Origin of the sequence: Vibrio variabilis, assembly GCF_003263785.1 — a bacterium.
Taxonomy (GTDB): Bacteria; Pseudomonadota; Gammaproteobacteria; order Enterobacterales; family Vibrionaceae; genus Vibrio; species Vibrio variabilis.
Genome location: NZ_JYJK01000134.1, coordinates 1 through 49056 on the forward strand (window position 1 = coordinate 1; position 49056 = coordinate 49056).

At 46.5% G+C, this 49056-nt stretch carries 36 protein-coding genes and 12 pseudogenes; 29 read left to right on the plus strand and 19 right to left on the minus strand.

All coding sequences use genetic code 11. The features are described from left to right. Nucleotides 1-93 precede the first annotated feature (93 nt). Entirely contained in the window at nucleotides 94-1401 is a 1308-nt protein-coding gene (gene ugpB, locus TZ48_RS22660) for a sn-glycerol-3-phosphate ABC transporter substrate-binding protein UgpB (RefSeq protein WP_112480925.1), read from the minus strand. Nucleotides 1402-1645: 244 nt separating this feature from the next. Here ugpB and TZ48_RS22665 point away from each other — a divergent pair, with 244 nt between their 5' ends. Both TZ48_RS22665 and TZ48_RS22670 read left to right on the plus strand, forming a co-directional pair. Continuing rightward, nucleotides 1646-2398 (plus strand): glycerophosphoryl diester phosphodiesterase, encoded by a 753-nt coding sequence (locus tag TZ48_RS22665; RefSeq protein ID WP_112480927.1) that lies wholly within the window; start codon nucleotides 1646-1648, stop codon nucleotides 2396-2398. Between the two features lie 45 nt (nucleotides 2399-2443). Further along, a pseudogene (locus tag TZ48_RS22670) lies at nucleotides 2444-3192 on the plus strand (DeoR/GlpR family DNA-binding transcription regulator). Between the two features lie 110 nt (nucleotides 3193-3302). Here the strand turns inward: TZ48_RS22670 and TZ48_RS22675 are convergent. Next, a complete protein-coding gene (locus tag TZ48_RS22675) occupies nucleotides 3303-4358 on the minus strand; it encodes an HD-GYP domain-containing protein (RefSeq protein ID WP_112480929.1) in 1056 nt (351 codons plus the stop codon). 227 nt (nucleotides 4359-4585) lie between these two features. Here TZ48_RS22675 and TZ48_RS26025 point away from each other — a divergent pair, with 227 nt between their 5' ends. Both TZ48_RS26025 and TZ48_RS26030 read left to right on the plus strand, forming a co-directional pair. Continuing rightward, nucleotides 4586-5251, plus strand: a complete 666-nt coding sequence (locus tag TZ48_RS26025) for a PfkB family carbohydrate kinase (RefSeq protein ID WP_112480931.1) — start codon at nucleotides 4586-4588, stop codon at nucleotides 5249-5251. Continuing rightward, the gene (locus TZ48_RS26030) at nucleotides 5245-5706 is read left to right on the plus strand and encodes a PfkB family carbohydrate kinase (RefSeq protein WP_162674698.1); all 462 of its coding nucleotides are present in this window, start codon (nucleotides 5245-5247) and stop codon (nucleotides 5704-5706) included. The genes TZ48_RS26025 and TZ48_RS26030 overlap by 7 nt, the downstream gene beginning before the upstream one ends. 27 nt (nucleotides 5707-5733) lie before the next feature. Here TZ48_RS26030 and TZ48_RS22690 read toward each other — a convergent pair whose 3' ends face one another. Next, nucleotides 5734-6756, minus strand: coding sequence for an AbrB family transcriptional regulator (locus TZ48_RS22690; RefSeq protein WP_112480935.1), 1023 nt, complete (start codon nucleotides 6754-6756; stop codon nucleotides 5734-5736). Between the two features lie 194 nt (nucleotides 6757-6950). On the opposite strand from TZ48_RS22690, the gene TZ48_RS22695 reads away from it, so the two are divergent. Next, a complete protein-coding gene (locus TZ48_RS22695; protein WP_112480937.1) occupies nucleotides 6951-7616 on the plus strand; it encodes an HAD family hydrolase in 666 nt (221 codons plus the stop codon). Here the strand turns inward: TZ48_RS22695 and TZ48_RS22700 are convergent. Beyond that, nucleotides 7613-8859, minus strand: a pseudogene (locus TZ48_RS22700) (D-amino acid dehydrogenase). The gene TZ48_RS22695 and the pseudogene TZ48_RS22700 overlap by 4 nt on opposite strands. A gap of 104 nt (nucleotides 8860-8963) precedes the next feature. Between TZ48_RS22700 and TZ48_RS22705 the strand changes: the two are divergent. Next, nucleotides 8964-9860 carry a LysR substrate-binding domain-containing protein gene (locus tag TZ48_RS22705; protein ID WP_112480939.1) on the plus strand — a complete coding sequence of 299 codons (897 nt, stop codon included), beginning with the start codon at nucleotides 8964-8966 and terminating at the stop codon, nucleotides 9858-9860. A 1-nt stretch (nucleotide 9861) separates the two neighbouring features. Here TZ48_RS22705 and TZ48_RS22710 read toward each other — a convergent pair. After that, nucleotides 9862-11162, minus strand: a pseudogene (locus tag TZ48_RS22710) (alpha/beta fold hydrolase). A gap of 180 nt (nucleotides 11163-11342) precedes the next feature. Beyond that, a complete protein-coding gene (gene glpK, locus TZ48_RS22715) occupies nucleotides 11343-12833 on the minus strand; it encodes a glycerol kinase GlpK (RefSeq protein WP_112480941.1) in 1491 nt (496 codons plus the stop codon). A 262-nt stretch (nucleotides 12834-13095) separates the two neighbouring features. Here glpK and glpD point away from each other — a divergent pair. Further along, a pseudogene (gene glpD, locus TZ48_RS22720) lies at nucleotides 13096-14627 on the plus strand (glycerol-3-phosphate dehydrogenase). Between the two features lie 29 nt (nucleotides 14628-14656). Here glpD and TZ48_RS22725 read toward each other — a convergent pair. Beyond that, nucleotides 14657-15523 carry a DMT family transporter gene (locus TZ48_RS22725; RefSeq protein WP_239671043.1) on the minus strand — a complete coding sequence of 289 codons (867 nt, stop codon included), beginning with the start codon at nucleotides 15521-15523 and terminating at the stop codon, nucleotides 14657-14659. A 187-nt stretch (nucleotides 15524-15710) separates the two neighbouring features. Between TZ48_RS22725 and TZ48_RS22730 the strand changes: the two genes are divergently transcribed. From TZ48_RS22730 to TZ48_RS22750, 5 genes and pseudogenes are all read left to right on the plus strand, one after another. Further along, nucleotides 15711-16040, plus strand: coding sequence for an STAS domain-containing protein (locus TZ48_RS22730; protein ID WP_112461056.1), 330 nt, complete (start codon nucleotides 15711-15713; stop codon nucleotides 16038-16040). A 120-nt stretch (nucleotides 16041-16160) separates the two neighbouring features. Next, complete coding sequence (gene tyrR / locus TZ48_RS22735) at nucleotides 16161-17702, plus strand: transcriptional regulator TyrR (RefSeq protein WP_112480945.1); 1542 nt, start codon at nucleotides 16161-16163, stop codon at nucleotides 17700-17702. Then, nucleotides 17702-18279, plus strand: a pseudogene (rimJ, locus tag TZ48_RS22740) (ribosomal protein S5-alanine N-acetyltransferase). The gene tyrR and the pseudogene rimJ overlap by 1 nt, the downstream one beginning before the upstream one ends. Beyond that, a complete protein-coding gene (locus tag TZ48_RS22745; protein ID WP_112480947.1) occupies nucleotides 18276-18866 on the plus strand; it encodes an HD domain-containing protein in 591 nt (196 codons plus the stop codon). The pseudogene rimJ and the gene TZ48_RS22745 overlap by 4 nt, the downstream one beginning before the upstream one ends. Nucleotides 18867-18931: 65 nt before the next feature. Beyond that, nucleotides 18932-19347 (plus strand): annotated as a pseudogene (locus TZ48_RS22750) (DUF2947 domain-containing protein). 116 nt (nucleotides 19348-19463) lie between these two features. On the opposite strand, the gene TZ48_RS22755 reads toward TZ48_RS22750, so the two are convergent. After that, nucleotides 19464-20084 carry an HAD family hydrolase gene (locus TZ48_RS22755; RefSeq protein WP_112480949.1) on the minus strand — a complete coding sequence of 207 codons (621 nt, stop codon included), beginning with the start codon at nucleotides 20082-20084 and terminating at the stop codon, nucleotides 19464-19466. 294 nt (nucleotides 20085-20378) lie between these two features. On the opposite strand from TZ48_RS22755, the gene tnpA reads away from it, so the two are divergent. Next, nucleotides 20379-20840, plus strand: a complete 462-nt coding sequence (tnpA, locus tag TZ48_RS22760; RefSeq protein WP_112480951.1) for an IS200/IS605 family transposase — start codon at nucleotides 20379-20381, stop codon at nucleotides 20838-20840. A 119-nt stretch (nucleotides 20841-20959) separates the two neighbouring features. Here tnpA and TZ48_RS22765 read toward each other — a convergent pair whose 3' ends face one another. Both TZ48_RS22765 and TZ48_RS22770 read right to left on the minus strand, forming a co-directional pair. Further along, on the minus strand, nucleotides 20960-22330 hold the full coding sequence (locus TZ48_RS22765) for an L-serine ammonia-lyase (RefSeq protein WP_112480953.1): 1371 nt from the start codon (nucleotides 22328-22330) through the stop codon (nucleotides 20960-20962). 14 nt (nucleotides 22331-22344) lie between these two features. Beyond that, a pseudogene (locus TZ48_RS22770) lies at nucleotides 22345-23885 on the minus strand (sodium:solute symporter family transporter). A 337-nt stretch (nucleotides 23886-24222) separates the two neighbouring features. Here TZ48_RS22770 and TZ48_RS22775 point away from each other — a divergent pair. The 8 genes and pseudogenes from TZ48_RS22775 (at nucleotide 24223) to dkgB (ending at nucleotide 33877) form a co-directional block, all read left to right on the plus strand. Beyond that, nucleotides 24223-25526, plus strand: a pseudogene (locus tag TZ48_RS22775) (MFS transporter). Nucleotides 25527-25657: 131 nt separating this feature from the next. Beyond that, nucleotides 25658-26674 (plus strand): nuclear transport factor 2 family protein, encoded by a 1017-nt coding sequence (locus tag TZ48_RS22780; RefSeq protein WP_112480954.1) that lies wholly within the window; start codon nucleotides 25658-25660, stop codon nucleotides 26672-26674. A 147-nt stretch (nucleotides 26675-26821) separates the two neighbouring features. Further along, complete coding sequence (locus tag TZ48_RS22785) at nucleotides 26822-27925, plus strand: porin (protein ID WP_112480955.1); 1104 nt, start codon at nucleotides 26822-26824, stop codon at nucleotides 27923-27925. A 190-nt stretch (nucleotides 27926-28115) separates the two neighbouring features. Next, nucleotides 28116-29120, plus strand: a complete 1005-nt coding sequence (locus TZ48_RS22790) for a LacI family DNA-binding transcriptional regulator (RefSeq protein ID WP_112480957.1) — start codon at nucleotides 28116-28118, stop codon at nucleotides 29118-29120. Nucleotides 29121-29280: 160 nt separating this feature from the next. Next, nucleotides 29281-30783 carry a glucose-6-phosphate dehydrogenase gene (gene zwf / locus TZ48_RS22795; RefSeq protein WP_112480959.1) on the plus strand — a complete coding sequence of 501 codons (1503 nt, stop codon included), beginning with the start codon at nucleotides 29281-29283 and terminating at the stop codon, nucleotides 30781-30783. Between the two features lie 95 nt (nucleotides 30784-30878). Next, on the plus strand, nucleotides 30879-32327 hold the full coding sequence (gene gnd / locus TZ48_RS22800) for a decarboxylating NADP(+)-dependent phosphogluconate dehydrogenase (RefSeq protein WP_112480961.1): 1449 nt from the start codon (nucleotides 30879-30881) through the stop codon (nucleotides 32325-32327). A gap of 230 nt (nucleotides 32328-32557) precedes the next feature. After that, nucleotides 32558-32917 (plus strand): hypothetical protein, encoded by a 360-nt coding sequence (locus TZ48_RS22805; RefSeq protein WP_112480962.1) that lies wholly within the window; start codon nucleotides 32558-32560, stop codon nucleotides 32915-32917. 153 nt (nucleotides 32918-33070) lie between these two features. Continuing rightward, the gene (gene dkgB / locus TZ48_RS22810) at nucleotides 33071-33877 is read left to right on the plus strand and encodes a 2,5-didehydrogluconate reductase DkgB (RefSeq protein ID WP_112480964.1); all 807 of its coding nucleotides are present in this window, start codon (nucleotides 33071-33073) and stop codon (nucleotides 33875-33877) included. A gap of 63 nt (nucleotides 33878-33940) precedes the next feature. Here dkgB and TZ48_RS22815 read toward each other — a convergent pair whose 3' ends face one another. From TZ48_RS22815 to TZ48_RS22840, 7 genes and pseudogenes are all read right to left on the minus strand, one after another. Next, on the minus strand, nucleotides 33941-34288 hold the full coding sequence (locus tag TZ48_RS22815) for a YajD family HNH nuclease (protein ID WP_112480965.1): 348 nt from the start codon (nucleotides 34286-34288) through the stop codon (nucleotides 33941-33943). A gap of 8 nt (nucleotides 34289-34296) precedes the next feature. Continuing rightward, nucleotides 34297-34905, minus strand: coding sequence for a CDP-alcohol phosphatidyltransferase family protein (locus TZ48_RS22820; protein ID WP_112480967.1), 609 nt, complete (start codon nucleotides 34903-34905; stop codon nucleotides 34297-34299). Next, on the minus strand, nucleotides 34898-35545 hold the full coding sequence (locus TZ48_RS22825) for an ATP-binding cassette domain-containing protein (protein WP_112480969.1): 648 nt from the start codon (nucleotides 35543-35545) through the stop codon (nucleotides 34898-34900). The genes TZ48_RS22820 and TZ48_RS22825 overlap by 8 nt, the downstream gene beginning before the upstream one ends. Beyond that, nucleotides 35511-37215, minus strand: a pseudogene (locus tag TZ48_RS22830) (ABC transporter permease). Before TZ48_RS22830 ends, TZ48_RS22825 begins: the two are co-directional and overlap by 35 nt. Nucleotides 37216-37236: 21 nt before the next feature. Then, a complete protein-coding gene (locus TZ48_RS22835; protein ID WP_239671044.1) occupies nucleotides 37237-38409 on the minus strand; it encodes an ABC transporter substrate-binding protein in 1173 nt (390 codons plus the stop codon). 270 nt (nucleotides 38410-38679) lie between these two features. After that, nucleotides 38680-38910: a hypothetical protein gene (locus tag TZ48_RS24515; protein WP_162674699.1), complete on the minus strand. Its 231-nt coding sequence runs from the start codon at nucleotides 38908-38910 to the stop codon at nucleotides 38680-38682. A 138-nt stretch (nucleotides 38911-39048) separates the two neighbouring features. Then, nucleotides 39049-39330 carry a hypothetical protein gene (locus TZ48_RS22840; protein WP_112480971.1) on the minus strand — a complete coding sequence of 94 codons (282 nt, stop codon included), beginning with the start codon at nucleotides 39328-39330 and terminating at the stop codon, nucleotides 39049-39051. Between the two features lie 262 nt (nucleotides 39331-39592). Between TZ48_RS22840 and TZ48_RS22845 the strand changes: the two genes are divergently transcribed. The 4 genes and pseudogenes from TZ48_RS22845 to rlmF all read left to right on the plus strand — a co-directional run bounded on the left by TZ48_RS22845 (nucleotide 39593) and on the right by rlmF (nucleotide 43937). Further along, nucleotides 39593-40864 carry a sensor domain-containing diguanylate cyclase gene (locus TZ48_RS22845; protein ID WP_112480973.1) on the plus strand — a complete coding sequence of 424 codons (1272 nt, stop codon included), beginning with the start codon at nucleotides 39593-39595 and terminating at the stop codon, nucleotides 40862-40864. 245 nt (nucleotides 40865-41109) lie between these two features. Next, nucleotides 41110-42281, plus strand: a pseudogene (locus tag TZ48_RS22850) (D-alanyl-D-alanine carboxypeptidase family protein). A gap of 107 nt (nucleotides 42282-42388) precedes the next feature. Then, nucleotides 42389-42898, plus strand: a complete 510-nt coding sequence (locus TZ48_RS22855) for a M48 metallopeptidase family protein (protein ID WP_112480985.1) — start codon at nucleotides 42389-42391, stop codon at nucleotides 42896-42898. After that, nucleotides 42882-43937 (plus strand): 23S rRNA (adenine(1618)-N(6))-methyltransferase RlmF, encoded by a 1056-nt coding sequence (gene rlmF / locus TZ48_RS22860; protein WP_112480975.1) that lies wholly within the window; start codon nucleotides 42882-42884, stop codon nucleotides 43935-43937. Before TZ48_RS22855 ends, rlmF begins: the two co-directional genes overlap by 17 nt. Nucleotides 43938-43987: 50 nt before the next feature. On the opposite strand, the gene pilW is transcribed toward rlmF, so the two are convergent. After that, on the minus strand, nucleotides 43988-44713 hold the full coding sequence (gene pilW, locus TZ48_RS22865) for a type IV pilus biogenesis/stability protein PilW (protein WP_338062296.1): 726 nt from the start codon (nucleotides 44711-44713) through the stop codon (nucleotides 43988-43990). Between the two features lie 221 nt (nucleotides 44714-44934). On the opposite strand from pilW, the gene TZ48_RS22870 reads away from it, so the two are divergent. Together TZ48_RS22870 and TZ48_RS22875 are read left to right on the plus strand one after the other, a co-directional pair. Further along, nucleotides 44935-46614 (plus strand): AMP-binding protein, encoded by a 1680-nt coding sequence (locus TZ48_RS22870; protein ID WP_112480977.1) that lies wholly within the window; start codon nucleotides 44935-44937, stop codon nucleotides 46612-46614. Between the two features lie 94 nt (nucleotides 46615-46708). Further along, nucleotides 46709-46960: a DUF3081 domain-containing protein gene (locus TZ48_RS22875; protein WP_042499564.1), complete on the plus strand. Its 252-nt coding sequence runs from the start codon at nucleotides 46709-46711 to the stop codon at nucleotides 46958-46960. Between the two features lie 49 nt (nucleotides 46961-47009). Here the strand turns inward: TZ48_RS22875 and metA are convergent. After that, nucleotides 47010-47950, minus strand: a pseudogene (metA, locus tag TZ48_RS22880) (homoserine O-succinyltransferase MetA). A gap of 139 nt (nucleotides 47951-48089) precedes the next feature. Between metA and TZ48_RS22885 the strand changes: the two are divergent. Both TZ48_RS22885 and TZ48_RS22890 read left to right on the plus strand, forming a co-directional pair. Further along, on the plus strand, nucleotides 48090-48494 hold the full coding sequence (locus tag TZ48_RS22885; protein WP_112480979.1) for an AAA family ATPase: 405 nt from the start codon (nucleotides 48090-48092) through the stop codon (nucleotides 48492-48494). Between the two features lie 45 nt (nucleotides 48495-48539). Then, a pseudogene (locus TZ48_RS22890) lies at nucleotides 48540-48971 on the plus strand (DUF3859 domain-containing protein); the annotation flags it as partial. Nucleotides 48972-49056: the final 85 nt, after the last annotated feature.

Sequence of the window (49056 nt, forward strand, 5' to 3'; positions counted from 1 at the left end):
CAACCACTTATTTTTAAAAATTACTTGTGAAGACATAAACAATACCGACATGCCGCCACTTAAATGCAGTGGCGGCGTAAAAAAGACAACGGGTTATTTCTGTGTGCGCTCAAAGCGACGAAGTTGTTCGTCACCACGGCGAACCGCGTTGTTAAGTGCCGATTTTGCAGTGGCTTTGCCTGCCCAAACCGCTTCTAACTCTTCGTTGATGATGTCACGGGTTTGTAGGAAGTTACCAAAGCGAATACCTTTCGAGTTGGCGGTTGGTTCCGTTGAGGTCATTTGCACGACAGCCGTGTCCGTGCCTGGGTTCGCCGTGTAGAAACCTTGCTGTTTCGTCAGTTCATAAGCTTGTTGGGTGATAGGTAGGTAGCCGGTAAACTGGTGCCAGTCAGCCTGAACTTCTGCGCTTGAAAGGTAACTAAAGAACTTCGCTACGCCTTTGTACTCTTCAGACGAGTGACCACGAAGCACCCACAGTGACGCACCCCCAATGATGGTGTTTTGTGGTTTCGCAATCAGCTCATCATCGTATGGAAGCTCGGCAACACCCACCTCGATGCCTTTCATGTTTTCTTGAATACCCGCTAGACCTGCAGATGAGCCCATGGTCATCGCACACTCTTGGGTGTAGAAAAGTGGCATGCCATCAGATTGGCGACCGCCGTATTTGTAGATGCCTTCTTTTGACCACTCACCAAGTTTTTCAATGTGTTTTACATAAGGCGCGGCATTGAACTTAAATTCTGTATCAAAACCGCCAAAACCGTTGTTTTGCGTCGCGACAGGAATGTTGTTTCGAGCGCCAAAGTTTTCGATTTGAGTCCAAGATTGCCATGTAGTCGTGAAACCACATTGCGCGCCGGATTCAAGCAGTTTACGTGACACTTGCTCCATCTCTTTCCAAGTTTTAGGCGCTGAGGTGATCCCCGCTTTTGCGAACATGTCTTTGTTGTAGTACATCACAGGGGTTGAGCTATTGAATGGCATCGACAACATCTTGCCATCGTTGGTGGTGTAGTAGCCGGTCACAGCGGAGAGATAGTTGTCTGGGTTAAACGGTTCTTTGGTATCTTCCATCAGTTCGTAAACTGGGTAGATAGCTTGTTTCGCGCCCATCATGGTCGCTGTGCCCACTTCAAACACCTGAACAATGGCAGGCTGCTCTTTCGCTCGAAAAGCAGCGATAGCGCTTGTCATGGTTTCCGCGTAGCTACCTTTGTAAACCGGTTTGATCTCGTATTCTTCTTGGCTTGCATTAAAATCTGCAGCGATATCATTCACTTTTTGACCCAGAGCGCCGCCCATGGCGTGCCACCACTCAACCTCAGTTTTTGCTTGAGCACCTGTGCTCATTAGCGCCACTGCCACCGCCATTCCTGTGAGGTGTTTAATAGACATAGTGTTTCCCTTAAATGTGAAAATGTTGGTTTTCAGTTCAATAGCAGAAGTTCACTTGCTCTCGATCTACTGCTCTAAAATGTTCAAGTGAAAGTTAAACTGAGCAAATGACGATTCGGTGACAGTTAAATGAACTTATTTGAAACATTTTATGGCCATGAAAGCGCAATAAAACGGCAATATTAGTGTCACAGAGAGTTGTAATCCTTTCATTTGAATGCAAACGAAAATGGTAAAGGAATCAATGAAAATCACAGCGCATCGTGGCGTCTCTAGCCTCGCACCAGAAAACACGTTAGCCGCTTTTGAACAGGCGGTTTTGTTGGGACTAGAATGGATCGAGATTGATGTTCAGCTTAGTCAGGATAAGGTACCCGTCGTTATTCATGATCGCACCGTGAACCGCTGTACCAATGGCCGTGGACGCGTCGCCGATTTGAATGTTCAGGCACTGAAAGCCTTAGATGCGGGTTTATGGTTTGGTGACGCTTATGAAGGCGAGCGTATTCCAACATTGGCTGAGACTCTTTTGTTGGCGCAGCAAAGCGGACTCACAGTCAATGTTGAGCTAAAGCATTATGAAGGTGACGATATTGAGCTTTTGTGTCAGCAGGTTAAGTTGGTTATGAGCGAGTTAGGTGTTGCCACGGAGCAGGTGCTGTTCTCTAGTTTCAGTACGCAGGCGCTGACGGTGATGCAGCGCATTATGCCGTCCATACGTCGTGGGCAACTGTGGCAACAGATACCGGATGACGCGCTAACTATTCTCGATAAATTAGATGCTTACAGCGTACATTGCGACTTTCACTTTCTCGATGAGAAAACAGCGAGATGGATAAAATCGGCGGGCTACCAACTCTATTGTTACACACCTAATCATCCAGCTTTGGTTGAGTCATTTTGGGAGTGGGGTGTGGATATGATGATAAGCGACGTGCCTCAGGATTATCAAAGACAGTCATCAGCATCAAAGCCGCAAGTTTTCGTTGATGCCTAATGTGAAGATACCTAATGTGACATAGTGAAGTAGGTAACGAACATCATGCACAATCTCAGTTTGCGACAGAAAAGTATTATCGACCTGATACATACTCAAGAATACTGCACCATAGAGCGCTTTCGAGCCACTTTGATGTTACGACTCAAACCATTCGTCGTGATATTAACGAGCTTTGCAGTCTCGGCCTTGCTCGCCGTCATCATGGTGGAGTGGGTTTGCCAACAACGCTAAGCAATCGCAGTTTTACCTCGCGAAGTACCACCAACTTGACGGAAAAGCAGCAAATTGCCAAACAAGTGGTTGCCAATATCCCAGACGGTTGCACGCTGTTCTTAGGCATAGGTACAACGATAGCGGCGATTGCGGAGCATTTAAGTGGCCACAAGCATCTTCGCGTGGTCACCAATAACTACCAGGCTGCGCATATCTTAGCGCAGTTTGAACAGGTGGAAACTTGGATTGCTGGTGGGCGGATGCGTACTAATGATGGCGATGTGGTCGGCGATCATGTGGCCAGCTTTTTCGGACAGTTTTCTGCTGACATTGGGATTGTGTGTTGCGCGGCGGTGAATCTTGCATCAAGCGTTACCGAACAGCCCACTTTGGAGCCTCAAAAAGAGGAGTTTGCTCTGGAGCATAAGCTTCGCGAGGCGGCGATCAGTCAAGCAATTTTGGCGGGTTCGCAGCAAAGGTGGCTGGTTGCGAATAGCACAAAGTGGCAAAGCAAAGCGAGTGCACGCGTTGCGCCTTTGAGCTATTTTGATCGAGTGTATGGTCGCCCTATTGAGTAGCGGCTTGCTTGTTAGCCTGAGTTACTTAGCCAGATGAGCTTCTGACTCTGGCTGTGGCGGAAACGTATGATAGATTGCTTTGAATCGCTCTAGGTTGTTAAGCAGTGTTTCTACCAACAATGGATCAAACGCGGCGCCCGCTTGTTCAGCAAGATAATGCTGGGTGTCTTCAAGCTCCATGCCTGTTTATAGCTGCGTTTGCTCAGCAGGGCATCAAACACATCGGCAATAGTGATGATCCTCGCCTCTAACGGAATATCTATCCCGCCAATCTTGGTGGGATAACCCACCCCATCAAAGCGCTCATGATGAAAATAGATAATGTTTTTCAAGAAAGAGACTTCAGCACTGGACGCACTGACCACGTCGATGTTTTCGATGACCTCGTCGATAATGTCTACCCCGTAATCAACATGTTTGTTCATTATGGCACGTTCTTCTGGCGTGTATCGGTGGGGGCTAAATAGAATATGGTCTGGGATACGGTATTTGCCGATATCGTGAAAAGGTGAGTAGAGCTCTATCCACTGAATAAATCGATGATCGACGGGCAGTTTGTGAGCAAGAAGTTCGGCGAGGAGCTTGCTGTATTGGCTCATCCGCTGCAGGTGATCGGCGGTTTCTGGGTCACGCTTATGGCTTATCTTGAGCGCGAGCTTCAAAGCTTGGACGAACATTTGGTGCTTGTAACGGTCATGGCAAAGCAAACTTATGATGACTTCTCGAATAAACAAAAGATCTGAGTGCAAAGCGCCATTGTTGAAGTAATCCACTTTCGTTGAATTGAGAAACAGTACTGCGCCAAAACCGTTTTCAATATTTAGACCCATGGTAAAGCTGCTTCGATGACCAAGCTCGATTAGGCGGCTATTTCGGCTGTTGGGTCTGAGCTCATAAAGATCGTCAACGACCCTAATTTCCTGATGCTCGATTATTTTAATTAAGGGAGCACAGCGCTCTGAATGCATTGAGATAACGTCGAACTTGTCGGAGTCATCCTGAAAGTCAATGACGTGAAAGTTTTCTAGGTGATCAGCAGACGTCACAGAGAGACACAATCTCGATAGATGCGGGTACTTGGTTCTTAGGGTGTGAAACAGTTCATCAATACCGTTGCGGCAACTCAACGCTCTGTTCGTGCTGGCAATACAATCTATATAGTCCATACATTATTATCATTAGTTTTAATATGGTTATTTTAATAGTAGCGAGTGTCAGTGGATTCCCACAAGTGATCGGTTTCACAGCTATGGATGCAATTTAGTGAATATCTGAGCGATTGGTACAAGGTACGATGTAAGAAGTTTTTGTAGCAGAACTAAGGCATTGATTCTATGTGGCTTCGGGAGTAATAATATGCAAACGTATGTTTATTTGAGCGGACACTTGGCCTATGACTGAGCGCGAACAACAAATACTAGAACTAATCAAGCTTGATCCTATGATCGCTCAGAGTACTTTGGCTGATATGCTCAACATCAGTCGAAGTGCGGTAGCAGGGCACATCACAAACTTAACGAGAAAAGGGTTCATACAGGGCAAGGGCTATTTGATTGCCCCGGATCGTTTTGCCGTTGTGATTGGTGGCGCGAATATGGATTTATGTGGTCGTTCTACATCAGACTTGGTGATGGGCAGCTCAAATCCAGGGGCTCTTACTGCCAGTGCCGGGGGTATTGGTAGGAACATTGCCGAAAGCCTTGCGCACCTCGGCAGCAAAGTCGAGTTTATCAGTGCCGTAGGTGAAGATTCATGGGGTGAGCAGCTACTGGATTCTTGCCGCGATGCGGGGGTAGGGATTGAGCACTGTTTGGTGACACCTAATCGAGCAACCAGTTCCTATCTTTCGATTCACGGGCCAGATGGTGCGCTGCAACTCGCTCTCAACGACATGTCGCTGTTTGACGAACTCAATGCTCAGCAACTCGCAAAGCGAGCACCGTTGCTAAACCGGGCAACGGTTATTGCTATCGATGCAAATTTAAGTGATTCGCACTGGAGTATCTATTTCAAACTCAAGCTTCGAAGCCTATATTTGTTGACCCTGTTTCGGTGTTGAAAGCGGAAAGAATTAAGCCTTACTTATCGTGTATCCATACGTTGAAGCTAGAGCTGGCTGAGGCGGAACTGCTCGCTGGAGTGGATTCCTCCAAGCGCACTCGAATGCCTCAAATTGCTCACCAGTTGCATGATATGGGTGTTAAGCAACTGGTCATAAATCTTGGGTCGCAAGGTGTGTTCTCCAGTCAGGATAGAAAGGGACATTTTCATAATCGTAGAGACTCTAGTTTAAACCTTAAAACTGATGGTCAAGAAGGGTTGTTAGCGGGACTAGTGCATGGTCACTTACAAAGCGCCAATTGGCAAAGCAGTGTTGAATTTGGAATGGTTGCAGCCGGCATTTCATCGAACAACGAACATGCTTATTTGCAGCGACAAGGACGACAAGGTACCCAGCCTCGATCCACGCGAACGGCTGAGAAGGATGCGGACTTAGGTCTTTATTACGACTAGAGCATGTCATAATAGTCCCGCTGCTACCTACATCCTACTTAGACGTTTCAGAGGGGATTTTAATGCAGCGGGCATCATGTATAACATCATGAGTCGCATTACATGGTTGATCGCGACAAAGGCAGGTTCAAGTCCTAATAGCAGCGCCACCGCCGTCATCGCTTCTACGCTTCCAGGAACCCAAGCAAGCAGCAACACCTGCCAATCTACGCCCGTAAAGCTGTGGAAAGCTGCAGCAAAACATAGGGTGACACTCACACCCAACAAGGTCACGATAAGTCCTGCTTTAGAGTAGCTCAGCGCTTCTCGCCACGTGGTTGGCGCCAAACGAACCCCAATTAGTACCCCTAAAATAGCGGTAGCAAACATAATCAGAGATTCTGGTACGCTTAATTCAAGTGTCGGCAGTGCACTATGATAGAGAGCCGCTGCGATGAGGCTGGTCAGCAAATAGGGCGCAGGTACACCCAATTTTCCCAATAGCTTACCCAGTAACAAGCTGGTGACGGCGAGAAACCCTAAATGCCCGATAAGGGAGACGCTAAAAGATTGGCTAAGCTTGGAAGCACTGTCTTCGCCTGTTGAAGCGATGACTCCCGCCAATACCACGAGCAGCAACAGGCGGATAGAATGCGAGAACACAATTTTAGGAGACGGCTTTTCCTGCTCTTCACTTATCACCAATATCGCTGCCATGGCACCCGGGATTGCGCCGAGCAAGGACTCAAAAGGCGTCCATTTTTCTCGTTTGTAGAGCCAGAAAAAGTTTACCGTCGTTTGCGAAAGCATGCATAGCACCAAACCAAAAAACAGCGGCAGTGAGAATGAATCTGTTAGCTCAGCAATGGGAACCGTGATGCCAATACTCATGCCAAGGATCAATTGGATGAGAGTGAGAATGAAGTCGGGAAGCTTTATGTTTTGACGACTGCACCGCAGGTAAAGAATGGTTGCAAACGCGGCAGCGAACAGCTCGGACAGTGGCAGCGGGATAGGGCTTGCGAGCAAGGCTCCTGCCAAACCTACCAAGATGGTTTTCCATACCGCCATAACTAGTCCTTTGATTCAATGTGATTTTCCGCTGTCGATTATACACCCAGTCCATGTCCACAGCGAGGATACTTCGCAATACCTATACACGAAATTACTCGGCTATTTATTTGGTAATACCCATTAGGATGCGGCACAATGCGCACAGAAAAGGCTGTTGAGCTGGTTTGGATGCATTGACTAAAGAGAGAGAAATGAATTTTAAAGCTGCGATTTTCGATATGGACGGATTGCTGTTGGATACAGAAAACGTCTGCAAAGGTATCTTCGAGAAAGCTTGCGAAGCGTTAGGGGTGCCATTTCTTGAAGAGAAGTACTTGTCGATTATCGGCTGTAATTCTAAAACCATTCACGCCAAATTGGGCGAAGCATACGCAGGAATCATTGACTACAAAGTGATTAACGACGAGTGGCGCCAGCGCTACACGAGTGTCGTATTTCATCAAGCGATTCCCAAAAAGCACGGCGTTATTGAGCTGCTTGATTGGTTAACCTCCAAAAACATTCCAATTGCGGTTGCGACCTCTACTCATCGCGATGTCGCCGAAAAGAAACTTAAGCTTGCAGGCTTAGACAGCTATTTTCGCTGTTTAGCGACAGGGTGTGAGGTCACGCGTGGCAAACCAGATCCAGAGATCTACCACTTAGCGGCTAAGCGACTTGGTGTTGCTTCAGAACACTGTTTGGCGTTTGAAGATTCCAATAACGGTGTTAAAGCCGCCGTGGCGGCAGCCATGCATACTTACCAAGTGCCAGACTTGGTTGCACCATGTGAGGATGTGAAAGCACTGAATGTGCAGACTAGAACGTCACTATTTGAGGTATACCAAGAGCTGTCAGCAAGTTATCTAACCCGCTAATATCGCTCAATGCTCAGTTCGGGCAATTCTTGTTTTCCGTTTGAAGCAATCAGTTCGGTGAGAATATCTGCGGAACCACAGGCCATGGTCCAACCTAATGTGCCATGTCCGGTATTCGTATACAGGTTGTCCAATGGAGTTTTGCCGATGATTGGCGTTCCGTCTGGAGTCATGGGGCGGAAGCCTGTCCAGTAATCTGCGCTCGCCAAATTCACGCCTTGAGGAAACAAATCGCTGACTACGTGGTTTAGAGTCGCTAAACGCTTGTCGGGAAGAGCGGGATCAAATCCGGCTAATTCCGCAGTGCCCGCTACACGAATTCGGTCATCAAAACGGGTGACGGCCACTTTAAAGGTCTCATCCATGATAGTCGACGACGGCGCGTGGCCTGGGTCAATGATAGGTAAAGTAAGTGAATAGCCTTTGACCGGATAAATTGGCAGATCAATGCCATGTGGCTGCAGTAGAGCCTTTGAGTAACTACCAAGTGCCACCACAAAGTGATCTCCAGTGAGGGTACCGTTCGAGGTGGTGACACCGACGACACGGCGCTTCTCAGTCATTAGGGCGTTGATTTGAGTATCGAACAGGAATTTTACGCCCGATTGCTCCGCCATTTTTTGCAGTTGCTGACAGAAAAGGTAGCAGTCTCCCGTTTCATCGTCGGGTAGGTAAAGTCCACCCACCAGATCCCCTTTCATATTTGCGAGCCCCGGCTCTTGTTGTAAGCACTGCGGGGTATCAAATAGCTGGAATCGAGTTCCGCTTTCCGCTAATAACGCCATGTCTTTTTCAATCGCATCAAGTTGCTGTTGAGAGCGGAAAATTTGCAATGTTCCTTGTGTTCGTCCTTGGTATTGGAGAGTGTGGTCTTGATTAAGTTTTGCCAGACATTGACGACTTCGATTGGCAATGGTCAGCATTCGGGATTTATTCAGTTTGTACCTGTCGAGCTGACAGTTGACCAGCATTTGGCTTGCCCAGCGAATCAGCTCTGGGCTCAAACTCGGTTTTATCTTAAGTGGTGCGTGTTGCTCAAATAGCCATTTAATGGCCTTGGTAGGAATACCCGGTGCAGCCAGGGAGAAGAGTAGCCATAGGAAATTTGTCCAGCATTGGCGAAGCTGGTCTCCTCGCCAGCTCTGGATTGTCTGTCAACAACCGTCACATCAAAGCCGGCCTGAGACAAATACCATGCACTTGTGAGTCCGATGACTCCGCTTCCTAATACAATGACTTTCACTATCGCTTCTCGCACTTTTGAGTTTTACTCAGAATGAATAATTTACATCTGATTAACAATCGATAAGAATTAATAGTAGGTTTTAGAAATACTAAAGGCTCGAAATGAAGTCAGCATTGTTAAATGGGGTGAACTTGATTTGTGTTGTTGCTCGGCATACCAGTATTACCAGTGCAGCAAAGCAGCTTAATCTAACGGTCGGTGCAGTGAGTCAGCAATTACAACAAGTAGAGGATAAGTTAGGTTTTAGCGTTTTTGAACGCCATGCTCGTGGAATACGATTGACAGAACAGGGCAATCGGTTGGTGGAAGCCACAAGTCATCACTTAGCCGCTATTGAGGAAAATGTATTCCAACTAACTCGTGTTTCTGAACGTAAACAGATCAGGCTCAAATTAACCCCTTCGTTTGCTTTTAAGTGGTTAGTGCCCAGACTCGAGGACTTTCATCGCCGGCATCCAGATGTCCAGATTCATACCTTGGCTGAAGGGGCGCTAGTGGACAGCGACAGTCGGGACTTTGATATTGCCATCGATTATGGACCTATCCCTTATAAACGCTCAGAAGCCGAACTGCTGATGGAGGAGTGGTTAATCCCGGTGTTGAGTCGCGACTATCTAGCTAAACACCCTGGGTTACAGCAAGGGAGCGAGGCATGGCAGCAGGTGACGTTACTCCACGATATAATGCCATGGCTGGGAGTGCCAAAGGACTATGAATGGCAATACTGGGCTTCTGAGCAAAGACTGGACATCGAGACTACTAAAGGACACTTTTTCAATCGAACTGATATGGCCATGTCAGCGGCGGAGGCGGGTGTGGGCGTTGCGTTAGCCAGAAGGGCGTTACTAGGGAATGAGATTGAACAGGGACGACTGGTCGCCCCTTTTGCACCGATAGCGGCTCATGCAGGGTACTTTATCATTACCCAATTCGACGACCCGTATACGAGATTGTTCAAAGACTGGCTTAAAGAGCAGAGCCAGTCGATGTTGAACTAGCCTAGTGCTGACAGTAATGGATGTGATCACCCATTTCGATCAACTTGTCTAGAATGCGCTCTCCATCGGCACGTAACCCATTGTGTTCATACTCGTTGGTGATCCAAGCTTTCGAATTGGGGATGTTAGCGAGTGTTTCCCGGCTGATGTCCATCTCAACAAACATATCGTCAGCGTACACAGCGCAACTCACAGGAACGCGGTTGGTTGCCAACACTTCAGCATCGTACAGTGCCCCCCAATCGGCCTTTTCTGCCAGTAGGTTGGCGGCTTCTTTAAGGGGCTTTAAGCATTGGTATTGCTCAAACATCCACGGGAACACCATTTCGCCAGTAAAGTAGAAACAGTCGTCACCCGGTTGGTAATTAAACTCATCGTGCTGTTGCCTAACGCGATCAGCTGACCAACTCGATGCAAAGCCTTGGCAATAAATAGACTCGTGCAAAAGCGCATAAATAGGGTTGGTTTGAAATGCTTGTTGCGCCAGCATTTCATTCAGGAATTCATAGCGTAATGTTGGCTTTCCATCCACTTCAATGAACGCATTTTCAAGCGAGTAATAGGTAGGAAGGAAGGTATCGCTGACACCAAAGTTAATCCCGATTTGCTGAAATTGTTCCACGGTGAAAGCTTGCCCATTCGGTAAAGTCACTTCGTTTGTCGCTAGATGGTTAGCTATTTTTTTGCATAGCGACTGGGCATGTGGGAACTGATTGAAAAACTCTTGGTTTTTCTGTTTGGTACGCTTGAACGTAGCGTTGTAGACATCGTCAGGATGTCGTTCTATTGATGGCACGCCACCCGTTATGTAGCACGGCTCAGACTATCCGGAAACAGTGACAGGTAAGTCAGAGAGCAAAAACCACCAAAGCTCTGTCCTAAGATAGCCCATTGGGTGACCCCAAAAGCCTGACGAATAAATTCAGCATCACGAACAATGTTATCTGCACGGAAATGGCTTAAGTAGTCAGCTTGCTCACTTGGAGAAAAATGTGCCAAGGTCTGGTGATTGACAACACTGCTGTTGCCTGTGCCGCGCTGGTCAAGCAGCAGTACGCGGTAGTCCTGCAAAGCACGTTTTAGCCAGCCGCTGTTACCATTGGGGCGTGGAGATGGAAAACCAGGGCCGCCTTGAAAAAAGACTAACCAGGGCTTTTCACCTCCGTCCTTGGCGAGAGTGACTTCTCTCGCGAAGATCTGCAACGAACCTTTTGTTGGGTCTTGGTAGTCTAGAGGAACTGTAAAGTAATGAGGGGTAAATTTTAAACCACCATCAATAAAAGCAGGGGAAGTGTGGGTCATATTCAAGCATCCGTGAAGAATAACAGTACATTTAACAATAGAATCGACGCGCTGTTACTCTGACAACGCCCGCTGAACTTAGCGGTTTTCGTGTGAAAAGGCCAACGTTTAGTGCCGATTATTTGGATACTCAAAAGCAAAAAACGCACCAAGCGGTGCGTTTTTAAACTCGAGCTAAGCCTAATTCGTTTTCGTGCGCCCAATGGCGGTTAACCATCCGTCGTACAGAGTCTCACGTTTTTCGCGTTCCAATTCAGGACTGAAGATCCGCTCGATCTCCTTTTTATCAGCGAGCTCTTCCTGGCTGTTCCAATACCCAACGGCGAGTCCGGCCAGCATGGCAGCACCAAGCGCAGTGGATTCACGAACCATTGGACGAACCACTTTGCTACCCATGATGTCGGATTGGAACTGCATCAAAAAATCGTTGGCGACAGCGCCGCCATCGACTCGAATTTGATTGAGTTTGATGCCAGAGTCTTCTTCCATCGCAAGTAACACATCCTTACTTTGGTAAGCGATGGCTTCCAGTGCAGCGCGAATGATGTGATTGCGATTGGTACCTCGTGTTAATCCAACTAAACTGCCTCGAGCATGAGGATCCCAGTAAGGTGCACCCAGCCCGACAAATGCGGGTACTAAATACACACCGTTTGAGCTGTCCACTTGCTGGGCGAAATACGCGGTGTCCTTGGCATCACGAATCAATCCTAACTCGTCTCGTAGCCACTGAATCGTAGCCCCACCCATAAAGACGCTGCCTTCAAGGGCATACGTGACCTCATCGCCGATTTTATATCCCACTGTAGTGAGTAGACCGTGTTGAGACGTAACTGGCTTACTGCCTGTGTTCATTAGCAAAAAGCACCCCGTGCCATAGGTGTTCTTTACCATGCCTTTTTTCACACATTGCTGGCCAAACAGCGCGGCTTGTTGATCCCCAGCGATACCACTGATGGCAATAGCATGGTTACCGCCCCCTATTTGTGTGTGGCCGTAAATTTCGCTTGATGATCTCACACTTGGCAACATGGTTCGCGGAATATTAAAGAGCTCAAGTAGCTCTTCATCCCACTCTAGGGTGTGGATGTTGAACAGCATGGTTCTTGAAGCGTTACTCACGTCGGTTACATGCGATTTACCGTGGGTAAGTTTCCAAACGAGCCAGGTATCGACCGTACCGAAGAGCAGTTCATCGTTTTCGGCCTTTTCGCGCGCACCTTCTACGTTGTCCAGTATCCACGCCACTTTTGATGCAGAGAAATACGCATCCACCACTAAGCCCGTTTTGTCTTGAATCATTGGCTCGTGGCCATTGGCTTTGAGTTTGTCACAGTAATCAGCAGTGCGGCGACATTGCCAAACGATAGCGTTGTAGATGGGTTGTCCGGAGTTTTTATCCCAGACGACAGTCGTTTCTCTTTGATTGGTAATGCCAATTGCGGCGACTTGATCACTACCGATATCGGCTTGAGCGAGGGCTTCGGTGAGAGATGATCGTTGCGTTGCCCAAATTTCCATGGGGTCATGCTCGACCCAGCCTGGTTGTGGGTAGATTTGGGTAAATTCACGTTGAGCAGTCGTGACGATATTGGCGTCATGATCAAAGACGATCGTTCGTGAGCTGGTGGTGCCTTGGTCGAGAGCGATGATGACGTTTTTGTTATTCATAGAGTGTCCGTCTATCGATGAGTGATAATGAGAGCCTCTGTTCGTTTTCGACCATAGGCCGAAGCGATGCATAGAGCAATATTGGATGATAATAGTGGCGTTGATAATAATATTCAAAGCAGGACGTAGAATGTGTGAGCAAAGTGACAGGAATGAATGAATTTAACATTTTGCTATCAAATTGCTCGCAATGTTCGTTTTCGCGCATTATATTGTTCGTATGTGCTCATAAAAATGACAAGATAAACGGAGGCAAGTGGGAATGGGTGACACGAACAACAATTACGATGTGATAGTTATCGGCGGCGGTATTAATGGTGTGGCTGTGGCGTCCGATGCCGCAGGAAGAGGTTTGAATGTGGCGTTGGTTGAGATGAATGATCTTGCTTCGGCGACGTCGTCGGCGAGCAGCAAACTCATTCATGGCGGCCTTAGATACCTCGAGCATTACGAGTTTCGTTTGGTGTCAGAAGCATTAGCAGAGCGAGAAGTGCTGTTGAAAAACGCTCCCCACTTAGTTGCCCCATTGCGCTTCCAGTTACCTCATCGCCCTCATTTGCGTCCAGCATGGATGATACGTGCAGGGCTTTTCCTTTACGACCACCTAGGAAAGCGCGTGTCATTGCTTGGCAGCAAAGGCGTTAAATTTGCTGGCGATGAAAGTCCACTCCTACCAGAGATGAAAATCGGTTTTGAGTACTCTGACTGTGCGGTTGATGATGCACGTTTGGTTGTCGCTAACGCTATGCTGGCAAGGGAAAAAGGTGCGTCGATATTTACGCAAACTAAATGCACCGGAGCACGCAGATTGGCAGATGGCTGGCTTGTTGAAACAAGCAATGCGTTAACAGGAGAAACGCAGTCGCTACGAGCTAAAGCCTTAGTTAACGCAGCAGGCCCTTGGGTTGACCGCTTTTTTGATGATCAACTGGCTTTACCATCTCCAAGAAGCATCCGATTGGTCAAAGGGAGCCACATTGTTGTTCCTCGCATGTACCAAGGCGACCACGCCTACATTTTGCAAAATGAAGACAAGCGCATTGTTTTCGTTATCCCTTATATGGATAAGTACTCTGTGGTCGGTACCACGGATGTGGATTATCAAGGCGACCCGAGCAAGGTAGCGATTGATGACAATGAAAAGGACTATTTGTGTGAGATAGTGAACCAGCACTTTAAAACAAAAATCAGTCAACAAGACATAGTGTCGGATTGGTCGGGTGTAAGACCGCTGTGTGAGGATGAATCAGATGACCCGCAAGCGGTAACGCGTGATTACACCATTGAGCTTGACGATGAGCTTGATGATGCTCCGTTGCTATCCATTTTTGGCGGTAAGCTCACGACGTATCGTAAGCTTGGACAAGCGGCGGTCGATAAGTTGGCGCCATTCTTCCCGCATATGGGATCGTCTTGGACAAAAGAGGCGATATTGCCGGGGGAAACTTCTCCACCAGAGAAGCTTTAGCGAAAAAAACCGCGAAGCGCTATCCGTGGCTTGATGCTGACCTTATCAATCGTTGGGTACGCGCTTACGGTACAAGCTTGGAGAAAATTGTTGATGGGGCTTCGGATAATGAAGCGCTTGGTGACCATTTTGGTCATGGGCTCTATCAAGCGGAAGTCGATTATCTGATGCAAAACGAGTGGGCGACTAGCTGCGAGGATGTGTTGTGGCGAAGGACTAAACTAGGACTCGAGTTCTCGGAGCTGCAAACTGAGAAGCTCGCAGCGTACATGGCAAGATGCCTATCTGCGCGAAGACTTACCATGCTGAAATGTGCTGGAGAGTAAATAGAGAGCGCGCCAAGGCGCGCTTTTTTTTAGCGTTTTCGCAAGCGAACCATAGAACTGAGGCGATAAAAAATGAGTGAGCCAAGCAGTAGTGAACAACCAAGTATTTTGTTAAACGGCATAGGCTCGTGATATATCATCACGCTCAAAATCAGCGTCCAAATGGGCTCCAATAGCATCAGTAGTGCTGCGTTGGTCGGGTTGGCTAGCTTCTGGCCTGTCGTCTGCATTAAATAGCGCAAGCTTGTCGCTAGAACGACACTAAGCGCAAACCAATTCCAAGTCGTTGTCGAAATTTCGCTTGGCCAAGTCTCGGTAAAGTACGACAGGATAAGACCGAGCACACCAGTAGAAAAGAGTTGCAACGTAGCAAGTAGGATCGGTGAGAGCCGAACTGAGTACTTACTGTTGAAGTTAAAATGCACCGCAAGACCAATAGCAGCAATCAAGAACCACAGTTGGCTGGCATCGAATGTCCAGCTGCCTTTCCATGACAATAAGAACAAACCAATTATGGCGATAGGGAGTGACAGCCAGAACGCGCGGATAGGCTTAGTTTTGAATAACACCCAAGCCACGATTGGCACGATGAGCATAGAAAGGCTCATGATAAACGCGCCTTCACCCAGCGTGTCACTAATAGAAATTGCATAGATCCAGCTAAAAATAGCGCAGCCTAAAAATCCACCCACGCTGAGGGCTCGCAAGCAATCGGCGAGCGGAGCCGCTTTAAGCGCTTTGAGACAAAATGGCAGAAGTAATAGCGACGCAAAAAGAAAGCGCAACCCAATAAAGCCAAAAGGTGGCAATCCGGCAATGGCTTCTTTAGAGAAGACCCATCCGGCACCAGCAAGCAATGTAGTGAAAACTAAAATTAATTCAGCGCGATAGTTCAAAATCGTATGGTCTTTATGTTTTTTGTGTATTCTGCGCCAAAAAACGCGTCTTAGCCACATCAATATTGGGGACAAGCACTGTTTGCTCTCGAATGCTGTACGAATAACGAAATGCGACTATATTCATAAATGCAGATAAATAGAAATTAGACTCAACGTACCGCACACATCTTGGCTAGAGGTGTTTATGACTTTCGCAACGTACAGCAATGACTCGTTGACCGTAATTGAGGTCGAGTCCGCTAGGTTTGACGCCAAACTGGTCACCCAGTTTCGTGATTTTATTGATGATATGCCAGAGACAGGCGATAAGCCAATTTTGCTCGACTTGACCCATGTGAGTTTTATGGACAGTAGTGCCCTTGGGGTATTGATGGCATTCAAGAAGCATCACCAACAATCGGACATTTCTGTCGTCACAGAGAGTGCGCCGGTATTGCAGCTTTTCAAAGTGACCAAAGTCGATCAAATCGTTAAGGTATACAGTGATTTAGAGCAAGCTATTTTGGCTGGTTAACTTTTTACGCTTAAAAACAACGCAAATCGCTCATGCAACTTTCTGTTTTTGTTGACGACTCTCGCTGAGTCATACACACTTAGTGTCAACAATTCGTGACACTTTCTACAGGAACATAAAGTGCGTTTAGAAGTCCTTTGCGAAGACAGACTTGGGTTAACTCGAGAGCTGCTAGATATCTTGGCATCCAATAGTATCGACTTACGTGGTATCGAAATCGATATTACGGGCATCATTTACCTCAATTGCCCAGATATAGACTTTGAAACTTTTCGTGACCTGATGGCGGAAATTCGCCGCATTTCAGGCGTGAAAGACGTACGAAAAATCCAGTTTATGCCTAGTGAGCGACACAACACAGAGTTGGTGTCTTTGCTGACTAATTTACCATACCCAGTACTTTCCATTGATCTTAAAGGCGCCATCGATATGGCGAACCATGCGGCGCTCAAACTACTCGCAAAGAGTGAAGACGAGGCCATGGGTCAGCTTATCTCCCATTTATTGCCAAGCTTTAACTTTGGCAAATGGATCGAAGGCGATATCACCAGACAAAAACAAGCGATTGTCATCGATGGCCTAGATTACACCATGGAGATCTTACCGGTTTACATTACGGGTGAGTCGAATGAAACGGTGCTCGCAAGTGCAGTAATGAGTATTCATCCTACTACTCACGCCATGACAACAGAGTCGCTGGCAGACAGTAACACGTTAGGTTTTGAACACTTTGTCGGTCTCTCAAACCGTCACAAAGCGCTAATGAGCCAAGCGAAAAAGCTTGCCATGCTCGATCAGCCACTTCTCATTGAAGGCGAGACGGGTACAGGTAAAGAGATGTTAGCAAAGGCGTGTCACAACCGCTCTCATCGCGCTTCTCAGCCATTTTTGGTACTCAGCTGTGCCTCTATGCCGGATGATGTGGCGGAAACGGAGCTATTTGGTCATGCACCTGGCTCGTTTAATCATCAACACGGCCACAAAGGCATTTTTGAGCAGGCCAATGGCGGCACTGTTTTACTTGATGAAATTGGCGAGATGAGTCCGCACTTACAAATCAAGCTACTGCGCTTCTTGCAAGATGGTACTTTCCGCCGTGTCGGTGAAGAGCACGAAGTGCACGTCGATGTCCGAATCATCGCTTCCACTCGTCACAATTTAGCGGATTTGGCAGAGCAGGGCGCATTTAGGGAAGATCTGTATTATCGACTCAATGTACTGACGTTGACGATACCGCCGCTCAGAGAGCGCGCGAGCGACATCGCCCCGCTGCTTGAACTGTTTGTGGCTAAGCACAGCGCCAAACTGGGCATCACCAAGCCAGAAGCTGACGATGAACTGTTGGATGCGCTCAGCAATTATCCATGGCCTGGTAACATGAGACAGCTTGACAATATGGTGCTGCGCGCACTTACCCAAGCGAGCGGCGCGAGACTGAAGTTAGAAGACTTCAACTTACCGAAACTGGAAGCGGTGAGCACAGGAAGCGTGAATCTAAACATTGACGGCTCTTTGGATGACATCATGAAAGATTACGAGTCAAAGGTACTCGAAAAGCTCTATCAGTCGTTCCCATCCAGCCGTAAACTTGCCAAGCGATTGAATGTTTCTCACACCTCAATTGCCAACAAGCTGCGTGATTACAACATCAGGAAGAATTAATGGAAGACAGAAGCTCAGCGGTGCAGTTGCATCGCTGTGAAGGTAATGTGCTGGTTCGAAGTTCAGCGCCTTCAGATGCTTACACCGTGGCTCAGTATTTTCGTGATAATCGTGAGTTCTTAGAGCCATGGGAGCCAAAGCGTGAACCTGGTTTCTTCCAAGTGGATACTTGGGCGAATAAGCTGCTCAAACTGGAAGAGTTGCACCGACTAGGTTTGGCTTACTATTGTCTGGTCTTTGATGCAGACACCAAAGAAATGAAGGGGACGGTTTCGTTTAGTAATTTAGTTCGTTTTCCCTTCCATTCATGCAATTTAGGCTACTCTCTGGCTCAAGATGCACAAGGGCAAGGTACATGCGCCGCGCCTTGTCTATGGCCATCCCTTATATGTTTGAGTTTCAAAATATGCATCGCATAGCCGCCAGCTATATGCCTCATAATAAGCGCAGTGAAGCCGTGTTGAAGCATATGGGGTTTGAGCGAGAAGGGTTTGCTAAAGACTACTTGCTGATTAACGGTAAGTGGGAAGATCACATACTGACGGCGCTTCATAATCCAAACTGGAAGGAATCATGAGCAATAGATTAGAGCAGCAACTGAACTTATTGATGGAGTTAGACAGGTTGAAATCTGTCTTGCGCCGTACTCGTATTCGCAGTGCAGAAGGCCGTTTTGAAAACAGCGCCGAACACAGTTGGCATGTCGCTATGATGGCGTTGCTGTTTCAAGAGCATGCCAATGAGCCAGTGGATATAACAAAAGTTATTAAGATGCTGCTTTTGCACGACATTGTCGAAATCGATGCGGGTGATACCTTTGTTTATGATGTCCAGGCGTCTCAGTTGCAAGAGCAAAAAGAGCTTGAAGCGGCGGAACGTTTGTTTGGCATGCTACCTGAAGATCAAGGTGAAGAGCTGTTCACTATTTGGCGTGAGTTTGAACAAGCTGAGTCTTCGGAAGCTAAGTTCGCTAAAGCGCTAGATAGACTAATACCGATGTTACTTAATTATCACAACCAAGGACAAAGTTGGATCGAGAATAAAGTAACGGAGACACAAGCGATTCAGGTGAATCAAAAGATAGAAAAAGGTTCACAAGTGCTTTGGGATAAAGCAAAATCGCTCATTGAAGAAGCCGTCGCAAATGGCTGGTTAAAGAATTAGGAAACTGAATGTCGTACACAACTTTGGATGAATACCAAAGAAAATGGATTTTTACGCACCAATCAATGCCGGTGCCAGAAGCGGATTGGCCTCAGATCAAACCAATGACGCAAGCACGTGCCGCACAGTTTTGGAAAGAAAACATCAGCGCTCAAAGCCAGATGCAGAACGCTTGAGTAGCCAAGACTGGCCAATGAAAGACAATAACTGGTGGGACGAAGTGGATTGGATGCAGGCGTGGGAAGCCGATGAAAACGATCTGCCAGAAGCGGTAGCGCAATTCATTGATTGGCAAGATGACGTGACAGTGTACTTCTGCTACGAAAAGTACAACGTGATTGAGACCAAATGGTCGACCTTCAAACGCTATTGGAAGAACTTCCTATTTTACGATGACGGCCCTATCTTGTTAGGCCGACGCCGCTCTGAAGCGTTATGGTTTTCAACCAACGGCACCGTGAAACTCGGCAAGCGTAAATAAATGATAAAGCCAGCGATATCGCTGGCTTTATTTCGTTTGATTCTTTAATTTTGGCCTATTCAGCTAAACCATAGTCGTGCTTTCTGCCTTAGCTGTTCTCGACTAGCGCAGCACAACTAGAACTCAAGACCGAGCTTACGAAGTGCATGTTCAGCTTGTTCAGCACTTGAAAATTGAATCGCGTGCAGGCCATTTTTCAACGCCCCGTCAACATTGTAAGGCATGTCATCGAGAAATACGGTTTCATTCGCAACAAGGTTATTCTGTTCTAGCAGCGCTTGGTAGATGTCATCACTCGGCTTTAGTACCCCAAGCTCAGCCGAAACGGTGGCATGTTCAAACAGTCCCCAAAACTTGTAGCGCTGTTGCAGGTGGGCGACAATTTCATGAACGTTATCGGTGAGGGCGAAAATTCGATAGCCAGCAGCTTTAAGCTTCTTGATTAGATCGATAGAGCCGTGCAGCAGAATTTGTGTTTCTTTTACATAGTAGAACAGCCTGTCACACTCTTCGGGAGTCAGATCGATCTCAGCTTGGTATCGCGTCTTCGTTTCAGCCTCAGTTAGCTGACCTTTGTTTAGCTCTAGCCAAATATCGTTTTGAAAAATCTGTTTCGCACGCTGGTGGGAAGCATCACCTTGGGTACCAAACGTTAAATTGACGATTTCAATTGGAGACCACCGGACAATCACGTTGCCTACGTCAAAAACCACATTCTTTATTGAAGCGCTACTCACGATTGATTCCTTGTAATTGGGAAGACTCTAAAGCGTATCTTGGATTGATTACAAATGCTGTGCTACTGGCTGAAAATATTTCAAAACCAAACAAGGTGTTTGTGTTGTAAAAGGTGGTATAAAAAACGGCAGCCTCGCGGCCGCCGTTTTGTTGTAACAAGAAAACCCCCAGCTTGGCTGGGGGTTCCGTAAAGCTTTCAGCTATAAGCCAGTTATCTAACCCCTTTCAATTTGATACAAACAACTTGTGGTCTGGCAACTACAAGAGTTAATCAAGAATTGAAAGGGGTCCCAATGGGGGACGAAAAGAGCTTAGCGCACACGCGATGGAATTGTAAATATCATATAGTTTTTGCACCGAAGTACAGAAGGCAGGTGTTCTACGGAGAGAAGCGAAGGGCAGTAGGCGAGATACTTCGGAAATTATGTGAGTGGAAAAATGTGAATATAATCGAAGCGGAATGCTGTCCAGATCATATTCATATGCTTTTGGAAATACCACCGAAGATGAGTGTCTCATCGTTCGTGGGGTATCTGAAAGGAAAAAGTAGCTTGATGCTTTATGAGCAGTTTGGGGACTTGAAGTTCAAATATAGAAATCGGCAGTTTTGGTGTCGAGGGTACTATGTTGATACGGTGGGCAAGAACACCAGCAAGATCCAAGGCTACATTAAGCACCAACTAGAGCAGGATAAAATGGGAGATCAGTTGTCGATCCCGTATCCAGGTAGCCCGTTTACGGGCCGCAAGCGATAGTCATATGCAAATGTCAGATCACTGAGCGCCTGTTAGGGCGCGGCTAGCATGAAAGCCTTACAGGCGCATATGAAAAACCACCGGCTATGCCGGTGGATTTTTTTTTTACTTCAATTTGTCTATTCACAAGGTGGAGCAAGGTGAATCAGTGCTAAACCGCCTTGAGACGTCTCTCGATATTTCTTATTCATATCTTTACCAGTTTGGTACATGGTATCAATGACTTTATCGAGAGAGATTAAGCACTTACTTGTACGTTTAAGCGCCATGCGGGAAGCGTTAATCGCTTTCATCGCACCCATTGCGTTTCGTTCAATACATGGAACCTGCACCAACCCACCGATAGGGTCACAAGTCATACCGAGTGAGTGCTCCATCGCGATTTCTGCCGCGATACACATTTGTTCGTTACTGCCGCCGCGAAGCGCTGTTAGGCCTGCTGCTGCCATTGAAGAAGATACACCAACTTCACCCTGACAACCTACTTCAGCACCAGAGATAGAGGCATTGGTTTTGTACAAGATACCAATAGCGCCGGACACAGCAAGGAAGTCTTTAAGCTGTTTGGTGTCTAGCTCTTTGATGAATCTGTGATAGTACATCAGAACCGCGGGAATGACGCCGGCAGCGCCGTTAGTTGGGGAGGTCACCACTTGACCGCCCGCTGCGTTCTCTTCGCTAACAGCAAAAGCGAACAGGTTAATCCAATCCATGATTTCCATTGGATCGTTTTCTATTGCCGCGTTCGCTTCAAGCTTCTTAAGAAGATTAGGTGCACGGCGTGTCACGTTTAGACCGCCATCTAAAATCCCTTCTGTTTCAAAGCCACGTTCCATACAGCGTGTCATTACACGCCAAATTTGTTCCGTTTTTGCGTTTATATCTTCGATGTCCTTAAACGCGAGTTCGTTACGAAGCACCATACCGCCAAGACTCATGCCATTCTTCTCGGCAAGCGCTAACATCTCATCTGCGCTGGTGAATGGATACTCAACGCTGACTTCTTCTTCGTCTTTGCCGTGCTGCAACTCATGTTCCGTCGCAATGAAGCCGCCACCGATTGAGTAATAGGTCTCGAAACCCACACGATTACCTTCGTTATCAAAAGCAGAGATAGTCATGCCATTTTCATGAAGAGGGAGGTTTTCCTCATGAAACAGCATATCGGTTTTGTAGTTGAATGAGATGTTACGCGTACCTGCAAGAGGCAGTTCGCCCTCATCAATTGCCTTTTTCATCGCTTGGTTAGCACTTGAAATCTTGATGGTGTCCGGCTTGTTGCCAAGTAGACCTAAGATTGTCGCTCTATCGGTATGGTGACCAATACCCGTTAAAGAGAGCGAACCATAGAGGTCTATCTGTACGCGAGTCACCTTATCAAGGTTGTCAGCAATGAGCTTTGTGAACTGATAGCCAGCGATCATTGGGCCGTTCGTATGGGAACTTGAAGGGCCGACACCAACTTTATATATGTCGAAGATGGACAACATAACTTAATACCTTATTACAGCAGTACTGAACCAAGCCAGTCGGGGATATATAGACAAATAACCACAGTGAACGCTGCGAAGACAAATAGCCCATAGTGGCTGGCTTTTGGCTTAGCGATCAAGTGCTTCTGTTTATGAATAAAGTCTAGCTGCTCGGGCGTTACTTCGCCCCATTTATAGCTAGCGGCCAATCCTACGACCAAAAATACCAAAGTCCCTATTGGTGCAAACCACGGCCACGCAATGTCCATTCCTTTGGCAGCAAATACGGCGACCATGCTAACAATACTTCCGAGAATAATGCCTTTTTCGTTGGCTTTCTTAGAAGCTATTCCTAACACAAAAGAGCCAAGACGAATACCTACAAAAATTGAGGTCAGACTAGCGATCGTCTTTAATACGGATTCGTTAGATACCGCCAAAATTGCCGGTACGACTACCGAAGCGGCTGCGACCAAACTCATTTTTCTCGCGGTACTTTCATAATGCGCATCTTCAGCATCGGTTTTAATGAAGCGCTTATAAATATCAAATGTCGCAACGGTTGCCATTGAGTTGTAGGTTGAATCCAGTGTCGACATCGCCGCGGCTGCTAATGCTGAAATGATCAAACCAATAATAATCGGATTGGTGTGGTTAAACACAAAATCAAGATAACTTCATTTTGGTTATCAAAGACTTGACCATCGTAAAACAGGTTGAGCAGGACACCTAAGACTGCGAACAGCAGATAGATGAAAAACGCACCGTAACCGCAAAGCAGCATCGACTTTTGAGCTGTATTGACGCACTTGGTTGCCAAAGTGCGCTGGATTATCAGTTGATTAGTGCCGTAGACGCTGAGGTGTAGAAAGGCAACCGCGACTAGTCCCGCCCAAAGTGTCGTATCGACACTTGGATCCATACTCAGGTTGATGACGTTGAGCATCTCAGGTGTCGATTTCACGCCGCTATCTATGTCGAAAATTAAAATAAAGAAGATAGCGATAGTACCAATGACTAGGATCAGCGACTGAAGCATATCTGTCCAAATGACCGTCGAAATACCGCCGGCATAGGTGTAAATAGCGGTAAATAGGCTGATACATAAGATCGCTTGGGTAATGGTGATGGGTAACACCTGAACCAGAATGAGCGACACCGCATACAAGATGACACCTGCGGAAATACATTGCACCACAAGAAAAACGATCGAGTTGATGGTTCTGGCATAGATACCAAAACGCATCTCTAGATACTCATAGATAGAAGTCAGCTTGAGCTTGTAGAAGATAGGAACGAAAAACACCACGGTGAAAAAGATCACCAAAGGGTAGTTGAGGTGGATCGCCATCGCTTCCATCCCTGTCCCATAGACCCAACCGGGCATTCCGATGAAGGTCATTGCACTTATATAAGTCGCGAGAATGGATACTCCCGCTGTAAACCAACCGAATTGACGTCCACCTGTCGAAAAGTCTCCACCCGTTTTCAGCTTCCTATTTACTAAGTAGCTGATAAATATGGTTGTTGTAATGTATAGGGCGATTACAACGAGGCTTGAGTACGTAACCATTCTTGATTATTCCAAAACATCTTTTGCTTCAAATTCGAGTGGATTCTATCGTCATTGTAGGCGAATGATACAGTTCTGAGTCAATAAATGTGAGATTTATCGACTAAACTGACGGTAAATACATCAAAATGGCGAATTTTGCGTGTTAGTGTGATCGTTGTCACTAAAATTCGTGCATTGGGTGCGTATTCATAGGTTTTTGATATGGATCACGGATCTTTAAACCACAAAAAAAGTAAGATTCATCTCGCAGGACGGGGGCAGTCAAACAAAGTTTAGAAACACTGTGCTCGCCATCAAAACTAATATACCTAATTAAAATAAGGGTTTAACGGCTATGACCGCTAAAAAACACATGAGCGAAGTTCCAATGATCCAAAGGGTAGCTGCCTACTTAGCTATCTTGGTTGGTTACTTCTTTTACTGTTATAACTTTGTAATTATTGACTACGTACGCCCCTACATCGTTGAAGCGTACGACGGAATTAGCTTGTCGGATACGGCTCAGTTCTATACTTGGCAGTCCGTTGGTGCCTGATTGGTGCATTAAGTTGTGCTTGGTTCGCAACCAAGTTTGGTAAAAAGAACACCTTGATTGCTATTACAGCACTGAACGGTGGTGCAACCATCATCAATATGATGTTTACCGACTACGCAACATGGGCTGCAATGCGTTTCATCATCGGTCTATCGTTGGGTGGCTACTTCACGGTGGCTGTTTCATTGATGATCGGTCTATTCACACCAACAGTGCGTGGTAAGTTAACAGCCTTTGCATCTTCTATGTTCTCTGTTGCTCTAGTAGTAATGGGTGCGTATGCAGCATTTATCACAAGCATCGACGCTCCATGGCAAAGTCTCATGTGGGTTGGTGGTGTGCCACCACTCGCGGCAGCAGCGCTAATGATCTTCGTTCTACCGAGCGACAAGAAAGTCATCGCTTACGGTGAGGAAGAGCAGGCGAAGGCGGAAGCTTCAACAGACGCTAACGTGACGGCGAAGAAAGGTTCTTGGGGTGAAATGCTTAGCAAGCCTTACCGCGCTATCACTATCACGTGTTTGCTACTGTCAGGTCTTAACTTCTACGGCTTCCAATTCTTCGGCGGTTTCGTAACGACCTACCTACGAGAAGTTCGTATGTTTGACGGTGCCACTATCGGTCTTATTTTCTCTATCTCAGCATTTGGGTCGCTATTTGGCGCTTGGTTCTGGGGTTGGGCGGCAGACAAGTTTGGTCGTAAGGTGAATGCATTTGGTTTCATCCTCGCCGGTATCATGGTGTCAATCTTCTTCATCGCACCGGGTGACATGGTGATTGGCGGCCTTAACATGCTGGCTATCCTTGGCCTGATTTATAACTTCGGTCTGTCTTCATCAGCGGTATGGGGTGGTTACTTCTCAGAGCTATTCCCAGCACACCTTCGCAGCTACGGTGCAGCCCTGTTCCACGGTGGTCGTATCCTAGGTATGTGGGCACCAATGGTCCTTATCTTTATCCAAGAGCGTACCGACCTACAAACAGCAATGTGGGGTTCACCAATCGTATGGATCATCGCAGGTCTTCTATGGCTAACACTACCAGAGACACTGAAAGGCGGCGTGTTCCACAAAGAGAAAAAAGTACAACAAGCGAGTGCTTAATAAAAAGCATTGGCTGGAAAAACAAGGTTGGCGGGTAGAGGTTTTCCAATACTGCTAATACCAGCTGACCAGCTAACTTATATTACGAGTCCTGTTCCGAAACTGACTCATCATTAATAAGAGAGATGATTATGTCTAACTATCAAGAAGCAAAACGCGTTGTTCGTAACTACTTCGACGCAATGGAAAACGCAACGCACGAAAACGTTGCTGAAGTACTAAAAGCTCACACTTCAGAAGATTACCTATGGCGCGGTGTTTACCCGTTCCGTGAGCAAGAGGGTGCACAAGCAGCGGCGGACGTTTTCTGGGCTCCTTTGATGAAATCTATGACTCGCATGCAGCGTCGCCAAGATATCTTTATCGGCGGTGAGAACGAAGTCACTTCAGGTGAAATCTGGGTGATGAGCATGGGTCACTTCATGGGTCTATTCGACGCTGAATACCTAGGTATGCGTCCAACAGGCAAAATCATGAACATCCGTTACGCTGAATTCAACTGCGTAGAGAACGGTAAAATTACTAAAACCGGTCTTTTCCTAGACCTACTAGGTGTGATGGATCAAGCGGGTTGCTACCCACTTCCACCGTCAACAGGTAAGCACTTCACTTACCCAGGCCCTCGTAACCACGACGGTCTACTGTTTGAAGATGCAGCGCCTGAAGAAGGTCAAGCAACTCTTGATCTAGTAAACAAGATGGTTGCTGATCTTTCTGCACTTAACGACAGCGGTGCAATGGGTTGTCCACCAGAAGTACTAGCGAAGAGCTGGTCTGAAGACATGATTTGGTACGGTCCATGTGGTATCGGTGCATCTTACACGATCCCTCGTTACCAGCAGCAGCACCAGCTTCCGTTCCGTAACAACCTAAAAGACAAGAAGTTTAACGGCCACGTATGTCGTTTCGCAGAAGGCAGCTTCTCTTGTTTCTTCGGCTGGCCAAACCTATCTAACACGCCAATCGGTGGTTTCCTAGGTATGACTGGCGGCGAAGTTCGTGCGGACATGCAAGTAGTAGACGTTTACTACCGTGACGGCGACAAGCTATCTGAGAACTGGGTACTGATCGACCTTCCTTACTGGCTAAAACAGCAAGGTCTAGACGTGTTCGAGCGTACTTCAAGCATCCTAAACCCTTCTCTATAAGAGCAAACCCTACGGCTTGAGCGTCCTCTCAACCTCAAGCCTGCTCCCAACCGATGCCACAGGACGTGGCATCGTTTTTCCTGATGATTATTTTTAAACGGGCTGTTAGGCACGGAGGCTTTCTATTGCCTGTAAAGTAGGAAGCAAATGAAAAAGTCTGCATTAAGTGTACTAGTGGTAACTGCACTGACTTCTGCCTCTGCAATGGCCGCACACTCTTTTACCAATGACAATGGTGACTCTTTAACTATTGATGGCCGTTTTGAAGTTCGCTACCAAAACAAAGCACGCAATTTTGATGACACAGCTGGCGAATATGAAGCTCGCACCGATGAATTCAACAGTGGTAGTTCTCGATTCGGTTTTAAAGGCGTTAAGCAACTTGAAAATGGTTGGCAAGGCTTTGGTCACGCAGAGTGGGGTTATAACTCTTCGTCTACTGCCAATGACATTTACAGCCGACTTCTATACGCAGGTGTAGAACACGAAAAATGGGGTAAGATCGCTGCAGGTACTAAGCAGTGGAGTACTTTCTATGATGTGGCTTGGTACACCGACTTGGGTCGTACTTATGGGTCACGTGGTACTGGCTATTACAACCTAGCGGATTGGGGTATTGCTTCAGGCACTGGCCGTGCAGAAAACTCTATTACTTATCGCAACAACGTGGGTGGTGACTGGAAATACGGCTTTACTTACCAAACGACACGTAACGATGTTGCTTTAGCTGGCAATGCAACTGCAACATTGAAAAACGGTATGGGCGCTTCTACCTCTTACTCGTTTGAAAATGGCCTAACGCTTGGTTTGGCGTATCACCAGAATGAGCTTACTGATATCGAGAATGCATCTAACATCAACGATGGTGACATTCAACGTATCGCGTTGCTTGGTGCGAACTATTCACTAGGCGGCTTCTATGTTGGTGCGACATACAGCGAAGGTTCTAACTGGGAAGTAAACGACAACGCTGAGTTTTATGATTCGCGTGGCGCAGAGCTATACACCTACTACCATTTCGAAAACGGTCTTCGTCCAACGCTTAACGTTAACTACTTAACTAGTAAAGACGACAATGGTAACGGCTACGAGCGTCAAACCATCATTCCTGGCTTAGAGTATCACTTTACAAAGAACACCTTCCTTCTTTGGGCTGAATACCAGTTTGACCAAGGTAACGACCAATACGTTCAAGACCACTACGATAACCGCGACAACCAGTTCTCTGCGGGTATCCGTTACTACTTCTAATGAATTGTTCCCTTAACCTGTGGCAGTTTGGGAACAGGTAATTGTTGCAGGTTGATGGGTACAACCCAAATTAGATGGTATTTATGTGCTAAAGCCTTACATTTAAATGATGTAAGGCTTTTCTGTTTATGCATACGTACCAAATTATGCTACATTTAGCGCCATTGGCTCGGTGAATTAAACAAAATAAATGAATATTCCAAAACAGACGGTCACGTCAAAAGATGTCGCTAAACTCGCAGGGGTGTCACAATCGACGGTATCCCGTGTGTTTGTTGAAGGGAGCTCTGTCGCAGAAAAGACTAAACAAAAGGTGTTTGAGGCAGCAAAAGCACTCAACTATCGCCCCAATGCATTCGCTCGAAGCTTGACGACCAATCAGTCTAAACTTATCGGCTTAGTCTTCCCTGATGCGGATTATCCAATCCACATGAAAACGCTGCAGCTCATCAGTAGTGAGTTGCAAAAAATCGGCTATTCAGCGGTGCTCATTCCGTGGCAAGTTGATGACGAGAACCAACACTCGATTCCCAACATTTTCCAGTATCGAGTCGACGGTGTTATTGCCGCCTCCGCGACGTTCAATACCGCGCTTTACGATGAGTGTGAAGAGTTTAATATTCCTATCGTGCAATACGCCCGTGTTGTTGAAGGTACTAAGAGTAGCTACGTGATCAGTGATAACTACTCAGCGGGGCAAATCGCTGCACAGCGCTTTGCGGATAGTAAGTTGTCTGATGTCGTTTATTTAACGGGTGAGGTTCCAACCTTGACGAACCAAGAGCGCGTCAATGGGTTTTGTGATGAATTTCAGTCGTTAACAGGCAAGACCCCAAAAGTCGTTGAAGCTAACTACGATTATGGCGGTGCGCTAGAGGAGATCCGCACGTTGCTAAAAAGCGGAGCAAAACCACAAGGCGTGTTCTGTGCGACAGACAACCTAGCGATGGCGTTTATGGATATCGCTCGTTTCGAGTTCGATTTAAAGATCCCTGAGGATGTTCAGGTGATTGGCTTTGATGACATACCACAGGCGACTTGGTTGAGCTATGAGCTGTCGACCTTCCGCCAAGACTTCACTCGTCTCGCTAGAGAATCGGTAAAAATCATTTCAAATCAAATCAAAGAAAAGGACTCAAGCTTGGTACGCTTGATGGTTCCGGTGCGCTTTATTGAGCGAAATAGTACCAAGTAACCTCGCTTTGTTTATCTACGTCTATACTAGACTTGGTCAGACCTTATCATTCGAGTGAATTTGCCTATCCTTTGGATAGGCAAAACTTATTTTCTTTTTATCTAGCACGCTGTTAACATTGCGTCCGCTAAACAATTGCCCCATTGTCTAAGGAAAAAAGATGGTAATACCTGAAAACAGTAGCATCGTGATTTTTGGTGCTTCAGGCGACCTTACGTACCGTAAGTTGATCCCTGCTCTTTACCATTTGTACGCTAGCGACCAGCTGCCAAAATCATTTGCTATTCTTGGTGTCAGCCGTACTCAGTACAGTGATGAGTCCTATCGCGAGAAGTTGAAAACTTCTTTGCAAGAGATGGAAAAGACCGAGCCAGAAACGCTCGACGCATTTTGTAACCATCTTCATTATCAAGCGATTGATACCTCAGATACTCAAGACTACGCGAAACTCGCGACCCGCCTCGATGACGTTGCTAACCAATACGGTTTTGAACAACGTAACACGCTATTCTATTTGGCGACGCCGCCAAGTCTTTACAGCATTATCCCTGCGAGCCTAGCTGCTCACGGCCTTAATGATGAAAGCCAAGGCTGGAAACGCCTCATTATCGAAAAGCCATTTGGCTATGATTTAGCATCTGCACGTAAACTCGACAAAGAGATCCACGAGCACTTCCAAGAGCACCAAATCTATCGTATCGACCACTACCTTGGTAAAGAAACGGTTCAGAACCTACTTGTTCTGCGTTTCTCAAATGCGATGTTTGAACCGCTTTGGAACCACCAGTACGTCGACTACGTCGAAATCACTGGTGCGGAATTCCTCGGTGTTGAAGAGCGTGGTGGCTATTACGATGGCTCTGGCGCGGTGCGCGATATGTTCCAAAACCACTTGCTACAAGTGCTAGCGATGGTGGGTATGGAATCTCCGGCACAAATTAATGCTGACGCGATCCGCAACGAAGTTGTTAAAGTGCTGCAATGTCTGCGCCCGCTATCTGATGACGATTTGCGAAACAACCTTGTATTGGGTCAATACACAGAATCAAACGTTCGCGGGCAGTTCCTGCCAAGCTATCGTGATGAACATGGCGTAGCGGATGACTCGCGTACGGAAACCTACGTTGGTTTGAAGATGTTTATCGACAACTGGCGTTGGAATGGCGTGCCTTTTTATGTGCGCACAGGTAAACGTTTGCCAACACGCGTGACTGAAGTTGTGATTCACTTTAAACAAACGCCGCACCCAGTGTTTGGTAAAGATGCACCAGAAAACAAACTGATCATTCGTATTCAGCCGGATGAAGGCATTCAAATGAGCTTTGGCTTAAAAGAGCCGGGTGCTGGTTTTAATGCCAAAGAAGTGAAGATGAACTTCCACTATGCGTCGCTACAAGAAACGCAAATGCTAACCGCCTATGAGCGTCTTCTTCTTGATGCGCTAAATGGTGATGCAACGCTATTTGCCCGCAGCGACGCAGTTGAAGCGTGTTGGGAGTTCGTACAACCGATTCTGGACTTCAAGCAAGATCCACAAGCGCTATTTGGCTATGCATGTGGCACTTGGGGACCGAAAGAGTGTGATCAGCTGCTTCATAACGACGGTCGCGCATGGCGCTTCCCTTGTAAGAACCTGACAGACACAGATTACTGCGAACTGTAATCAAAGAATTATGTCGCGCTAGGAGAGCTGCACAACTTGGCGTGACCAAAAATTTCAAAGCAGCAAGTTAAGTTGCCGAATTGATGGAGAGAATGATGAAAGGTGATATTGGTGTAATTGGTCTGGCGGTAATGGGTCAGAACCTTATCCTAAACATGAATGACCATGGCTTTAAAGTTGTGGCTCACAACCGTACTGCTGCAAAAGTTGACGAGTTCCTGGAAGGCCCTGCGAAAGGCACTAACATTGTTGGCGCATACTCACTAGAAGAGCTAGTTGAGAAGCTAGAAACACCACGTAAAGTGATGCTAATGGTACGTGCTGGTGACGTTGTTGATAAGTTCATCGAAGCGCTAGTACCACTACTAGACAAAGGCGACATCATCATTGATGGTGGTAACACAAACTACCCAGATACAAACCGCCGCGTTGCAGCTCTTCGTGAGAAAGGCATCCACTTCATCGGTACTGGTGTTTCTGGTGGTGAAGAAGGCGCGCGTTTCGGTCCTTCAATCATGCCAGGTGGCGCTTCAGAAGCTTGGGAAGCGGTAAAGCCTATCTTCCAAGGCATCTCTGCAAAAACTGACGCTGGTGAGCCTTGCTGTGACTGGGTTGGTAACGATGGTGCAGGCCACTTCGTTAAAATGGTACACAACGGCATCGAATACGGTGACATGCAGTTGATCACTGAAGCGTACCAGTTCATGAAAGACGGTCTTGGTATGTCTGCTGACGAAATGCAGGCAGTGTTTGCTGATTGGAACAAGACTGAACTAGACAGCTACCTAGTAGAAATCACGGCTGACATCCTTGGCTATAAAGATGAAGACGGCGAGCCACTAGTAGAGAAGATCCTTGATACTGCCGGCCAAAAAGGCACGGGTAAATGGACAGGTATCAACGCACTTGACCTAGGTATTCCACTAACGCTTATCTCTGAGTCTGTATTCTCTCGTTGTCTGTCTGCTCTTAAAGACCAGCGCGTTGAAGCAGAGTCTCTATTCGGTAAGACAATCACACCAGTAGAAGGTGATAAGCAAGAGTGGGTTGATGCACTTCGTCAAGCGCTCCTCGCTTCTAAAATCATCTCTTACGCTCAAGGTTTCATGCTAATGCGTGAAGCATCAAACGAGAACGGTTGGGATCTAAACTACGGTAATGTAGCACTCATGTGGCGTGGTGGTTGTATCATCCGCTCTGCATTCCTAGGTAACATCCGTGATGCATACGAAGCGAACCCAGACATCGCATTCCTAGGTTCTGATGAGTACTTCAAAAACATCCTACAAAGCAGCCTAGCAGCATGGCGTAAAGTAGCAGCGAAATCTCTAGAAGCGGGCATCCCAATGCCATGTACGATTTCAGCGCTGTCTTTCCTAGACGGTTACACAACAGCACGTCTACCTGCTAACTTGCTTCAAGCTCAACGTGACTACTTCGGTGCTCACACTTACGAGCGTACTGACCGTCCACGTGGTGAGTTCTTCCACACTAACTGGACTGGTACAGGCGGCGATACTGCGTCTACAACTTACGACGTGTAATCCGTTCGAGATTTAGAACAATGGTTGGAAGCCTTGCTATTTAGCGAGGCTTTTTTTCGTCTAATGCTAAGAAACAGAAGCACGTCGCAGGGTTCGTTCATTACTGCGAGACCTATTCGAAAATCATATACCTTCTAACACGCGACAAACGTGAACGTCTGTCATAATGGAATGACTTTCATAGATAACATTGGACCGTTATCAAAAGGACTACTTAAAAAGGAAACGCGATGAGCTCATATCTCAATATTCTCTCTGCTGACGCTGCGTTATTTGACTTAGTGACGAAATCTCCACAACTTGCTGACGTCGACTTCATTTCTCTTCCCCCTTTAGATGGTAAGCCAAGTGTTGCTTACTTTGGGCCAAAGCTGGATAACCACACGATTTTAGAGCGATTGTCAAAGCAGGTGAGCGACAAGGATATTTACTATCGGTATACAGACACTCGCCAACAAGGTGCAGACAGTGCATTAGTTCACTACCGTAATGGGATCACTCGGGTATTGCTTAAGTTTTCTAGCGATAATGGGGATTCACTGCGTTATCAAAATGAGTTGATTGCCGAAACGCATCAGGTCAGCCTGTAGACCTGTTATCAGTCCCTCTTTCATTTACAGTATGAGGCTAAAGTAAGAGGGACTTTTGCAAAAAGGACAAAAGACATTTGTGACTTTGGTAATAAATTGTCATTCGGCAACTTGGTAGACTGACCGGATAACAATCAAAACTAAGGAGAAATCATGTCCCTTTCAATTCCAACGCTTGGTGCTGGCACATTTCGTTTAAAAGGTGAAGATGCTTACAATTCGGTAAAAATGGCATTAGAGGCCGGCTATCGCCACATCGATACCGCGCAGATATACGGCAATGAAAAAGAAGTCGGTCAAGCGATAGCGGATTCGGGTATTGCACGTGCAGATTTGTATGTCACCACCAAAATCTGGATGGATAAGTTGGGGAAAGCGTCGTTCCTCCCAAGTCTTGATGAGAGCCTAAAAGACTTGCAGCTAGAGCAGGTTGATTTGCTATTGATCCACTGGCCTCTAAAAGACGATGCAGTCCCAATGGAAGAGTATTTAAAGGAACTAAAACACGCGCAGGATACGGGGCTTGCTCGTCATATTGGCGTATCTAACTTTACCGTAGCGCAAATGCAGCAGGCGATTGATATTTTAGGCGAGGGCGTTCTATACACCAATCAGGTTGAAGTTCACCCTTATCTGCAAAACCGTCAGGTTGTTGATTTTTGTCAACAGCACAACCTTATTGTGACTGGCTATATGCCGTTTGCGTACGGTGACGTGTTGAAGGACGGTTCAATTAAACATATTGCTGATAAACATCAGGCAACACCTGCCCAAATTGTGTTGGCATGGATGGCGAAATCAGGTTTTGTGACCATCCCATCGTCGACTAAAAAAGCCAACATCGAGAGTAACCTTGGCTACGTAGATGTCATGCTTACCGATGAAGATATGGTGACCATTGCTAACCTTGATAGAGGTCACCGCTTGGCGAATCCAGATTTTGCGCCAGAGTGGGATTAAGCGTTCCAAAAAATCAAAACTATAAAAACGTCAGGTGAAAGCCTGACGTTTTTTCATGAGGGGTTATTTCTTTTTCATCATATTAGCCAGATCGGCGAATGGATTGTGTGTCGCCGTTTGATGATTGTCCTCGCCCGGTTTCACCTCGCTACCGTACAAATCATGTTCGGTATACTTTGAATGCTCGTGATCATGACAGTAAAGGCACAGCAACTCCCAGTTACTGCCGTCTTCGGGGTTGTTGGTATGATCGTGATCTTTATGGTGAACCGTGAGTTCTCGTAGATTGGAATAGACAAACTCGCGCGCGCAGCTGCCACATACCCAAGGGTAGAGCTTGAGCGCTTTCTCTCGGTAGTCACTCTCTTTGCGTGCATAAGCGGCACTGGTGCCAAAATAGTCAGAAGACATGATGTTCCTTACTCTTTTAACGTATGAAAGCCAGAATAAATACGTGTAAACGTGGTAAACCAACAGGCAATGCCAAACACAATTGCTATTGGGGCAAAGTACTGCGGAAGCAGGCAAAGTAGCACGAAACAACCAATCGTTTCTGTGCCTTCGGTCAAACCACTCATGTAATAGAGCGATTTGTGCTGATAGACAGGGTTCTCAATGCCACGTTTTCCTGCCATGACGGCAAAGGCTAAAAAGCTGGTGCCCGTCCCGATAAACGAAAAAATGAGAAACGCACCCGCGACGGCATTTTGTTCCGGATTCGCTACCACAAAGCCAAAGGGAATCAATGAATAGAACAAAAAATCTAAGCTGATATCTAAAAATCCACCTGCATCGGTAATCCCTTGTATTCGAGCCAGTGCGCCGTCCAGTCCATCACAGATACGGTTCAGCACAATACACACCAAAGCAAGGTCGTAATGAGCATAGGCAAGGGCGGGGAAGGCTAGGCAACCCAGTGCGAAACCAAACAAGGTGGTTTGATTGGCTGTCACTCCTGCTTGGTCGAGCAGTTTGGCGGATTGAGCCAGTGGCCAGCGAATAACTTTGATACTCAGTCGATCAAGCATGTGTGTTCTCCCATGGCCATGTCAGTACTTGGCTGCCTGGAGGGATATCATCTTCATCATGAGTCACCATCAGAGTCGGGATATTCGCACTCGCAAGCTGCTCCATCACCCAATCACGAAACTGCATTCGCAGCGCTTTATCGAGCTTGCTAAAGGGTTCGTCGAGGAGCGCGACTTTGGGTTTCGCTAATAGCATACGGGTCAAACTGATGCGTGCTCTTTGTCCTCCAGAGAGCTGCTCGGGATAGTGATTGGCTACAGGTGCAAGACGAACTTTATCCAGCGCTTCAAGCGCCTGTTGTTTACGCGCCTCACCCTTAACTTCATTGGGTAGAGCGAAAGCAAGGTTTTCCCATACATTTAGATGTGGAAACAATAAGTCGTCTTGAAACAGGATGCCAACTCGTCGTTTGTGGGGAGCAATGGTATCGATACGCTTATCATCAAGATAAACATGGCCAGTGTAGGTAAAGTCGGGCGCTAGATGACCCGCGACCACATCGAGCAAGGTCGACTTACCACAGCCACTTGGACCCATAAGAGTGAGTATTTCACCGGGGTTGATGGTGAAGTGACAATCAGAAAACAGCACCTCGCCATCGCGCTTACGGATGGTGAGGTTTTCTAGCGAGAGTGTCATTCAATAACAATCCTTTTATTTTAATTCGACGATAGCGAGTGTGATAGCGATTAACAATAACCGCGAGAGTGAAAAACAGTAGCGGCAATAGTGCTTGGAACAGCGCATAAATGGCGGTGACTCGCCTATCAAAGCCACTCGATAAGGCCACCGCTTCGGTGGTGACTGTGGCAATTCTGCCAGCACCGAGAATAAGGTGGGTAAATACTGCGCCAAAGAGACACTGATACCGATAGCCCATGCAAAAACCATAGCGGGTAACAGCTGAGGTAATTTTACATATAGCCAAGTGTGTATCGGGCTTTTGCCGAGGCTCAAAGAAAGCTGAGTAAACGTATTGTTGTAGCCACGCCATGGCCCATCTAAGGCGAGATAAACGTATGGAAAGGCGAAAAATACGTGTGACCAACATACCCACAATAGATAGTGCCCATCACTTAGCATTAACGTCACCACTTGTAACCCAAACAAAATACTGAGCTGAGGGACGAGCATCGGAATAGCAATGACATAACCTGGCACTTGAAGGCGATACTTTATCCGGTATTCGTGACCAATGACGGCAAGTAGCAGGGCGATGGTCGCAGAGATAAGTGCGATGCTAAGGCTTTGTGTCATCACCGACGTCATTCCTTCCCATTCATATTCCCAGAAACGTAATGTATATCGAGAGGGAAATAGATCAGGAAAGCGCCAACGTTGAGCAAATGTCCACAATATGGTGAGTGGTAGCATAGCGGCGACAATGGCAATCAACACAATGAACAGCGACTTTCCTGGCAAACGAACGGCGGTGCGCCCGAATATTGCCAGTGATTGGCAAAGTTAATGGCACAATACTCAATGCCACGAGCGACACCAATCAATATGGATGCTATCGCAAACAGCACGACTGCCCCGGCGCTCGCGCGTGGTAGCAACTCAAGATCCGGATCGTTAAACCACTGCCAAACCAAAACCGCAAACGTGGGTGGGTTGGTTGGACCAATGATCAACGCAACATCTACGACCGATAAGCTGTAGGCAATCACAGCGAGCATTGGGAAACGTAGTTTATTGAACCATTGAGGTAGAATGACCTTCCACCAAGCTGCGGAATGTGAATAGCCTAGGGAGGTTGCGATCTTTAAAGATTCGTTGACCTTGAGCTGGCGTAAAATGGGAATACTCATGAGCAGTAGAAAAGGGACTTCCTTCATCGCCAACATGAGTGTTAGTCCTATACCGTAAGGGTCTTTAACCAGCCAGACCATCTCTTCAATACTGTTTGTCGACTCGATACCCAATAGCTCCACTAACGCTCTCACGCCAAATCCTGTCGGAGCAAATAGAAACGCGAAACCAATAGCAAAGGCGACATGTGGAAGAGCAAGAAGAGGCGATAACGTCAATTCAATTTTATTCCACCAGCGACTGTTCCAATTGCTGGCAAGGATCGCAAAACAGATTACGCAAGCGAGATAACTGCTTACAAGTGCGGTGCCAATGGTGAGCGTGATGGATACTCCGACGCCTTGCCACGCAAAGACTTGTTCAAACCCTTCAAGGGAAAACTCAGTCATACTTAGCGGGGGGATGTATCCAAGAGAGGCCACTACCACTCCAAGAAGCCCTGGAATGGTAGGAATAATGCAGACAACAACCAATGTGGCGTACAACAGTCTTAGCATAATATACGGCTCAATCTCCGGTTAGCTGCCGTAGCGCTTGAGCCACTCTTGCTCAAGCGCGCTTTGCCAGCTCGGATGTGGCTCAGCGACTGACTTAAACTGTTGAGTCTTGGCTGCGCTTCCTTTTAAATATTGTTTATTGAGCACCGATGGATCGCCCCAAATATTGATGTCGCCTTTACGAGACTGCGCTTCTGGACTCAATAAGAAGTTAATCGCCACCAACGCCCCTTCTTTGGCATTGGCATTCCAAGGTATCGCAAGGAAATGGATGTTGGAGAGCGCACCGCTTTCCATTGCATAAGCACTTGTCGTATCACTCAAATTCCCGCTGGCTTGAGCGGAAAAAACCGCATTAGGATTAAATGTGATCGCAAGGTCTAGCTGGCCATCATCAAGTAATTGGATGGTTTCTGCCGTGCCTGCTGGGAACTGTTTTCCGCCGCGCCAAGCGACTTTATGAAATTCGTCTAGATAGTTCCAAAGCGGCTGGGTAACAATGTCAAAATCTGCCTCTGAAACCGGCTTCGCCAAGGAAGGATCGTTGTCAGTGAGCTCGATTAATAGGGATTTTAGGAAACTGGTACCATGAAACTCAGGTGGTTTCGGGTAACTTAGTTTGTTCGGATAGGCTTTTGCATAGTTGAGCATCTCGGAATAGGAGACCGGCGGGTTATTGAGACTTTGCGTGTCGTGGATAAATACCAACTGACCGACACCCCATGGGGCTTCCAAACCTTCAGTTGGCTCAGAGAAATCGCTATCAACAGGTAGAGATTTGTCGACATATTGCCAGTTTGGTAGCGTTGAAACGAATGGTCCGTAAAGTAGGGCGTTATCCTTCATCGATTTAAAGTTTTCGCCGTTGATCCACACCATATCGACGCTGCCACCGTCGCTCTTACCGGCCGCTTTTTCTGCCAATAGGCGTGATCCCGTTTCTGAGATATCGGTCACTTTGACGTGATTGAAGTCTACGCCATATTGAGCCTTTAGTTCTTTACCTGCCCACTGTAGGTAGCGGTTGATTTCTTGGCTACCTCCCCATGCGTGGAAGTAAACGGATTGACCTTCCGCTTGCTTGACGATGTTTTCCCAAGACTTTTCTTCAGCGAAAGCGCTGGATGTGCTGAGCGCTGCAGCGATTAACGCGGCGGAAGAAACCACTGACGTGTTGAACATAGAATTTTTCATGCTGGTGTCCGTATCTTTATAGTGTGTGGCTAACCTTGCCAAAAAATGGATGAAACCATTTAGGTGTAAGTAAATGATAGTAAAGGTTAGAGCACGTTTATCAATACCCTTTGTTCGAACAATAGGGCTATCACAAAATTAGCGTCAACGAACGAGACCGTTGCATAACGTACAAAATTTCAAGGTTTGTTGAAAAAGCCGTGAAAACAACAATGAAACGGCTTTGTTCAGATGCTTTTTGTGGAGAACATTGAGATGGGCATGGTCGAACTATTGCCAATAATGATTCAGAAGACGTTCGACTCGCGTTTTTGAGCAGGTACGATATGAGCGTACTAAATGTCCACTTTCATACACGTCAACTCGGGCATAGTCACATTCCTGTATCTCAGCCTCTGATGAAAGCTCGTCGAGTAGCATACTGAGCTGATAGAACTCAAGACGGGCTTGGCAAAGTGGTGAGCGGCTTTCCCCAGAATAAAGTTTGATCTGTGCTGACATGCTCTGTTGCTCCTTGCATTGGTTCATCGCGACTACAATAGATTCTGCGCCACCGAATTAGATACGATGAAGCAGAAATACAAGACCAGAGCTATAGAGAAAAAATTTCAGCGCACGGTATATGATGTGTCAGAGTCGTTATTTTTCGATAATTTCATTGCGCACCAGGCCACGCCTCACGCTACTACATAGTTTAGCGAAGCGGCGAAACTGCTCAAAGTTTGGTGCTATGCCGCGCACCAATGCACTTTCCCAGTAACTGACATCGGTTTCCACCAACTCCAATAACTTCTTAGGGCACCCAATACAGGTATTGCTGGGGCCACAAACAAAGGTGTCTTGGTCATATAAAGGCAGTTCATCTTTGACTTGTTGAATCAGCAACTGTGTCGCTTCTGCTAGGGTTGGTTTGCGACTCATACAGGGTAACCGGAAAGAAATAGGAGCGATATCATAGGCGATTGACGCTGATGAAAATATTCTCCTTTGGAGTTAAAGCGAACAGTTGTTTGAGATTGTCTCAATTTTGAGTATTCGATTAATAAAGGCTTTGAAGGGTGGGAGAAGATTTTGAATCTGTTGCACTATGTAAGAGAATAAAAATGTGGAGCTGCACGATTGAAGTCTAAGGAATACACAGTTTGGTCATGATTGCGGTTCACGTGCGGTAAGGAGGGAGCCCATGGACAAGCCTATTGCGAGACTCGGAGAGTCCATATCGCGTTTGTTCGACGTGACGCCGATTCCGACCGCAATTACCTGCCCAAAAGGACGTCTTCTTTACACTAACCCTGCGCTTTGCCAATTTCTCGGGTATTCACGTGATGAACTAATGTCTGACGATGTGGTGATGACTCACCCAGATGATTTAGTGCTTAATCAGCGTATTCGCAGTCAATTGAGCCAAGAACCGTTCACTCCAATACAGATTGAGAAACGTTATCGCCATAAAAAAGGCCACACCCTTATTGCTCAGCTCAACATTGCTGCGGATGTTAGTGAAGCTGGAAAAGTGCATCATTTTGTGTCTCAGATCGTTGATATGACAGCGATGAGGAAATCTCATGCAGCGGAGCTACTACTAAACCACATGGTGAAAAAGTGCTCAGATGCAATCTATGTGGCTGAAATGGAATACGGTCACATTCTCAATTGTAACGAGCTTGCTTATAAGAGACTTGGTTACAGCAAAGAAGAGTTGCTTCAGCTATCAGTGATTGATATTAACCCACGATTTAGTAAAGAGACGACGTGGAGCGAGCATGTTAGCCGGATGCGACTCAACGGAGAGGCGTGCATTGAAGCGACTCACAGAAGAAAAGATGGAAAAGAAATTCCCGTTGAAGCCAGCGTAAACATGGTGGAGTTTGATGGACAGCAGTACTTACTAGCCATAGTGCGTGATATTTCTGAGCGAAAAGAGAAACAGCTCAAAGCGATTGAAGCACAAAATCTCGACCCGTTAACTAATCTGCCTAACCGGCGATTGTTGGAATCTCAACTCAAGCAGCTAGCGGGTGAGTGTCGTAATAAAGGCGAGAAAATAGCCTTTATGTACGTAGACATTGATAAATTTAAATCTTTAAACGATCAGTATGGACATATAGTGGGCGACAAAATACTGACCGAGTTTGCCAAACGGTTGCAAGACTTTACCCGGCAGTCTGACTTGGTCGGCCGTTTGGGCGGTGACGAATTTTTGATTGTATTGCCAGGACTTAACAGTCGTGAACATGTGTTGAGCATTGCCCGTCATATTCTACAAGTGACTTCACACCCCATTGATGTCGGTGAGTCTGAACTTATTCCTATTAATGTCAGCTTGGGCGCAACCCTTTGTGATAGCCGAGAACTCAATTGCGTCCGAGCAGTGAGTGTTGCGGACAAAGCGATGTACGTCGCTAAAACGCGTGAAGGTTCCGCTTGTCACTTTCTCGATATAAACCACGACTGAACCAAGTCCCGACTAGTGGTGTTTCTCCCCCAAATGCATTTTATCTCTGAGATGCAGAATTTCTTACAAAAAAACTAAGCCAAGTTGCCGTTTTTATTCTAATTTGTGGATAGAGGTTATCAATTTTTAGCTTCGCATCCTGCTGCATTCTTAAACCACCAATTTGGCGGCGAGGCTTGACCCTCCAAGCTAGCAGAGACGGCGGAGTACTCACATTATAAGGAGTCCGTGAGATGAGAAAACCAATGTCTGTTTTGCTTGCGTCGTTAGCGCTTTGCTCATCGGCGACGGCTTTCGCGTTGGTCACACCAAACCCACCCTCATTGAATGCCAAAGGCTATGTCCTAATGGACTATCAGTCGGGAGAGATCATTGTTGGAGGCAATCAAGATGCTGCTCTCGCTCCTGCGAGTTTAACCAAGTTGATGACGGCCTATGTCGTCGGTATGGAGATAGCATCTGGCCGCACAACATGGGATAGCAAAGTGGCTGTGAGTGAAAATGCTTGGTCGGTTAAGTTTCCCGATTCTTCAAAGATGTTCATTAAGCCGGGTGATGACGTAACGGTTGCCGACTTGATGAGGGGGTTGATTGTTCAGTCGGGTAATGATGCTGCAGTTGCGCTCGCAGAGCATATTGCCGGGACTGAAAATGGCTTTGTTGCACTGATGAATCAGTGGGCCATTAACTTAGGTATGAATAGCTCTCAATTTATCAATGCGCACGGTCTGGATGGCCAAGGCATTCACACCACTCCGCAGGATATGGCGATATTGATGAGACGTATCATCGAGGATGTGCCTGACGTCTATAAGATCTACTCTGAGAAGCGATTTGAGTGGGCTGATATCAAACAGTACAACCGAAATAGACTGCTATGGGACAACTCACTCAATGTGGATGGAGGAAAAACCGGTTATACCTCCGAAGCAGGCTACAGCTTAGTCAGTTCGGCAACACAAGGCAAATGCGACTGATCTCGGTAGTGATGGGTACGCCAAGTGCACAGACCCGGGTTGAAGCTTCGAGACAATTGCTGAACTACGGCTTCCGTTTCTATGAAACAGATCAACTCGCAGAATCGGATGCGACTGAAGTAACGGCAAAAGTATGGAAAGGGTCAAGTACCTCGATTCCATTGGGCTTTGAACAAGATGTTTACGCAACGTATCTTCGAGGCAATAGTCGCGGGGTTTCTAAAGAGGTTGAGGTATTTGCTCCTCTAATCGCACCAATTAATCAAGGCGATATTATCGGCAGTGTCACTTGGAAAGTCGGAAACGATGAAATTGCCACGGAACCTTTAGTCGCTAAATCCACAGTGGAGCAAGGCTCTATTTTCAAACGTCTATGGGATACTGTGGTGCTTTGGTTCAAATCGCTGTTTACTGATACCAAAGATCTTTGGGAGCAATAGACAGTTAAAATTAGAGCGGTAATCACTCGAATTACCGCTCTATTCTTTATTTCATCTTGTTGCCTCGCTAGAATAGCGCGCTCTTTGATAGCAACACCGAAATGGTTATGAGCCCATATCTCAAGTACATATCAGGCTACCCTAAACATCTTATCGAGCAGATCGATGGCATGGTGTCGTCGGGGCGTTTTATTCAATGGTTTGAAAAGCGCTTTGCAGAACGTCATCAAATTAAGAGCGAAAAAGCGCTCTTCGAGTACACCATGGACATAAAGCAGCGTTACATGAAAAAAACGCCGCCTATCTCGAAAGTCATTTGGGATAATAAGATCCATCTCATCAATAATGCGCTCGGCCTGCACACTTACATCTCTCGCGCACATGGTGGCAAACTTAAGGCAAAGAATGAGATACGCATCGCGTCCGTGTTTAAAGATGCGCCTGAACCTCTGCTGCGCATGCTGGTGGTTCATGAACTCGCCCACATCAAAGAAAAGAACCACGATAAAGCGTTTTATCAACTATGTTGTCATATGGAACCTGACTATCATCAGCTTGAGTTCGATGCGCGCCTTTTTATGATCTACAAAGAACTTCTCAATGACTCGTCAAAATAAATTTAATCAACGACCTCGCAAGCAAGACAAGCCTTCGACAATGGTTGTCGACAAGCGTAAAGCGAGCGGACTTCACGTCAACAACAAACACCAAGGCCGCTATGACTTCAAACGTCTGATTGAAGCGGAACCTGGGTTGGCAGACCATGTGGTGAAAAACCCACATGGCGATATGAGCATAGCGTTCTCTAATCCTGAATCAGTAAAAGTACTCAATCGGGCGCTGTTAAAAGCGTATTACGGATTAAGTTACTGGGATATTCCAAGTGGGTATTTGTGTCCACCGATCCCAGGACGCGCGGATTATATCCACAGGCTTAACGAGTGGCTGCAACACGACCTTATGCAAGATCGCCCAGCAAAGGCACGGCTCAAAGTCACAGCGTTGGATATAGGCGTTGGCGCAAACTGTATTTACCCGATTGTTGGTGCGACGCAATACCATTGGAATTGGGTAGGAAGTGATGTCGACGAAGATTCGTTAGAAAGCGCAAAAAACAATGTCACACTCAATGACAAACTGACCAGAAAAATTGAGCTAAGGCATCAAAGTCAAAGTGAACATATTTTTGAAGGTGTGATTCAACATGGTGACGTGTTTGTAGCGACAACCTGTAACCCTCCGTTTCATAAATCGGCAGAAGACGCCCAGAAGGGTACTGAACGTAAAAACGCCAATCTGGCGAAAAATAGACAGCAGCGTGGCGATCAGTTACAGGGCAAAAAAAAGCCAGAGCAAAGGAATGAAGGACTCAATTTTGGTGGTCAAAATGCGGAGCTTTGGTGTCCAGGCGGCGAGGAAGCATTTGTTTTGAATATGGCGAATGAGAGTAAGAAGTTCGCACACCAAGTGATCTGGTTCTCGACCCTGCTTTCTAAGAAAGACAATATTCGTCCATTGCAAAAACACCTAGAGAAGTTGGGGGCGACCCATGTCCTGATCCAAGAAATGGCGCAAGGACAGAAGAAAAGCCGCTTTGTAGCATGGTCATTTATGAGCCACGAGCAACGTTTGGCTGTAAGTGGGCATTTGCTGTAATTCGATTATTGGAGTGAGATCCTCTACAAAGCGAGGGTCTCCACAACCCGTTAATTGTCATTGTTCAAATCATCTAATAACGTTTGATACTTTTCTGCCATTGTTATTTTCCCCACCTTTTGCTCCAAATCACGAAGTACAGTCAAGCTCGGCTTTTGATAGCCAAACCTATGATGGAACTTTAAAAGTCTCGCGCGTGCTTTGTTGTAATCGCCGGCATCAACTTCAATAGCTGCAAGCTGAATGGTCGCGTTGGGTCGATAAGGATCATGCTCTAATGACTTCTCAAAAAACGTTCTCGCATCTGTTGGCTGCTCTGCTTTAAGGGCACACAAGCCAGCGTTCTCATAACTTTCTGCAATTTGGTAGTAATTTGGCTGCTCTGTGGCAGCGATGAGCATTGTTTCAGCTAGATCGTAGTTACCGCGTTTGCAAAGAAAAGTACCGTAGTTGTGGTAGACCTCACCATTACTTGGCGCGACTTTAAGCGCGGTTTGATAAGTATCACTGGCTTGTTCAAACTGACCTACAGCCTCGAAATAATAAGCCATAGAAAGATGGCTTCGGTAATATTTAGGAGCGAATGCGAGCGCTTTTTCGAAGTCTTGTTTGGCACGGCTGTATTGCTCTCTTTGCATGTAAGAGAGCCCAAGTTCAATGCGCGTATCGGCAGCATCCATTGGGGCTGCACTCATCTTAGACTCTTCACTAACTGTCACGCATCCTGATGTGAACAAAATTAAAAGCGTAGATTGCATCGCCAAACTGAGTTTCATTCGTTTTCGCTCATAGATTTATAGATAGCACCATTCTAAAAGCTGGGCTGAACTCAAAGGAAGTGATGGCATGTTGCTGCGACGCACAACACAAACTCTGATCTGCAAACGACATAATCGTTTAGAAAACAAGCGATCAAATTAGAATAATCACTCAATTCTTTAGTCCGAAACTCTTCTTAGATACAGTAGCTAGGTCTAACTATGAAGGGTTGAATTTGATGAGCAATGCGAACTGCAACGGACATAAACCTTGGCTTAAAACTTACCCAAGCGATGTGCCCGAATTTGTAGATGTTGACCAATACAGCAACATTAATGAGATGTTTAAAACGCCTTTTGAGAAGTTTGCCGATAACACTGCGTTTGTGAACATGGGACATTCTCTAACGTATCGTGAATTGAACGAAAAGAGCGATGCGTTTGCGGCCTATTTGCAAACGGAACTTCACGCTAAAAAGGGCGATCGCATTGCACTGATGATGCCAAACCTTCTGCAATATCCTATTGCTATTTTAGGTGCGCTTAAAGCGGGTCTTGTGGTGGTGAATGTGAATCCGCTGTATACGCCGCGTGAGCTTGAGCATCAGCTTCGTGATTCAGGCGCCACCATCATTGTTGCGGTCACCAACTTTGGTAATAGCCTGCAGCAAGTGATTGAAAAGACCAGCATAAAGCACGTGATTTTAACCAGTATCGGTGATGCACTTGCGCCACATAAGCGCACCTTGGTGAATTTTGTCGTGAAGTATGTAAAAAAGATGGTGCCTAAATACAACCTACCGGGTGCCATTTCACTTCGCCGTGCATTGACCGATGGCAAACAAATGACCTTTGTTGAGCCAGAATTAAACCCTGATGATTTGGCATACTTGCAATATACAGGTGGGACAACTGGGCTCGCTAAAGGCGCGATGCTGACTCATCGCAATATTATTGCCAATGTGCTTCAGGTATTTGGGCACTTCGGACCGCGCACCGCAAAAGACCAAGAGCGCGCAGTGACGCCACTACCGCTTTACCATATCTTTGCTAACTCGGTCAGTATGATGCTGATGATGTACATGGGAGGAAGTAACTTATTGATTACTAACCCTCGCGATTTAAACAGCTTCGTTAATGACTTGAGTAAGTATCCGTTTACCATGATCTTTGGTTTGAACACCTTGCTTGCGGCACTTAATAAGCATGAGAAGTTCAAAACGCTCGATTTTTCAAACGCAGAATTTACGATTGCTGGTGGCATGGCGACTCAAAAACATGTTGCTGATGAATGGCAAAAAATCACGGGAATGCCAATCATCGAGGGCTATGGTCTGACAGAATGTTCACCTGTTGTCGCGGGTGGCGTACATACTCAGCAAGCTTACGTAGCGGCCGTTGGCGTACCGTTGCCGAGTACGGAACTGCGCATTGTCGATGAGAAGGGGCAGGCACTTGGTGTGAATCAAGTAGGTGAAATTCAAATTCGCGGCCCACAAGTGATGAAAGGCTACTGGAAGCAAGATGCCGAAACCCAAGCGATCTTCGCAGAGGACGGTTGGCTCTATTCTGGTGATATTGGTCGCATGGACGAGGAAGGTATTTTCTACATTGAAGATCGCAAAAAGGACATGATTTTGGTCTCGGGCTTTAATGTGTTCCCGACTGAGGTTGAAGAAGTGGCCACCCTACACCCGAAGGTGACGGAAGCAGCAGCGGTCGGTGTTCCAGATGATGTGGCAGGGGAACGTGTGAAGTTGTTTGTCGTTGCTAACGGCAACGTGACAGCGGATGACATTAAGCAGCACTGCCGTAAACACTTGACCGGCTATAAAATCCCCACGTTTATCGAATTTAGAGATGAGCTGCCAAAAACCAATGTAGGCAAGATCTTAAGGCGCGAACTGCGCGATCAATAGAACACAAGATTCAGATGGAGCGCCGCTAAACTGGCGCAATACGTACTACTAAGCCACACTTAAAATGTGGCTTTTTTGTTTGAAGGAGATAGCGATGAGAAACGAACTTGATCCCAACAAAATTCTTCGAGCGTATGACGCAGTGATGGAGAACGGTACAGACACCGAATTTGGCAAAATCTACGAAGGCGTTGAAGCCTACTCCGATTACGACGGGTACAACGTTTATATGCGGGGCAATGGTGTAGAACTTAAAGTGGGTTTTCATAATACCTATCACCTTGAATATGACCAAGAGCACTTACGTGATAGCTTTTTAAAGAAAGTGGCGATGTTGGCTAAGTGAGTATGTCTTGCCTCCCTCGAAACGAGGGAGGCGCATACATTGATAGCGATTATTCGTCCTTGGTAAACGCATCTTCACTGAAGTGTTCCAGATCGTATGGCGTTTGTTGGTACACGCAGTAGTTAAGCCAGTTGGAGAACAGCAAATGGCCGTGACTGCGCCAGCTTGCGACAGGCTTATTGTCTGGATTGTTGTTTGGGTAATAGTTGATTGGAATGGCAGGCTCCATACCCTCTCCGAGATCACGCACATACTCATTGTGCAATGTATTGGAGTCATATTCAGGATGACCGGTGACAAACACATTACGCTTATCTTTCGTTGCGGCCAAATACACACCAGCGACATCTGATGTTGCCAAAATATCCAGATCAGTATGAGACTCTAAGTACTCCGGAGAGAAATCAGCGTATCGAGAATGCGGCGCTAAGAAGGTGTCATCAAAGCCACGCAAGATAGGGTGATACGGCTCGTGAATCTCGTGATGGTAAACACCAGAGAGTTTTTCTTTTCGAGTACGTTTCGGCAGGTCGTAAAGTAGCTTAAGGCCAGCTTGGGCAGCCCAGCACACATAGAGTGTAGAGGTGACGTGTTTGCTTGCCCAGTTCATGATGGTTTGCAGGTGTTCCCAATAAATCACATCTTCAAACTGAACCAAACCGAGAGGTGCGCCAGTAATAATCAAACCATCGAAATTGCGATTCTTGATGGTTTCGAACTGACGATAGAAGGTATCTAAGTGCTCCGTTGGCGTATTTTTACTCGGGCGATCGTCAATGCGTAGTAGCTCTACATCAACTTGCAGAGGACTATTAGAGAGTAGCTTAAAAACTGAGTTTCGGTTTCAATTTTCTTTGGCATCAAATTGAGGATCAACACTTTAAGTGGGCGAATTTCTTGGGTCGCCGCACGCGTTTCTGACATTACAAAGATGTTTTCTTGTCGCAATACATTGGATGCAGGCAGTTGATCGGGGATCTTAATAGGCACAGCTTTCTCCCTAAGCTCTGTTTTGGTCTTCTGGACGTCTATACATCTAAACTAACGCAAACGTTATTTCTTGTCGATAATTAATTTTAGCTTACGTCAGACAGTCAGTGTGCTACCAATGCGGGCAAGACAGGGTACAATGCTGCCTTTGCATAAACTGATAGCGGAAACGAGTTTGAAACTAACGCTCATTCGTGGCTTACCTGGCTCTGGGAAAAGCACGTTAGCCAAGACGTTCAATGCGGCTCACTACGAGGCCGACATGTACTTTTTGAATGCCGATGGCGAGTATCATTATGATGCGAGCAAAATCGCCGACGCTCATGCCTGGTGCCAAACACAAGTGGAATCAGCGCTTGCAGCCAACCAAGACGTGGTGGTGGCCAATACGTTTGTTCGTTTATGGGAGATGAAAGCCTACAAAGCACTCGCTAAGCGTTATCAGGCTGAGCTAGAGATCATCGTTTGCCGAGGTTGCTACCCAAATATTCACGGAGTTAGTGATGATGTCATAGCGTCTATGCAAAAACGCTGGCAAGATTAACCCCAACCATTAGCGCAAAAGCGAAAAGAAAATTCACCATGGCGAAAACGTTCACCTGTTGTAGAAATGACCTCTTATGGCATTTACTCTACTTGGGATTCAGGCTCCAAAGATCTCCCTAAGATTCAAGAATTCACGACTATCGTGCCTGCGGATGAGCATATTGAATTTGGCTTTATTGTGAACATCAAAAAGGCAAAAGGGGAGAAGGTTCGATATTGTATCTATCACCCTGGCGTGCTGAGTAAAAAAGGGCAGGTGTTAGCGCCCTTTGATGGTGAAGAACACGTTGGTAGCAATGACTGGGATTTTTACCTTGGTGATACTATTCAGTTACTCGATCCTATCAATGGCCTAGAGAGCAACTTAGGCGATTGGCGTATGGTGATCGAGATGCAAGGCAAAACCATTGCAGAAAAAACCTTTAAAGTCACAGCAAGAGATGAAGGTCAGTTTTGGAAACGTCGCGGTTTTTAGTGTCGGTAAAACTGAATAGCTTTGTTCACCGCGTGGAAGATAAAGCTATCGTTATGGCCTGTGCTGTGAAGTATGGTTGAACTTC

Coding starts and splice junctions, on each gene's coding strand:
- ugpB (WP_112480925.1), bottom strand. CDS start 1,401: ATGTCTATTAAACACCTCACAGGAATGGCGGTGGCAGTGGCGCTAATG.
- TZ48_RS22665 (WP_112480927.1), top strand. CDS start 1,646: ATGAAAATCACAGCGCATCGTGGCGTCTCTAGCCTCGCACCAGAAAAC.
- TZ48_RS22675 (WP_112480929.1), bottom strand. CDS start 4,358: ATGGACTATATAGATTGTATTGCCAGCACGAACAGAGCGTTGAGTTGC.
- TZ48_RS26025 (WP_112480931.1), top strand. CDS start 4,586: ATGACTGAGCGCGAACAACAAATACTAGAACTAATCAAGCTTGATCCT.
- TZ48_RS22690 (WP_112480935.1), bottom strand. CDS start 6,756: ATGGCGGTATGGAAAACCATCTTGGTAGGTTTGGCAGGAGCCTTGCTC.
- TZ48_RS22695 (WP_112480937.1), top strand. CDS start 6,951: ATGAATTTTAAAGCTGCGATTTTCGATATGGACGGATTGCTGTTGGAT.
- TZ48_RS22705 (WP_112480939.1), top strand. CDS start 8,964: ATGAAGTCAGCATTGTTAAATGGGGTGAACTTGATTTGTGTTGTTGCT.
- glpK (WP_112480941.1), bottom strand. CDS start 12,833: ATGAATAACAAAAACGTCATCATCGCTCTCGACCAAGGCACCACCAGC.
- TZ48_RS22730 (WP_112461056.1), top strand. CDS start 15,711: ATGACTTTCGCAACGTACAGCAATGACTCGTTGACCGTAATTGAGGTC.
- TZ48_RS22745 (WP_112480947.1), top strand. CDS start 18,276: ATGAGCAATAGATTAGAGCAGCAACTGAACTTATTGATGGAGTTAGAC.
- tnpA (WP_112480951.1), top strand. CDS start 20,379: ATGGGGGACGAAAAGAGCTTAGCGCACACGCGATGGAATTGTAAATAT.
- TZ48_RS22765 (WP_112480953.1), bottom strand. CDS start 22,330: ATGTTGTCCATCTTCGACATATATAAAGTTGGTGTCGGCCCTTCAAGT.
- TZ48_RS22780 (WP_112480954.1), top strand. CDS start 25,658: ATGTCTAACTATCAAGAAGCAAAACGCGTTGTTCGTAACTACTTCGAC.
- TZ48_RS22785 (WP_112480955.1), top strand. CDS start 26,822: ATGAAAAAGTCTGCATTAAGTGTACTAGTGGTAACTGCACTGACTTCT.
- TZ48_RS22790 (WP_112480957.1), top strand. CDS start 28,116: ATGAATATTCCAAAACAGACGGTCACGTCAAAAGATGTCGCTAAACTC.
- zwf (WP_112480959.1), top strand. CDS start 29,281: ATGGTAATACCTGAAAACAGTAGCATCGTGATTTTTGGTGCTTCAGGC.
- gnd (WP_112480961.1), top strand. CDS start 30,879: ATGAAAGGTGATATTGGTGTAATTGGTCTGGCGGTAATGGGTCAGAAC.
- TZ48_RS22805 (WP_112480962.1), top strand. CDS start 32,558: ATGAGCTCATATCTCAATATTCTCTCTGCTGACGCTGCGTTATTTGAC.
- dkgB (WP_112480964.1), top strand. CDS start 33,071: ATGTCCCTTTCAATTCCAACGCTTGGTGCTGGCACATTTCGTTTAAAA.
- TZ48_RS22815 (WP_112480965.1), bottom strand. CDS start 34,288: ATGTCTTCTGACTATTTTGGCACCAGTGCCGCTTATGCACGCAAAGAG.
- TZ48_RS22820 (WP_112480967.1), bottom strand. CDS start 34,905: ATGCTTGATCGACTGAGTATCAAAGTTATTCGCTGGCCACTGGCTCAA.
- TZ48_RS22825 (WP_112480969.1), bottom strand. CDS start 35,545: ATGACACTCTCGCTAGAAAACCTCACCATCCGTAAGCGCGATGGCGAG.
- TZ48_RS22835 (WP_239671044.1), bottom strand. CDS start 38,409: ATGAAAAATTCTATGTTCAACACGTCAGTGGTTTCTTCCGCCGCGTTA.
- TZ48_RS24515 (WP_162674699.1), bottom strand. CDS start 38,910: ATGTCAGCACAGATCAAACTTTATTCTGGGGAAAGCCGCTCACCACTT.
- TZ48_RS22840 (WP_112480971.1), bottom strand. CDS start 39,330: ATGAGTCGCAAACCAACCCTAGCAGAAGCGACACAGTTGCTGATTCAA.
- TZ48_RS22845 (WP_112480973.1), top strand. CDS start 39,593: ATGGACAAGCCTATTGCGAGACTCGGAGAGTCCATATCGCGTTTGTTC.
- TZ48_RS22855 (WP_112480985.1), top strand. CDS start 42,389: ATGAGCCCATATCTCAAGTACATATCAGGCTACCCTAAACATCTTATC.
- rlmF (WP_112480975.1), top strand. CDS start 42,882: ATGACTCGTCAAAATAAATTTAATCAACGACCTCGCAAGCAAGACAAG.
- pilW (WP_338062296.1), bottom strand. CDS start 44,713: ATGAAACTCAGTTTGGCGATGCAATCTACGCTTTTAATTTTGTTCACA.
- TZ48_RS22870 (WP_112480977.1), top strand. CDS start 44,935: ATGAGCAATGCGAACTGCAACGGACATAAACCTTGGCTTAAAACTTAC.
- TZ48_RS22875 (WP_042499564.1), top strand. CDS start 46,709: ATGAGAAACGAACTTGATCCCAACAAAATTCTTCGAGCGTATGACGCA.
- TZ48_RS22885 (WP_112480979.1), top strand. CDS start 48,090: ATGCTGCCTTTGCATAAACTGATAGCGGAAACGAGTTTGAAACTAACG.